Here is a 44,905-nt window from a genome sequence, read left to right as displayed (position 1 = left end):
GGGATACATTGTCGGCGGGATCTCCTGCGCCGTGATGGCACTCGCGGCCCTGCGCGCCTGCGGCCGCTGACCCCGCCGGCCCACCGGCCCCGGCTGTCCGGGGACCGGGCCGGCTGTCCGGGAATGGAGGAGGCAGGGGCAGACTGTGACCCGTGCGTGTGGGTTTCCTTGTCGAGCAGCTGCTCGCGCCGGTTCCTGGCGGGACCGGGCGCTACTCCGCCGAGCTCGCGGCGGCGCTCGCCCGCACCGCCGCCCCCGAGGACCGGGTGACCGGGTGGTGTGCCGGGCGCCGGGAGGTCGGTCCGGCCGTGTTGCCCGGCGTCTTCGGTCCGTTCCGACTTGGTCTGCCTCGCCGCGCACTCGCCGTGGCCTGGGCGTGTGGCGTGGGCCCGGCTCCGACAGGGGTGGACGTCATTCACGCTCCGACCCTGCTGGTGCCACCCGCGGGTGGTACCCGGGGGTTCGTGACCGGTTCGGTGGCGGACGCCCTGCGCGGCCTCGACGACCGGACCGGTTCTCGGACCGGGTCCCGGCGCGGGCGACGGTCCGGTGACTCCCGGCGTTCTCCGGATTATCGGCGCTCTCCGGGTTATGTGGACTCATCTCCACCTTCCGGACTTTCCGGCGCGCCGCCCCGTCCGTCGCTGGCTTCCTGGGCCTCCGGAACCGTCGCGCCGGCCCTGGGTAATACCCTGGATCGGCGCCGGCCGCGCCCGAAGCTCGTCGTGACGATCCACGACGCCGTTCCCTGGACGCATCCCGAGACCCTGACCCCGCACGGGGTCCGGTGGCACCGGCTGATGGGCGAACGGGCCGCACGCCACGCCGACGCGATCGTCGTGCCGACGCTCGCGGTAGCGGCCGAGATCGCCCGGCATCTGCCGATCCCCGAAGACCGCCTGCACGCGATCGGGGAGGGAGTCGCCGACGCCGTGGTCCGGGTTCCGCCCGATGCCGACGCCCGCGCCGCGCGGATGGGGCTACCCCCTCCAGGGCGTTATCTACTCACCCTCGCCACGCTCGAACCCCGTAAGGGCCTCGACACCGCGCTCGCGGCGCTGCGACGACCGGGCGATCCGGGCCTGCCGTTGGTCCACGTCGGCGCGACCGGCTGGGGTGGGCTGGACGTGCGCGCGGCGGCGGCCAGGCACGGTCTGGGCGCGGACCGGGTGCGCACCCTTGGGCGGCTCAGTGACGAGGATCTCGCCGTGGTCCTGTCCCGTGCGGGCGTACTGCTCGCGCCGAGCCGGTCGGAGGGCTTCGGGCTGCCGGTCGTCGAGGCGATGGCGCACGGTGTGCCGGTCATCGTCTCGGATGCCCCCGCGCTGGTCGAGGTCGGTGGGGGCGCCGCCGTGGTAGTCGGGGTGGACGACCCGGCCGCGCTGGGCGCCGCGGTGGCGAAGGTCATGGGCGATCCGGGCCTGCGGGGGCGGCTGTCGGAGTCTGGACGCCTTCGTGCCCGGTCATTTACCTGGAAAGGGGCAGCACTGGCGACGTGGGCGCTCTACCGTCGAGTCAGCGGTTCCCCCGCCGTGTCCGTCGCCGACGACGGGCGGGCGTAGTGTTGCCCCCGTTGAGAAGCAAGCGGTCACCGTGAAGCAAGCGACCACCCCGTCGCGGGTGGCGCGTCAGGGAGGGAGCGCCGTGGGACCCCGGGTGCTCGTCGACGCCACTTCGGTCCCGGCCGACCGTGGTGGCGTGGGGCGTTATGTCGACGGGTTGGTCGCGGCGCTGGGCGCGACCGGCGCGGACATGGCGCTCGTCTGCCAACGGTCGGATGAGGAACGCTACAGCCGGATGGCTCCACACGCCACCGTTCTGTCCGGGCCGGCGGCCATCGCCCACCGGCCCGCGCGGTTGGCCTGGGAACAGACCGGGCTGCCACTGGTCGCCGAACAGGTGAATGCCGATGTCATCCATTCACCGCACTACACGATGCCGTTGCGGGCGCACCAGCCCGTGTGCGTGACGATTCATGACGTCACCTTCTTCACCGAGCCCGACATGCACACCGCGGTGAAGGGCACGTTCTTCCGGTCCGCGATGCGCACCGCGGTGCGCCGGGCGGTCCGGATCATCGTCCCCTCGAAGGCCACCCGGGACGAGCTGGTGCGGGTGCTCGACGGGGAGCCGACGACCACCGACGTCGCCTACCACGGCGTCGACACGTCGACCTTCCATCCGCCGACCGAGGAGGACAAGCGGCGGGTGCGCCGCCGGCTCGGGCTTGGCGACTCGCGCTACGTCGCGTTCCTCGGGATGCTGGAGCCGCGCAAGAACGTGCCGAACCTCATCCGGGGCTGGGCCGAGGCGGTGCACTGGCGGGACGAGCCGCCCGCGCTCGTCCTGGCCGGCGGCTCCGGCTGGGACGACGACGTCGATGCCGCCGTCGCCTCGGTGCCGAGCCACCTGCGGGTGATCCGGCCGGGTTATCTGCGCTTCTCCGACCTGCCGGGCTATCTGGGAGGTTCGTCACTGGTGGCGTATCCCTCGCACGGTGAGGGCTTCGGGCTGCCGGTGCTGGAGGCGATGGCCTGCGGCGCCCCGGTTCTCACCACGCCGCGCCTGTCGCTGCCGGAAGTCGGCGGCGATGCCGTCGCCTACACCCAGCCGGACGCCGGCTCGATCGCCCGGGAGATGGGCGCCCTGCTCGATGACGCCGAGCGGCGCAGGCAGCTCGGTCAGGCCGGTCTCGCCCGGGCCCGGGAGTTTACCTGGGCGGCCAGCGCCGAGGCGCATCTCGCGAGCTACGCGCGGGCGGTCGCCGAGCGCTGAGGCGCCCGTCGGCCCGGCCCCGGGGCGAGGAACGCCGCAAAGGGCGCGCTACGGTCTCCTCGGTGCAAGGTGCCGTGCGTCGTCACGGGAACGTGTCGGGCGACCAGCGGTGGGCGAGAACGGGCGGGCGAGACATGGGTGTGGATCCGGAGATCCGGGTCGTCGTCGTGACCTTCCGGTCCGGGGAGGTGATCGGCGCCTTCCTCGACTCGCTGGCGAAGGCGACCACGCGGCCCTACGAGGTCGTCGTGGTGGACAACTCGCCGCACCTCGACGAGGGCACGAGGGCGGCCGCCGAGCGGGCCGAGGTGCGCCTGGTGCGCCCGGGTCGCAACCTCGGCTATGGCACCGCGGTCAACCGTGGTGCCGCCGGAGCCCGCGGGCCCTGGCTGGTGATCTCCAATGCCGACATCTCCTTCGCGCCCGGTGCGGTCGACGAACTGATTGCCGCGGCCGACCGCTGGCCGGGGGGCGGGGCCTTCGGCCCGGGGATCATCAATCCGGACGGGGCGCTCTACCCCTCGGCCCGGGACCTGCCCTCTCTCGGCCGCGGGGTGGGGCACGCCTTGTTCGGCTGGTGCTGGCCGACGAATCCGTGGACGGCCTCCTACCGGCGGGAGCGGGGCCTCCCCCGGGAGATGACCGCCGGCTGGTTGTCCGGTTCCTGCCAGCTGCTGCGCCGGGAGGCCTTCGAGGCGGTCGGCGGGTTCGACGAGTCCTACTTCATGTTCATGGAGGACGTCGACCTCGGCCGCCGCGTCGGCGAGGTGTCCTGGCAGTCGGTGTACGTGCCGTCCGCGGTGGTCGAGCACCTCGGCGGGCACTCGACGAAGCGGTCGTCACGGCGGATGGTGCTGGCTCATCACCGCAGCATGTTCCGCTACCTGTCCCGGCAGTACCCCGGCAACGCGCGCGCGCCGCTGCGGCTGCTGCTCGGGGTCGGTCTCGTGGTCCGGCTGCTGCTCGCGCTGATCTTCGCCCGGGACAGCGCGGGGGCGAAGGCGACCCGTTCCGCCGATCTGCTTCCCCGGGGCGGTGCCGCGCGGGGCGCCTGAGCGGACCGCGGCCGGCCGATGGCCGGCAGTCGAGTCGCTGGTAGCCGAGTCGCTGGTAGTTGAGGATGTCCTGGATGTCCGAGATATTTGGGATATCCGGACGGCTCGGTGAACCCCGGTCCGACGCAACGTGTCGAAACCATGGCATGCCGTTCGTCGTATGGTCCCGACCCCGATCCGTTTTCAGCGCCCACCGCGTGTTCTGCGACACTGACGCCCCATGGACGCAGTGATGCTTGTCGGCGGTCAGGGGACCCGCCTGCGACCGCTCACGATGTCGGCACCGAAGCCGATGTTGCCGGTCGCGGGGGTGCCGGTCACCGCGCACATGCTGGCTCGCGCGCGAGACGCGGGAATCGACCGGGTGGTGCTCGCCACCTCGTACCGGGCGGAGGTCTTCGAGGAGTACTTCGGGGACGGCTCGGCGCACGGACTCCAGCTGGAGTATGTCACCGAGACCGAGCCGATGGGCACGGGCGGCGCGATCCGCAACGTGGCCGAGCGGCTCCACGGGGGACCGGACGATCCGGTCATGATCTTCAACGGTGACATCCTCGCCGGTCTGGACATCCAGGCCCTCGTCGCGCGGCACACGGGGACCGGCGCGGCGGTCACCCTGCATCTGACCCGGGTGGTGGACCCGCGTGCCTTCGGGGTCGTGCCCGTCGACGACGATGGTCGCGTCACCGCCTTCCTGGAGAAGACCCCGGACCCGCCCACCAATCTGATCAACGCCGGGTGCTACGTGTTCCGGCGGTCCGTCATCGACACGATCCCGACGGGACGACCGGTCTCGGTCGAGCGGGAGACCTTCCCGGGACTGCTGGCCGCCGGCACGACGGTCATGGGTTACCCGGATGACACCTACTGGCTCGACCTCGGAACTCCCGCGGCGTTCGTGCAGGGCAGTCGCGATCTGGTGACCGGCCGGATGGCGTCGTCGGCGCTGCCGGGGCCGGTCGGGGACTGCCTGGTGCTGCCCGGTGCTGTCGTGGCCGCCGACGCCAAGATCGGTGGCGGGGCGACCGTCGGGACCGGTGCGTGGGTCGGCGCGGGTGCCGCGATCGACGGTGCCGTGCTGTTCGACGGTGCGGTCATCGAGGCCGGGGCGGTCGTGCGGGACAGCGTGATCGGTCGGGACGCGGTGATCGGCTCCGGTGTCGCGCTCGACGGGGTGGTCATCGGCGACGGGGCACGGATCGAGCGAGGCAACGAGCTGCGGTCCGGGGCGCGTGTGTTCCCCGGAGCCGTCCTCTCGGCGGGCGCTGTGCGATTCAGCTCGGACCGCATCTGAGCGCAGCCGACCGGTTGCGGGCGGCGGCGGACCACTGGTAGCGCCGCCGCCTCTCCTCACGACGTGGCGGCTGCGGCCCGTCCGGGCGGAGATCTCGCGGACATCCACGGACGGGGAACAAACACCGCCCGCTGAATGCGGTGATTCCGCGCCGTGGCCGAGGACAATCGCACTCATGAGGTTCAGCGTGGAACGCGACGCGTTCGCTGACGCGACCGGCTGGGCCGCTCGGCATCTACCCAACCGGCCGGGCCCGGCCCGGAACGTCCTGACCGGCATCCTGCTCACCGCGGGCCATGGCGCCCCGGCGTCGGCGCCCACCGCGGTTCCCCTGCCGTCGGGTTCCGCGGCGTCTCCTGGTTCCGCGGCGCGCCAGGGGCCGGCCACGGCCTCGGTCCTGACGATCTGCGCGTACGACACGGAGGTGGCGGTGCGGGCTCCGGTCGCGGCCTCGGTGGACGGACCGGGGCGGGTGCTGGTGCCCGGCCGGCTCCTCACGGACATCGTGCGCAGCCTGCCCGCGACGACGGTCGACGTCGTGGTCGACGGTGACCGGCTGGTCCTGCGCTGCGGCAGCGTCCGTTTCACCGTGCCGTTAATGGACCCGGGCGACTACCCGAAGCTCCCCAGCTTTCCCGGACCGATCGGTGAGGTGGACACGCTCGGGTTCGCGTCCGCGGTCGGTCAGGTCGCCCCGGCGGCCGGCCGGGACGAGACCATGCCCGTGCTCACCGCGGTCCGGATGGAGATCTCCGGGCGCGGGCTGACCCTCGCCGCCACCGACCGGTACCGGCTCGCGGTACGCGGCATACCCTGGCAGCCGACAGTCGACGATCCGTGGGCGCTCGCGCACGTGCCCGCCAAGGTTCTCGCCGAGGTGGCCCGCACGCCGACGTCGGCCTCCCGCATCATGATTGGCCTGGACCTCGACGATCCGTCCGGCGCCCGGCTCGGCCTCGCCGCCGGCGGCCGGCAGACCATCGTCCGACTCATCGAAGGGACGTTTCCCAACTACCGCAAGCTCCTGCCCGAGGCGGCCGCGCTCGTCGTCACCGCGCAGACCGCGGCGCTCGCCGCGGCGGTCCGCCGGGTGGCTGTCGTCGCCACCCGCACCGGGCCGCTGCGGTTCACGTTCACCCGCGACCAGGTCGTCGCCGAGGCCGGGGACGGCGGTGGCGCACAGGCCAGCGAGACGATTCCGGTCGAGTACGCAGGTCCCGAGCTCTCGGTGCTGTTCAACCCGTCCTACCTGCTGGACGGGCTCGGTGCCGTCGAGGACGATCAGGCGACGATCGGGTTCGTCGACGCCGATCCGGCCGAGGCCGCCGCGAAACCCGCGGTGCTCACCGGCAAGGACAGCGGCCGCGGCGCCGTTGACGAGGGCGCCTACCGCTACCTGCTGATGCCGATCCGCCACGGCGGGAGCTGACTTGTCCTGTGCCGTGTCGCCGCGCCGGGGAGGGTCAGGGTGCCGGGGTCGGGGTGGTGGGCGACAGCGGCATGGTGCCCGCGCCGGGGAGCGGGGAGGCGGCCGCGCCCGGATCCACCAGGGGGCCGTCCGCCGTCACGTTCAGGGTGCCGCCCGCCGCGCCGGACTCCGGAGCGGTCGGTGAGTCCCAGGTGGCCCCGGCGGCGTCCGGGTTCGCATGCTTGGTGACGAAATCCTTGATCACGTCCGCGGAGACCGTCGAGCAGCGCTGGGTGCGGTCCCAGGCGGTCAGGACGAAGTGCTTGTTGTCGACGAAGGTGCTCCGGGTCCAGGGCATACCGATGAACCGCGGCCCGGCATTCGCCGCGAGCTTGCGCAGCTTGTCGACCTGATCCCCCGGCAGGCTCTTGTCGTACCAGCCGATCACGAAGCCGTGTTCGAGGTTGTGTACGGCACGTTCCGCCGAGATGCCCGAGTTCGGGTTGTAGAAGGGAATGCCGTCGGGCAGGGGGTCGGGGTTGTGGTTACCCGAGGACGGCGGTGACGCCTCGTACGCGACCGCTGTGCTGACGTGCGTCGAGCCGCGGAACGGGTCGTTCGCCGTGCCGGTGCACCCGGCCGCGGTGGCGGCCGCCGAGGCCGGCGCGACGTAGCCGACCTTGCGGGCCTCGTTCTTCGATCTACTGTCCGCGACGCTGTAGATGATGATGCCGACGAGGAGCGCGACGGCGACGAGCCCCGACGTCCCGTAGATGAGCAGCGCGCGGCGGCGTTCCCTGCGCTTCTGTTCACGGCGCAACTGCTCGAGCCGGGTGTTGCGTTCGACGCTCTTCTTACCCACGACAGCTGATCCTACGAAGTGTTGAACCACGTCGTCCGGGCAAGATGGATCCGACCCGCCGAACACCACCGGACACGCCCTGTCTCGCCACGCTGCACCGTGACCGTGGCGTCACGGATCATCCCGGGACCAGGTCATCCGGGACCGGGCCACCCGGGACGGGCCGGCCACGAGGTCAGCGGTGGAGGACGAACGCCGCGGTATCGCGGTTCGGTCGGGCGGGTACGGGCGCGGCGGCGTGCCCGACCCCGACCGTGCCCATCGGCGCCCAACCGGCCGGCAGGTCGAGCACCCGGGTGACCACCTCCGGGCAGAACAGCGTCGACGATACCCAGCACGACCCCAGACCCTCCGTGGCCAGGGCGACGAGCAGGTTCTGCACCCCGGCCCCGACGGAGACGGTGAACATCCGCTCCTCGGCGGCGGCGCGGCGGGCGTCCGGATAGGGATGCGCGCCATCGAGGACCATGATCGGAACGATCAGCAGTGGGGCACGCCGTAGCACCTCGCCGCGCCGGAGCCGACGCTCGACGGCCGCCTCGCCGAACCCGTCGCGTCGTAGATCGTCCGCCCAGGTCTCGGCCATCGCGTCGAGCAGCGCCGCGCGTCGCTCGGTCACGATCACGAAACGCCATGGTGTGGTGTGGTGCGGGGCCGGGACGGTGAATGCCGCCGCGATCGCCCGGTCAACCGCGGCCGGGTCGACCGGGGTGTCGGAGAAGTCCCGCACGGTGCGCCGCTCGCGCAGCGCCGCCCGGCGCGCCTCGAGGGTGCCGAGGCGGAACATGTCCTCACCCGCGGGACGCAGCAGTGCCCGCCCGCCGGTGCCGTCGTCGGGCAGCCGGCCGTAGCCGCGGACGACCGCCACCGGCGTGGCGCCCAGCTTGCCCTTGACGAGGTCGGCGGCCGCGGCGAGCTCGTCGGCCTCGGCCACCTCGGTCATCCCCAGCTCGTTGCCGTAGCTGTCGAGGTCGCCGACGTGGCTGCGCAGCGCCGCCATGCCGGCCACCCCGATGGCGATGTCGGTCAGGCCGCGTCGCCACGGCCGTCCGGCGGTATCGGTGACGACGACGGCGACATCCACGCCGAGCACGGTGGCCAGGCCCGACCGCAGCCGCCTGGCGCTGGCGTCCGGATCCACCGGGAGCAGAGCGAGGGAGTCCTTGGCGATGTTCGACGCGTCGACCCCCGCGCTGGCGAGGACGAAACCGTGGTGCGTCTCGACGATCCGGGTCGGGCCGCGCCGGGCGACCTCGCGCACCGATTCACTGTCGATCATGGCCTGCCTGGCTTCCTCGCGGTCGCCGGACACCGTGACGAGCCGTCCCTCGGCCTTCGAAACAATCTTTGAGGTGACCACGACGACATCGCCGTCGGCGAGTGCCGGGCCGTGCGTCCGGGCGGCCGAGGCCACCAGGACGGCGAGATCGTCGCCGGGACGGACCTCGCCGATGCCGGTGAGCGGGAACACGCGCAGCGCCCGTTCCGCGCTGCGCTCAGACACCGGCGAGCTCCAGAGCCGCCCGGACGATCGCCACCGTGGCCTTCAGATCGGTCATCAGCAGGGGTGCCGCGGCCACGGTCGCGCCGGGAACGGTCGCGCCGGCGTCGGCGGTGTCGACGAGCCAGCCGTCGAGCAGTCCGTCCGCCGTCCCGGCTCCCGGGCGCGGGGCCGTCCCGTGCCCCGTCGCGGCGGTGCGCCCCCGGCCGCCGTAATGCACGCCCACCGCCTGGGCGGAGGTCTCGACGCCGATGGCGGCCAGGCAGGCGTCCGCCATCCCGCGCACGGCCGCGCCGCCGATGATCGGCGACACCCCGACCACCGGCGCCGCGGTCTCGTGCACGGCCGAGCGGATCCCGGGAACGGCGAGGATGGTGCCGATCGAGACGACCGGATTCGATGGGGGGAGCAGTACGACGTCCGCGTCGGCGATGGCGGCCAGGACGCCGGGCGCGGGCTTGGCCTTTTCCGCGTTCACCGGGATGATCGCCTGTGCCGGCACGGCGGCACGCAGCCGCAGCCACCACTCCTGGAAGTGCACCGCGCGCTGGCCGTCGGCGTCCGAGATCACCACGTGGGTCTCGACCCGCTCGTCCGACATCGGCAGCAGCCGTACCCCCGGCTTCCACCGCTCACACAGTGCCCGGACCACGTCCGAGAGGGAGTAGCCGGCGTCGAGCATCCGGGTACGCACCAGGTGGGTGGCGAGGTCGCGGTCGCCGAGCCCGAACCAGGCCGGCCCGACGCCGTAGGCGGCGAGTTCCTCGGCCACGACGAACGACTCGCCCTCGCGCCCCCAGCCCCGTTCGGCCGAGATCCCGCCGCCCAGGGTGTACATGACGGTGTCGAGATCGGGGCAGATGCGCAGTCCGTGCAACGTGATGTCGTCGCCGGTGTTGCCGATTACCGTCACGTCGGCCTCCGGCAGCGCCGCGAGCACGCCGCGCAGGAACCGGGCGCCACCGATCCCGCCAGCCAGGGCTGTAACTCTCACACCGACAACTCTCACACCGACCGATCCTGGCACCGCGCCCCGGCGGATGGGGCACCGGTGGGCGGTGGTGGATTTCCCGGCCGGGGTGATAGTGACCACTGCCCGGCCGCGGACGGATTTCTCCGGACCGGGGCGGGCGCGCCGGTCCGTGCTCCTGACCGAGCCTTGCTCGGGGTTCCTAACCGAGCCTTGGCCGGGCGAACAACGGCGTCATCCATCCGTGGAACTCCGGCTTCGCCGGTATCGGCGTGTCCGTGCAGAAGGCCGAGAGCAGGAAGTGCACGAGATGGCTGGTCGGTCGGGAGGGCGCGGGGTTGGCGAGCCCGCCCTCGATGGTGGCGACCACCGCGTCCGCCGCGAGCTCCCGATCGGGTTCGGGCACGAAGTCGTGCACCGCGGCGAGCGCGAGCCCGTGCAGCCAGTCGTGCAGCCGCTCGTGGTACTCCATGACCGGCGCGGCGTGCGGGGCGCGTTCGGCGACACAGGGATGCAGCGTGCGGCGCCGCTCGACCGAGTCCAGGGCGAGGAAGAGCTTCGCCGCCGGGTCTCCGGGCAACGCGGCGATCCGGTCGACCTCAACGTCGAGCAGCCGGTTCAGCACCGCCGCGAAGGCATGGTCCTTCGACCGGAAATACCAGTAGACGGAGCCCGGCTCGATGCCGGCGGAACGGGCGATCTCCGCGATGGACGTCCCGGCGAACCCGCGGGCCAGGAATTGCTCCTCGGCGACGGTGAGCAACGCATCGATCCGTTCCTCGCGGGGAACCTCCTGGCGGTTGCGTGGCACCTGATCAGCGTAACGACTCCCATGGTGGGGCAGGAGGAAATCGATGCCCAGTAGTGGTAGCTCCCGTGCGGTACGGCGGCGCCCGGTGGCGCCGCCCCGGGCGCCGGCATGATCGGAATCGTGTCCCGGTGTCGGTGGGTGCATTCCGGCCGGGCCCGGGTAGCGGAGTCCGGTGGACGTCTCGGGCGGATGTGTCCTGCTCACCGCCTTTTTCTTGATTCCGATTCGAGAGAGCTGTGAGAGTGAATCTCAGCTCTCTACGTCGTTGGAAGGACCATCATGTCCGATATCAGGACCACCAAGAGCCTCGAAGCCCTGTCCGCCTCCCTTAATCGCGCGCTTGCGGGGGCCCGCGCCCCCCAGGTCGTGGCCGCCCGCCGGGCCCAGATGCGACAGACCGCCGGTATGACGCCGGACGGGTCCGACCTCGCCGGCACCGGCCGGCGAGCCGACCGGACGCAGGCCTTGGTCGAGACGCTGGCCTCGCGCCGGCGGACGAATATGTTGATCGGCACGCTCGACCGGCTGCGCAGACCCGCCACCGGGTGGCGTGCGGCCGGCCGCGTGACACCCTGACTCCGGGCCGACCGGGTCTCCTGCCGAACCGCTCAGTACCGTTTCGGCACCGCATCCCTTCGATCCCGATGGTCACCGACCGGACCGGTTCATCTGCCGGGCGCCGGGGGGCGCCGCCGGAGAATCAGAGGAATTCATGATGAGTACGGCGGCGACATCCAGCGGTGCCGAATCCAGTTCCCCGCCGTCCCCGTCGGCGCTGCGCCGGGCGCTGCGCCGGGCCCGGGACGGCGCCACGCTCGATGTGGTGGAGGCCACCATTCTGCTAGCCGCGCGCGGCGACGACCTCGCGGACCTGTGCCGGTCGGCGGCCCGGGCCCGCGACGCGGGTCTGGCGTCGATCGGGCGGCCGGGTGTCGTCACCTACGCGCCGAAGGTGTTCATCCCGTTGACCCGGTTGTGCCGGGACCGCTGCCACTACTGCACCTTCGCCACCGTGCCGCACCGGTTGCCCGCCCCCTACCTCACGGTGGACGAGGTGCTCGGCATCGCCCGGGCGGGCGCCGCGGCGGGCTGCGCCGAGGCGCTGTTCACGCTTGGTGATCGCCCCGAGGGCCGGTGGCCGGCGGCCCGGGAGTGGCTCGACGCCCACGGCTACGACTCGACGCTGGGCTACCTGCGTGCCGTCGCGATCGCCGTGCTGGAGGAGACCGGTCTGCTTCCGCACCTCAACCCAGGTGTGCTGAGCTGGGTGGAACTCGCCCGGCTCAAGCCGGTGGCCCCGTCGATGGGGATGATGCTGGAGACGACCGCGACCCGCCTGTGGTCGGAGCCGGGCGGGGCGCACTACGGGTCACCCGACAAGGACCCGGCCGTCCGCCTGCGGGTCCTCACCGACGCCGGGCGGCTGTCGATCCCGTTCACGACCGGCCTGCTGCTCGGCATCGGGGAGACCCGGGCGGAGCGGGCCGAGACGATCTTCGAGCTTCGAGGTCTGGCCCGCCGCTACGGGTCGATCCAGGAGGTGATCGTCCAGAATTTCCGCGCCAAGGACGACACCGCGATGCGCTCCGCGCCCGACGTCGGTGCCGAGGAGTTGGCCGCGGCCGTCGCGGTCACCCGGCTGGTGCTGGGCCCCACGATGCGGGTGCAGGCTCCGCCGAACCTCGTTGACACCGCGGAGTGCGCCCTGCTGCTTTCGGCCGGCATCGACGACTGGGGCGGCGTCTCCCCGGTCACCCCCGACCACGTCAACCCCGAGCGGCCCTGGCCGGACCTGGACGTCCTGCGTGCCGTGACGGCGCAGGCCGGGTTCACGCTGCGGCCCCGGCTCACCGTCTACCCCTCCCATCTCGGTGAACCATGGATCGACCCGCGCCTGGCCGGGCACGTCGGGGCGTTGGCCGGCGCGGACGGCCTGCTCGCCGACGGTGTGTTCCCGGCCGGCCGCCCCTGGCAGGAGCCCGACGGCGGACTCGCTGACACCGGCCGCACCGATCTGCACGCCGCGGTCGACACGGTCGGGCGCCGCAGCGAGAAACGGGCGGACTTCGGCACGGTCTACGGTGACTGGGAGTCGCTTCGTGCCCAGGTCAGCGCGGCCGGGACGGGGGTCGACGGAGTCGTCGGCACGGGCAGCCGGGCCATCGCGAGCCGGGCCGGCGCGGTTGCTGGTGCCGGTGCCATGCGGCGGATCGGCCCCGACATGCTCGCCGCCCTGCGCCACGCCGGGTCCGATCCGGCCGGGATCACCGACAACGAGGCGCTGACCCTGTTCAGCGCGGACGGCGCCGCCCTGGAGGAGCTCTGCGCGCTCGCGGACGGATTGCGCCGCGACGTCGTGGGCGAGGACGTCACCTACGTCGTCAACCGCAACATCAACTTCACTAATGTCTGCTACACCGGATGCCGGTTCTGCGCGTTCGCGCAACGCCGTGGGGACGCCGACGCCTACACGTTGTCTCTGGACGAGGTGGGCAGCCGGGCGGCGCAGGCCTGGGCGGTCGGCGCGACCGAGGTCTGCGTCCAGGGCGGGATCCATCCCGATCTACCGGGCACCGCGTACTTCGATCTCGCCCGTGAGATCAAGCGGCAGGCGCCGGGGCTGCATCTGCACGCCTACTCGCCGATGGAGGTTCTCAACGGCGTCACCCGCACCGGCATGTCGATTGGCGACTGGCTCACCGCGGCCCGCGAGGCCGGCGTCGACACGATCCCCGGCACCGCGGCGGAGATCCTCGACGACGATGTCCGCTGGGTGCTGACGAAGGGCAAGCTGCCCGCGGCGAGCTGGGTCGAGGTGGTGACCACCGCGCACCGGGTCGGCCTGCGTTCCTCGGCCACGATGATGTACGGGCATGTGGACACCCCCGCACACTGGGTGGCCCATCTGCGCCTGCTACGGCGCATCCAGGACTCCACCGGCGGCTTCACCGAGTTCGTGGCCCTCCCCTTCGTCCATCACAGCTCGCCGATCTACCTGGCCGGTGTCGCCCGTCCCGGCCCCACCCGCCAGGAGAACCGGGCCGTGCACGCGATGGCGCGCATTCTGCTGCACGGTTCGATCGACAACATCCAGTGCTCCTGGGTCAAGCTCGGGGTGGAGGGCTGTCGGGCCGTGCTTGCTGGTGGGGCGAACGACATAGGTGGCACGCTGATGGAGGAGACGATCAGTCGGATGGCCGGCTCGCAGCACGGCTCGCGGCGTTCCGTGGCCGAACTCGAGGAGGTGGCCGCGGGGGCGGGTCGTCCCGCTCGGCAACGCACCACCACGTATGGCCGGATCCCTGACGAGCGCTTTCGCGCTGCCCGGGGCCGCACCGTCCGGGCCATGCTGCCGGTGGTGTCCTGACACCCGCCAAGTCCCGATCATCAAAAACTACTCTCCGTAGTCGAATGGGCCGGGGTTGCCGAGTCTGGTAGCTGATCGGTCTACGTTCGCGGCGGTTGCCCGAGCTCAGGCCCTGCCCTTTTAGGGGTGTATGCCCTTTAGGTCTGGGCGGGATAATGCCGTTGTCGCGACCAATCTGATCGCGCAGAGTGACGGAAAGGAGGGTTGCGCGGACCCTCGGCGACAGGTTGTAGTGACTGTGAGCTATGGTCTCATCGCTAGTTGTAGAAGATGTTGCGACGGTGGGGTTGACGCGATCGAGTCTGGAGCGTGTAATTACCGGCGTGTCATTCCCCCCGCTGGCGGGGTTCGTGCGGTAGTGCGTCGCCTGACCGGTGTGGAAACCAGTCACCTGCGCGCCGGCGCCCAGGGGTGGCCGACCGCACCGCGACGGGTCTGGAGGAGTCCACATGGAGCACGCCGACGCGGGCGTCCACACTGTCCTCGCGGACGTCGAGCGTCCCGCTGAGCATGACCCGTTCGCTGATCACCCCGAGCGGGTGCTCACCGAACGGCACACCCGGGCCACATCCGAAACGGTCCCGCGGGCGCGGGTGCCGGCCACGGCCGCTCCCGTCCCCCCCGCGTTGACCGGTCGGTCCGTCGCCGAGGACACCGACCTCGTCGAGGACATCGAGGACGACTCCGTCGAGGACATTGACGAGGTCGACGATGTCGACGAGGTCGGTGACGACGAGGCCGACGAGGCGGAGACCAAGGACATGGAGGATCTTGGTGGATCGGCCGGGAGGTCCGCCCTCGCCCAGGTGATTGATCTGGGGATGGGGGACCTTCTCGGCGAGGCGATGGAGTGGCAGGAACGCGCGCTGTGCGCGCAGACCGACCCCGAGGCGTTCTTCCCGGAGAAGGGCGGTTCGACCCGCGAGGCCAAGCGCATCTGCTCGGGCTGTGAGGTCCGGGCCGAGTGCCTGGAGTACGCGCTGGAGAACGACGAGCGGTTCGGGATCTGGGGCGGCATGTCCGAGCGGGAGAGACGCAAGCAGCGACGCCGAGCGGTCTGATCCCGCCCGGTGACCGGCGATCGGCGCATGACGGGCGATCCGGGCACGTCACAGGCGGCCACGGTCGCCGCGGTGACCGCTCTGCCCGATGATGCAGGGCCGCCGGTCGTCGCGGTCTGCGTGCTCGGTCGAGGGGGTGGTGGACCCGCCGCCGCCCAGGTCCGGGCCGCCCTGCGTGCCTAGACCAGACCACCGGACCGGGTCGTCGAGGTGCGGCTCGGTGGCGGGGGAGGCGTTCCCCGGCAACGCGCGTCTCCCCTGGACGGGGACGGTCGCCTCCCGTCCGCCGACCGTCCCGTCGATCCCGGCGTCGACGGCGCGGATGCTCAGGCCGGTGACCCGGTCGTCGAGCCCCTCGTCGTCGAGGTGCCGTCCGCCACACCGTTCGGCGCCGCCGTAGCCGTGGGGCTGGCTCGGCTGGGGAGCCTACCGGAGCACGGATTCGTCTGGCTCCTCGACGACACCGCGATCCCTGCCCCAGACGCGTTGCACACCCTGCTGGCCTACGCCCGGCTGGACCGGGGTGCCGCCGTCCTCGGTCTCAAACTGCTCGCCCGCGCTCCGGAATCCGCCCCACTCGCCGAATCCGCCCGGCCGGCCGAATTCGCCCCGGCGGCCGGAGCGGGCGGTCCCGCCGGATCGACGGGTGCGCGGTCCCGGCCGGTGACGAGACCCCGGGTGGTTGAAGCCGGGGTGAGCGTCGACCGGGCCGGGCGACGGCATACCGGAATGTGCCCGGGCAATGATGATTATGGTCGGTGTGACGGGGTACGTGACGTCCTCGCCGTCGCGTGTTCGGGCACCCTCGTGCGGGCGGTGGTCTGGCGACTGCTCGGTGGACTCGACCCCGAGCTCGATGGTGGTCATGACATCGATCTTGGCTGGCGGGTGGCCCGTGCCGGCCTACGGGTTGTCGTCGTCCCGTTGGCCACGGCGACCGTGGCCTCGGCCTTCCCCGGGGGGTCGGCCTTCCCCGGGGCATCGGCCGACCGCGCGGGGGCTCTACGGGTCCGGCTGGCGAACACGGCGACGGTGCTGTTGCCGGCGATGGTGGTCGCCCTGCTCGTCGGAACGGCCGTGCGCACCCTCGGCCTGCTCCTGCGCGGCCGACCCCGGGCGGCGCTCGCCGAGCTCACGCTCGCCGGTACCGTGCTGGGGCGGCCACGGCAGTTGCGCCGGATGCGTCGGCGCGCCGTCTGCACGTGGGCGGTGCCGCACCGGGCCGTCTGCCCGTTGTTCCCGGCCCGCCGCCTACCGTGGCGGCGCGGAGCCGGCGCCGAGGATCTCCTCGATCGGGCCGGAGCCGCCGAAGACGTCGCCGACACCACCTTGGTGGTCACCGGGCCCAGACCGGATGCGCACCCGCGCCGGCCGGCCTAGCCGCCGATGACCCTGGCGACCCTGCTGGGTGCCGTCGGGCTCCTGGCCATGCGGGGGATGCCGGCGGACATGCTCGGCGGGGGCCTGCCGCTCCCGACCGGCAGCCGGAACCTGTGGTCGGCCGTGTGGTCCGGATGGGCGGGGGCGCCCGATGGACCTCTGAGTGGTCCCGGGCCGGCACCCCCTTTCACCGCGCTGTTCGCCGCGGCGGCCACTCTGCTGGGGGGAGGCCGGCGCCGGCCGCTTGGATCCTGCTGGCGGCCGGCCCGGCGCTCGCGGGCCTGAGCGCCTACCGGGCGCTCGCCCGGCTGGAACCACATCCGCTCGCCCGGTTCGGGCTCGCCGCCGGCTACGGGTTGAACCCGGTGATGACCGGGTCGGTCCTCGCCGGCCGCACCGACACCGTGGGCGCGGTGATCGGCCTTCCCCTGGTGCTCGCCGCCGCCGACGCGGTCCTGCGGGACCGGCGGGACGGCTCCGGCTTTGGCTTTGGCTTTGGCGTCGGCGGGGCGCCGGGCCGGCCGGTGTGGACGCTCGCGGTCTGTCTGGTCGGGTTCATCGCCTGCGCCCCGTCGATGCTGGTCATCGCCTGGGCGGGCCTGGTCGTCGTCGCGTTCCTGACCGCGCGGTCCAGGCTGCCCGCGATCATCGCCGCTCTGCTCGCGACGATCATTCCGGTGCTTCCGGACCTGTGGCTGGATCCCGTCGCCGTCCTCGCCGAATCGGCGATCGCCCTGGCCAGGCTGCCCCAGTACTCCCTGGCCCTGCTGGCTGGTGCGGACAGCGGACCCAGTGCCGATGTGGCCGGCTTCGTCGGTGGATGCCTGACCTGCTGGTTGTTCGGCCGCCTCGCGGGCCGGGGGCGGGGCCGTCGGCGGCGCACGGCCGTGCTGGTGGTCCTTCCCGTGACGCTGCTCCTCCTCGTCGGGCCGCTGATCCTTGCCGCTCGGTTCCTGGCCGTGGATGTATCTCGGCCCGACGACACCACAGGGGCGAACCCGGCCGGCGTCGAGGGGGCCGGCCTCGCCCGCGCGGTCGCGGCCGTGACCCGCGCCGCCGGCCCGGGTGCCCGAGTCCTCGTCCTGCACCAACCGGCCTCGGCCAGAACGATCCGGTACACCCTGGCCTCCGCGTCCGGGCCGACGTTTCCCGAGACCGGCGCCCGCACCCCGCGGCGGTCCAGTCGGTTCCTCGCCGACATGGTCGCGGACCTCGCCGCCAACGGTGGCCGGGCAGCCGGCTGGCTCCCGCTTCTGGGCGTGACATCGGTCGCCGTATCCACGGCCGACTCGACCTCTCAGCTCGTCGCCCGACTGGACGCGACGCCGTCCTTGATCCGGGATCGTCCCCGCCCGGGGGCGATCTTCTGGCGTCCCGCCGTTCCGGCCCGTGGTGCGACGGCCTCGGGAGAGCCCGGTGGGACCGGTGCGCCGCGACCGGACGCATCCGGGTGGGCGGGCGGACCCCTGGCCTGGGTGATGGAGTCCGATCGGGCTGATCGTCGTGAGCCGGTGGCGCGGCACTCCGCTCCCGCGGCGATGAAGCGGACAGCCCGCCCGATCGGTACAGCGCCGGGTGCTCCTCTCCTCCTCTCGGTGCCGCTGCCGCCAGCGCCCTCTTCGGTACGCCGGTTGGCCTCCGGCGAGCGGTTGCCCGCCCTCGCCGCCCGGTCCGGCCCGGCACGCTCCCTGGTGCTCGCCGTACCGGCGGATGCCGGATGGCACGCGTGGCTGGAAGGCCGGCCGCTGACTCCGTTCCGGGCGTGGGGCTGGGCAGCCGGATTCCGGCTGCCGCCCGACGGCGGTCGGCTCCGCATCGACCACGACCGGGCTTCACCCCACCGGGCCGTGCTGGGCCAGGCGGCGGCGCTCGCCGCGCTTGTCCTGCTGGGAATCCCCGTGCTGCTGGGAATCCCAGTCCTGAGGTCGCGGCGGATGGCTCCCCCGGCTGCAACGCAGCCGCGGCGGGTCGGGAAGGCTGAGCGGCCGTCGTGTCAGCGGCCGTCGTGTCACGTCGTGGTCGTTTCGCGGATGGTGCTGCCGCTGGCGGTCCTCGGGCTGCTCGGGCTGACCGGGGCGTTCCTCGCCAGCACCAGCACCAGCACCGGTGCCGGTGCCGGTGCCGGTGGTGCCGGTGCCGGGAAGGGACGGGTCTGGCCCCTGTCAGGCGCCATGCTGGCCTGCCCGGACCTGACGCTGGTGGCACCCGGTCCGGGCGGGCCGGGCGGGCGGGCCCGTGCGCTCGGCTTGGACGTGGCTGCCGGCGGTGGGCCGACGGGCCAGGTGCGGGTGTCCACGATGGGGTCCGAGGTTCCAAGCGAGGGGCTTGGACTACGGATGGATGTCCGCGGCCGGCGTCACCTGGACCTTCCACGGCCCTCGGAGGGCAGCGCCGTCACCGGCGTGGCGGGCGGCCGTGGATCGATCCTGGTGACCGCCCAGGGCGCGTCCGCCGGGGGACTGTCGGCCACCGTGACGGCCCGGGAGAAAGACGGCGTCGGGTCAATGGGCGGCGTCGGGTCAATGGGCGGCGTCGGGCCGATTCAGGCGCGTTGCGAGCCGTCCCGGGCCCGGGCCTGGTTCACCGGACCATCGACCGTGGCCGGTCGGGATCCGGTGGTGATCTGGTCGAATCTGGCAGCTGAACCAGCCCGGATCAATGTGCGGGTGCTTTCCGACGGACCGGCGACGTCGCCGCAGGACATCACCGTGCCCCCGGACCACGCGGTGATCCGGCGACTCGCGTCCCTCGCACCGGAGGCCGCCGCGACCACGCTCGACGTCCAGATGCGCTCCGGCCGGGTTCTCACCTGGGTCGCGGACCGGCCCAGCGCGGCGCGTGCGGACTCGATGCCGGGGGCGGACCCGGGCGGGGCGCGCGGATCCGGTGAGCCTTGTCCCGAGCACCTCCGCCCCGGCCCGGCGTCTCCTGCTTGGCGGGGTCGTCGTCCCGGCGGGGTCCGCGTCCTCGACGGCGCACCTGGTGCTCGCCGCACCGTTGCGGGAGGCCACGGTGCGCATCACGGTCCTCACGGGTACGGGTCGGCACACGCCGATCGGCCTGGAGGCCGTCGTCGTGCCCGCCACCGGTGCGATCATCACGCCCGTGCTGCTGCCGGCGGGCGCCGCCTCGGCCGTCCTGGTCGAATCGGCCGATGACGCACCGGTGCTCGCCGGACTGGCCGCACCGTCGGGCCGGGCGGGAGAGCGGTCGACCGGCTCGGACGGCGGATCCACCTGGGTCGGCGCCACCAGCCTTGATCCTCCGCTCGACCCGCGCGGGCTCGACGCGTACGGCCAGGCGGTCGGCCTCTCCGGGCCGACGGGGCTGGCCGCCGGGGCGGGATCCGCGCCGGATGCGGTCGTCTCCCTCCCGCCGGTGCCGCCCGGCGCGACCGGCGTCGTCGTGCTCGCCGCTCCGGCGGGAGCGGTCACAGCGTGGATCGACGGCGAGCTGGTACGGGTGAGGCCGGGCACCGTCGCGACCGCCCGCATGCCGATCGGGCAGGCCGGTGGACGGCTCGTCGCGGTCGGCGGCCCGCTGGGGGCCACCGCCGTGATCGGCGATCTCCCCGGCACGCCGGGGGAGGGCCGGGCATCCGGGGATCCGCCCCGCGGGCCTACCCCCTCCGGCTCCACCGGCTCCGGCTCCACCGGCTCCGGCTCCACCGGCTCCACGTCGTCGACCGCCGTGTCGTCGATCTTTGGGATGTCCAAGCCCGTGATGCCGCGGAGCATCTCTACCGTCGTTCCGTTGTGGGGGCGTCGAGGCTCCTCGACGCCCCGGTCTCCATCGAGGATCCCACCGTCCTGTATCAGCGCGGCTAGTGCCGAGTCCGCCGACCTTCGATCTTTGCCTCGTGGCGGGCCGGGCACCGGTCGGCGTCCTCCCAGGACGTGCGGGAGGTTCGTGACGCTTCCGGTCTTCCGGTCTTCCGGGCCGTCAGCACCCCGCCCTGTCGGTGGCGTCGCCCGTCAGCGGCCGGGAGCGGCGAGAAAGACCCGACCGGTGCCGGTGAGGGTCAACGCGGCGGATCCGGCCAGCAGGGCGGACCGGCCCCCACGCAACTCCACCGGGGCGACGGTCGTCCCGTTGTCGGCGGTGCCGGTCACCCGGACCGCACCCTCGATGGCCAGCAGCACCACGGGCCGTCCCACGTTCAGGGCGCCGCCGGTGCAGATCGCCTCGGTGAGGGCGAAGTCCCCGACGGGGACGTCCCAGCCGCGGAGCAGACCACCGGGGGAGACCGCGAGAGTACAGGGCATGAGGATCGGCGCCGCGCTCGGAGTGGGATCAAGGATGCGCAGGAGCTCGTCGACATCGATGTGCTTGGGGGTGAGCCCGCCGCGCAGCACGTTGTCCGAGGTCGCCATGATCTCGATACCCAGGCCGGAGACGTAGGCGTGGAGCAGCCGCGCGGGCTGGAAGAGCCCCTCCCCGGGGCGCAGGGTGACGTCGTTCAGCAACAGGGCGGCCGCGATCCCGACGTCGCCCGGGTGCGCGGCCGCGAGCAGACCGATCAGGTCGGCTGCCCGCGCGACGTCATCGGCTTCGACGCCGTCTGCCGCGACGCCGTCCGCCGCGGCCCTGTCCGTCGCCGTGTCGTCCGTTTCGGCGCTGGGCGTCCCCGGCGCTGCCGCGTCGTGCGGGCCGGCGGCGAGCCGGCGGGCCGTCGCCACGAGGTCGCGGACGAGGTCACGGGCGGGTTCGCGCGGCATGGTCAGCAGGGAGCGGAGCACCTGCGCGGCGCCGCCCGAGGGATCGTCGGCCAGTGGTCGGAAGGCGGCGGTGAGGGCCGGTGAGCCCAGCCGGGCGACGATGGCGAGGGTCCGGCCGAGATCACGTACGCCGGCGAGAGCCCGAAACGGGGACAGTGCGACGATCAGTTCGGGCTTGTGATTCCGGTCACGGTAATGCCGACGCGGATCGCCCAGGCCGAGACCGGCCGCGTCGTCCGCGTCGAAGCCGGCCCGGGCCTGCGCCAGGTCCGGGTGCACCTGCAGCGACAGCGCCTTCTCGGCGGCCAGTACCTTGAGCAGGAACGGCAGCTGACCGACGAGGTCGGTGGCCGGACGGCGGATGCCGTCGTCCTCGGCGAGGGCCGTCGCCACCGGATGGGTGCCGAGCCACAGCTCCGCAACCGGCTCGCCGGTCGCGACCGCCCCGAGCAGGTTCGGAATCGCGGTCGGGGACCCCCAGGCGTACGACTGCGCCTGACCGTGCAGTGGCAGGATCCGGGCGCCGGAGGCCGTCGCCCGAGCGGCCTCGTTCCTGGTGGTCACGGTGTTCCTGGTGGTCACGGTCTCCCTCGCGTGGTGGGTGTCCTGCGGCCGGCCAGCCACCGCGGCTCGGCTGTTCCTCGCTGTTACTCGCTATTCGCTGTTACTCGCTATTCCTCGTCGCCCCAGCCGTGGCCCTCCGGGTCGATCACGGCGGGGTCGACCCCCATCATCTCAGCCATCTCGTGGATGATCGCATCGAGGACGAGCTCGGCCAGGTCCTCGCTGTCGACGGCCCGCGCCTCGATCGGGCGGCGGTAGACGACGATGCGCCGCGGGGTGCCCGACCGACCCCTGCCGCTGGCCGGCTGGTAACGAGCGAGCGGGATCTCGTCATCGGTCACCGCCACCGGCGGTACGTCCTCGACGGCGAACTCGACGTCCGCGAGTTCGGTGGACCACCGGTGGTCGAGATGCTCGACGGCGTCCAGGACGAGATCGTCGAAGCGGTCGCCGCGGGTGGCGTAGGCGGGCACGTCCGGCGGAAGAAGAGTGCCCCGGATTCCACGGCCGCGCCGGTCGCGCCGCCGCCGTGGCGGGATCGGCCGGGCGACTGCCGGGAACCGCTCGGGCTCGCTCACCCTGTCAGCGTAGCGTTCAAGGATGGACGGTCGTCCGTCGATCGCGGTGAACTCCGCGCGGCTTCCGGCATCGCTCGGAGTGGTGCGCCGATCCGTGGGCGCGGTAACGACGGTTTCCGGTCACATCCCTGCGTTTCATCCCCTATCGCTACCAGCTCGAGGACGGTCCATGATCTCAAAATCGCTCTGGATACGTGCTGAAAGAGGGATATTGTATGCGGGCCGCGATGGCATGGTCGACGCCGCGTGACGATTAGTCGTCGCGCCACGCGACACGACCCGAGGTGGTGGCCGTCGTCCGTTCCGGGGGCTACCGTCCGGAACGTGAAGCCTCGGCGCTGCTCCCGCTCGGCCTGTTCCGCAGCCGCGGTCGCCACGCTCACGTATGCCTACGCGGAGTCCACGGCGGTGTTGGGCCCGCTCTCCCCGTACGTCGAACCACACTCCTACGATCTGTGCGGCACCCACGCGGATCGGCTCACCGTGCCGCTTGGCTGGGCTGTGGTCCGGCTCGAGGCCGAGGCGCCCCGTGAGGGGGGTCGTGAGGTGGCCGGGGACGACCTGGAAGCTCTTGCGGACGCCGTGCGTGAGGCGTCCCGGCGGGGAGGGCCGGAGCCCCCGCAGGGTCCGCAGGCCCCACCCCCGGGTGGCCGGCGGGGTCACCTGCGGGCCGTTCCCAGTCCGTCCTGATCCGGAGCGCTCCCACCTCTCGGCCGTCCCGGTCATGTGGTCGTCCCGATCTTCCGTTTGTCCTAGTACCGGTGGTCCGGTGAGTGGTTCGGCGCGACTTCGCCCGGACGCGGTCCTGGCGGTGCCGGACCCGGCGGATAAGGTCAACCGAGCCGGTCGCAGCAGTGGCCGCGCGGCCGGGGGCACCATTCACCCGGTGCCGGGGGACACCAGGGAGAAGGGGTTGGAAGGGATGCGTGACCTCTCGCGGATCTTCAAGGCGTACGACGTGCGTGGCGTGGTGCCGGCGGAGTTCGATGCCGACGTCGCCCGAGCCACCGGAGCCGCCTTCGTGCGGCTGCTCGGCGCCCCGCGGATCGTGACCGCGCACGACATGCGGGAGTCGTCGGTCCCGCTCGCCGAGGCCTTCGCCGAGGGGGCGGTCAGCCAGGGCGCGGACGTGATCGCCGCCGGGCTGGGATCCACCGATCTGCTCTACTTCGCCGCCGGTTCGCTGAACATTCCGGGTGCGATGTTCACCGCGTCGCACAACCCGGCGAAGTACAACGGCATGAAGCTCTGCCGGGCCGGCGCGGCACCCATCGGCCAGGAGACCGGGCTCGCCGACATCCGCGCGATGATCGAGGCGGGCATTCCCGCCGGTCCCGGTCGTCGCGGCACCGTGACCCGGCGGGACCTGCTGGACTCCTACGTGCGTCATCTGCGCACCCTGGTCGACCTGGCGGGGATCCGGCCGCTGACGGTCGCCGTGGACGCGGGTAACGGCATGGGCGGGCTGACCGTCCCGGCCACCTTCACCGGGCTGCCGCTGACAGTGATCCCGCTCTACTTCGAGCTGGACGGCTCCTTCCCGAACCACGAGGCGAACCCGATCGAGCCGGCGAACCTGCGGGACCTGCAGGCCGCCGTCCGCAGCTCCGGAGCCGACATCGGCTTGGCCTTCGACGGCGACGCCGACCGCTGCTTCGTCGTCGACGAGCGGGGGGAGATCGTCTCTCCGTCGACCATCACCGCCCTGGTGGCCGATCGCGAGCTGGCCCGGGAGCCGGGGGGCACGGTCATCCACAACGTCATCGTCAGCCGGGCGGTCCCCGAGTTGGTCACCGAGCGCGGGGGCGTCCCGGTCCGCACCCGCGTGGGCCACTCGTTCATCAAGGCCGAGATGGCCCGTACCGGCGCGGTCTTCGGTGGCGAGCATTCCGGTCACTTCTACTTCCGCGACTTCTGGCGGGCGGACTCCGGCATGCTCGCCGCGCTTCATGTGCTCGCCGCGTTGGGCGGCCAGGACCGGCCGCTGTCCGGGCTGCTCGGGGGGTACGCCCGTTACAGCGCGTCCGGTGAGATCAATTCCGAGATCGCGGACGCCGCGGCGGCGATGAACGTGATCGAGAAGGCGTACGCGCCGGACGCCGCCGACGTGGACCACCTGGACGGGTTGACGATCTCCTTCTCGGACGGATCCTGGTTTAACCTCCGCCCGTCCAACACCGAGCCGCTGTTGCGGCTCAACGTGGAGGGGCCCGACGACGCCACGATGCATCGGCTGCGCGACGAGATCCTCGCTCGCATCCGGAGCGGAAGGGAAGCCTGATGAGTCTCGACCCGCTGCTGTTGGAGATCCTCGTCTGCCCGTGCAGCAAGCACGGTGAGCTGCGGCCCGACGAGCTGGGCGATGCCCCCGTGCTGGTGTGCCTCGCCTGCGGCCTGGCGTTCCCGGTGCGCGACGACATCCCGGTGATGCTGCTCGACGAGGCGGTCCCGTTCTCCGGCGCGCCGGCGTCGAACTGACGCCGCGGCCTCGACGTGTACCTCGACGAGGCGATCCTCGACGACACCGCCCGCATTGACGCCGGTCACGCCGGCGGTCTCCTGCCGCACATCGCCTCCGCCGCCCGCCAGGTCCGTCGCGGTGCCACCCTCGCCCAGGAGGCCGGGGTCGCTCGCCTTGCCGCTGACGGGCGGCCCCGGGCGGTCATCGTGGTGGGGGTGGGCGGCGCGGCGCTGGCCGCCGGGGTGCTCGCCGCCGTCGCCGGGCCGGCCAGCCCGGTGCCCGTCATCGGTCACCACACCTACGGCCTGCCGGGCTGGGTGGGGGTGGCCGACGTCGTCCTTGCGGTGTCGGCGTCCGGTACCTCCGCGGAGACCTGTTCGGCGGTGGAGGAGGCGAACCGGCGCGGCGCGCGGGTGGCCGTGGTCGCCCCTGCCGATACCCCCCTGGCCCACCTGGCCGGGGTGGCCGGTGCGCCCCTCGTCGTGACCTCGGCGGAGCAGCCCGCTCGTGCCGCCCTGTGGTCGTTGTCGCTGCCACTGATCATCGTCGCCCGGGCCCTGGGTATCGCGCGGGTGGCGGACGAGGCGATCGAGGCGGCCGCCGTCCGCCTCGAGGACGTCGCGACCCGCTGCCGTACGTCCAGCGAGTCGTTCGTCAATCCGGCGAAGACGCTAGCGCTCGAGCTGGCCGGTACGTTGCCGATCATCTGGGGAACCTCACCGGTGACGAACGTGGTGGCCGAACGTGCCGTCACCCAGCTCGCGACGAACGCGAAGTATCCGGCCATCGCCGGGGCGCTGCCGCATCCCGCCCGCCACCAGGTCGCGCTGTTCGACGGTGCTTTCGGCGCGGGTCTCGCGGCTGGCGGCCCGGTGCGCGACGACTTCGACGACTTCTTCCGCGACCGCGCCGAGGAGGACGAGTCGATCCGGCTCCGCCTGGTCCTGCTGCGCGATCCCGACGTCGAACGCCTGGATGTCGCCCGGCAGGCCGAGGCGGCGGTGGCGGTGGCGGCCGAGCGAGGCGTCGGCGTCACCGAACTGCGCGCCGACGGCGGCGGGCCGCTGGAACGGCTCGCCTCACTCATCGGCCTGTTCGACTACACGGCCGTTTATCTCGCCCTAGCGCTCGGGGTCGATCCCGTGCAGGTGCCCGCGGCCCACGACCTTAGGCGTTGACCAGGACCTCAGGCGCTGACCAGGCCGCCGGAAGGCTGGCTAGCGGCCGGCAGGCTGATCCCCTCTGCCGGATCCCGGTTCGACGCCGTTCTGAGGCTGCTGCGGCTGTCCCTGGTTCTGCCCGCTCTGGCCCGTGCCGGGCTGGGCACTGCCTCCCTGTGGCTGTCCGCCGATGCCGGGAAAGATCTGCTGACCCAGGTTCTGCAACAAGTCGCCGAGGCCCTGACCGGGCGTCGGTGCTGGCGGGGTGTTCTGCAGACCTCCCTTGGTGCCGCGCGCGACGGTCGGATCGGCGCCGGGCAACGGGACCACCGGCCGGTTGGCCAGGGCGGCCCGCATCGACTTGCTCCAGATGATCGCGGGCAGGTCGCCGCCGAAGACATGGGGCCAGGTCCGGCCGTCGGCGACGACGCCCCGCAGCGGGTGGCTCTCCGCCCCCATGGGGTCGCCGACGGATACCGCCGCGGCGAGCTGCGGGGTGAAGCCGACATACCAGGCGGCCGAGAACTCGTCGGTGGTGCCGGTCTTGCCTGCCGAGGGGCGGTCGATGGCGGCCTTGGTCCCGGTCCCGCGGACCGGGACGCCGGCGAGCACACTGGTCACGGTGTCAGCAACACCCTTGGCGAGTACCTGTTCGCACTGCCGCGGCTGGGCGATGTCGATCGGGTCGTGGCTGGAGTCGATGGCCTCGGTGGCGAAGCGGGGCGTGCAGCGCACCCCGCCGCCGGCGATCGTCGCGTAGGCGTCGGCCATCTGCAACGGGGAGACGTACATGTACTGGCCGCCGCCGATGGCGGTGGCCCCGTCGGTGGAGCCGATCTTGTCTGCCTTCGGCGGTGTGACGCCCAGGCGTTTGGCCATCTCCAGGACCGCCGGGATGCCGGTCTTCTCCGCGAGCTGCACGTAGAAGGTGTTCACCGAGTCCCAGGTGCCCTTGGGGATGTCGTAGATGCCGGCCTCGGCGGGATCGGAGTTCGAGAAACCCCTGGGGCAGTCGCCCTCACCGCGGTCCAACGGGAACTTCTTGGTCTCGTAGCAGGCCGGGGAGTAGAAGGCCGTTGAGGTGCCGTAGCCCTGTTCGAGCGCGGCGGCGAGCACGAAGGTCTTGAACGTCGACCCGGGCTGGAAGGTGGCGCTGGTCGGCAGCGGTACCACCGTCTGGTTGACGGCTGTGTTCGAGCCGTACACCCGGTTCACTGCCATGGCGAGGATGTTGCCGGTGCCGGGCTGGATGACGACCTCGGTCGCCGACACCCGGCTGCTCGGTGACACGGTCGAGTTGACGGCGTCCTGCGCCGCCTGCTGCACCATCGGGTCGAGAGTGGTCCTGATGACCAGGCCGCCCTCGTAGATGCGTCGGTTGCGTTCCTCCAGGGTGGAACCGAGCGCCGGGCTCGCCCGCAGCTGGGACCGTACGTAGTCGCAGAAGAACGGCGCCGACGACGTCTCGCAGGAGTCCGCGGCCGGCGGCGGGGCCTTCACGACGTTCAGCGGCATCTGCTTCGTCGCCTCTGCCTGGGTGGTGGAGATATACCCCTCGGCGGCTATCTTGTCCAGCACGGTGTTGCGCCGGGCCAGCGCGGCCTCCGGGTAAGCGGCGGGGTTGTACCGGGACGGACTCTGCACGAGCCCGGCGAGCAGCGCCGCCTGTTCGAGAGTGACCTGGGAGATGGGCACCCCGAAGTAGTGCTCGGCGGCGGTGCCGATCCCGTACGCCCCGTCACCGAAATACGCGATGTTGAGGTAGCGCTCCAGGATCTCGTCCTTGGAGAACCGCTTCTCGATGCCCAGGGCGTACCGGAGCTCCTGGATCTTGCGTTCCAGGGAGTTCCCGGCCGCGACCTCTCGCTCCCGCGTGGTGCGGGCGTTCTGCAGCAGCACGTTCTTGACGTACTGCTGGGTCAGCGTCGAACCGCCCTGAGAGACTCCGCCGGCCTCGCTGTTGCGCAGCGCGGCGCGGAAGACGCCCTGTGGGTCGACGCCGCCGTGCTGGTAGAAGCGGGCGTCCTCGATCGAGATGATTGCCTCGCGCATGATCTTCGGGATCTCGTTGCCGGGCACGACGATGCGGTTCTCGGCCCCGCGCAACATGGCGATCACTGATCCGTCGGCGGCCAGAATCGTCGAACTCTGCGGCAACGGAGGCGTGACGAGCTCGGCGGGCAGCCCGAGGAAGTGGTCCGCGCTTCCCTTGGCGAACAGGCCGACCGCACCGACGAACGGCAGGGACAACAACGCGACGACCAGCCCGAGAACGATCGCCGTCAGCCCCATCTTCTTCAGGACCCGATGCCGGTTCACGGGTGGACGGGGGATGAGCGGCCTGCCCGCTCCCCCGGCCCCGGCCCCGCCGGCCGCCGCCGGACCGTCGCCCGTGCCGCCGGGGGAGCGACGCGCGGAAGCGCCGTCGTCCGCGTAGGTGACGCCGCTCGCCATGTTGCCCGGCCTGGCGGATCGGGACGGCCTGGCGGATCGGGACGGCGCGGTGGATCGGGGCGGGGTGGGGGCACGTTCCGGCGCGACGGCGTGCGACGGGGCACCCGACCGGGCCGGCTTGCTCGGGTCGGCCGGCTTGCTCGCGCGGGGGGCGAGGTGGCTCGAGATGGAGTGCTCGACTCCCGTCCGACAGACGTCGACGTCACCCCCTCCGTGGACCGGCGCAAGGGCCGGAGTCTTCCTGGGACCTGTCCAGCATGCGTGAGCCGGCACTTGGTCGCTCACCGGCAGCACCGCCTCGAACCCGGTGCGATGTGGCAGCGGGTGCGTGCCGATTCGTGGCGGTTGGCGCGGACGGTCTGATTCGCAGGTAACGCTAGACGAGCGTTTCACCGGCGGACCAGCCGCCACGTCCGGTGTGTGCGGTACGTCCTACATTGTTTAGCAGACGTTAAGGAAGTGTGGATCTGATGGTGCGTGCCCCGGCCGGTCCGGGCGGGTGCGGCCGGACGATGGGCTGGCTGGCTGCCGGGGACCGGTGAGGGCGGCCGGGTCACCGGCCCGGCGGGGGCTGCGGGGCCGTGGGATAGGGGGGTTGCGGGGATTGGTCCTGAGCTGTCGGGTATTGGGCCGTCGGGTACTGGGCACCCGGGTACGGGGCGAAGGCGGGGGAGGGTGTCGATCTCGGCCGGTTCGCCGTCAGCCGGTGGTAGGCACGCCGGGTTCGCTCGGCCAGCACGGCGGACAGGTAGGCCCAGCCCGGCGTGCCGGGCGGCGGCGGTGGTGTCACGACGGCTCGCACCTCCCGGACCAGCCCGCTGCCGAGGCATTCGAGGGCCTGCGGGGACAGCTCGTGTGCCCGGCCGAGGAACTGGCGGGCACGCAGGGCCAGAGCATCATCCAACCCGGTGAGGTCAAGGGTGGCGGCCCAGCCGACGAGCTGGGGCGGGACGGACGCCGGCACTCCGCCAGTGCGCGGCACGCTGGCCTGCAGGACGACCGTGCCGGCGAAGACGTCCCCCAGCCGCTTCGCGTGTTTCGACACCAGCATGCTGATCACTGCGGGCAGGCCCAGCAGCAGTCCGGGACGTTCGACGACCGCTCCGACCAGACCCCGGGCGAACGCGTGCCGGAAGTGGATGGGACCTCCGTCGTCGCGGACGACGCGCAGCCCCAGGGCCATCTTGCCGAGGGTCCGCCCGCGCGTCAGCGTCTCGCAGGTGACCGGGTACCCGAGCACGATGCCGACATAGACCAGCAGGAACACCGTGGCGATCAGGGCGTCGTTGTCGGGCCGCACGATCAGTAGGGCCGCGGCGCCGACCGCGTAGAGGATGTAGAGCTGGATGAGCAGGTCGAGCAGGCCGGCGATCAGACGGGAGCCCAGCCGAGCCACCCGCAGTTCGATGGTGATCGCTTCACCTGTGACGATCGCCTCACCCGTGAGGACACCCGTGCCGGCGAGACCGGCGGGTCCCTTTCCCGTGACGACCTGGTTCATCTGGGCCCCCCGGGACCTCGATGGGTATCCGGACATCACTTTATGGCCTACGCCGCCCGGTTCGATCCTCCTCGCCGGGTGGTGCCGCTGACGGCGGTGAGGACGGTTCGGACGCGTGCGGCTCGACGGTCTGCGAGGATCTCGACGGTCTGGGAGGATGAGGTCGTCATGGATCTTGATGCGTACGTCGCCGTGCACCGGCCGGAATGGGTCCGGCTTGGTCGGCTCGTCGACAAGGCCGGCCGGCCGCGGCGAATGGCACCGGACGAGCTCGACGAACTGGTCGAGTTGTACCAGCGCGCGGCTACCCACCTCTCGGTTATCCGCAGCCGGTCGTACGACACGACCCTGGTCGACGATCTGACGAACCTGGTGACGCGAGGCCGGGCGGCGGTGGGCGGCGCACCTGACCCCGGCTGGCACGTCGTCGGTCGTTTCTTCGCGGTGACGTTTCCGGTGGCCGTGTACGAACGCCGATGGTGGGCTGTCGCGACGGCGCTCGGCTCCCTGCTCGTCGCGCTGGCCGTCGGTCTGTGGGTCGTGCACGACGCCGAGGTACAGGCGAACCTGCGTGCGCCGGACGCGGTCGCGGATCTGTGCCGCCACGGCTTCGCGTCCTATTACACCGAGAATCCGGCCTCGTCCTTCGCTAATCAGGTATGGACGAACAACGCCTGGGTGTCCGCGCAGGCGGTGGTCCCCGGGGTGCTGCTGGGTCTCCCGACCCTGCTGGTCATGTTGCTGAACGCGCTGAATCTCGGCGTCGTCGGCGGATACATGACCAGCTGCGGGGAGAGCGGGCAGTTCTTCAGCCTGATCCTCCCGCACGGCCTGCTGGAGCTCACGGTCGTGTTCGTTGCGGGCGGGGTCGGGCTGCGTCTCGGTTGGACGATCATTGCACCGGGTCCGCGCAGGCGGGTGGAGGCCCTGGCCGCAGAGGGGCGCGCAGCGGTGGCCGTCACGATGGGGATGGCGCTCGTGCTGGCCGTCTCCGGGCTGATCGAGGCGTTCGTGACCCCGTCGGGGCTGCCCACGGCGATCCGGATCGGGATCGGCGCGGTGGCGTTCGGCGGCTTCATCGCTTACGTCCGGCTGTACGGCAGCCGGGCGGCCGCGGCCGGAGAGACCGGTGACATCGACACCGGGCGCGGCGGCGCCGACCTGCTCCCGGTGGCCTGACCGCGCCGACCGGGGCCCATGGCGGGCATCACATTTCTGGGGCGGCGGGAAGGCTGCCCGGCGATGTACCTGTTCGGTAGGTACAGGCGCGGCGCCCTGGGGTGAGCCGTGACGCCGACGAGAGGGAGCCTCATGACCACCGCGTTCGACCCGATCGATCTGGGCGGACTTCGCCTGGCAAACCGCATCGCACTGGCCCCCATGACCCGTAACCGGGCCCCCGGCGCAGTCCCGGCTCCGGCCACGGCCACCTACTACGCCCAGCGTGCCGGCGCCGGGCTCCTCATCACCGAGGGCACCCAGCCCTCCGTCGGTGGACAGGGTTACCCGAACACCCCGGGCCTGCACAGTGAGGAGCAGGTGCGGGCCTGGCGGCAGGTGACCGGCGCCGTGCACGAGGCCGGTGGAGTGATCTTTGTCCAGGTGATGCACGCTGGTCGCATCAGTCATCCCGACCTGCTGCCGGGCGGTCTCGTCCCGGTGGCCCCCTCGGCGGTCCGCCCGGCCGGCCAGGCGTTCACCGGCGAGGGTATGCAGGACTTCGTCATCCCGGCCGAGCTGACCGAGCAGGGCATCATCGAGATCATCGCCGATTTCGTCGCCGCGGCCCGTAACGCCGTCGAAGCCGGCTTCGACGGCGTCGAGATCCACGGCGCCAACGGCTACCTCGTGCACCAGTTCCTTGCCAGCGGCACCAACCGGCGCACCGACGGCTGGGGCGGCTCGGCGGCGGGTCGGATCCGGTTCGCTGTGGAGGTCACCCGGGCGGTCGCCACCGCGATCGGCGCTCATCGGGTCGGCCTGCGGATCTCGCCGGGCACCACCTTCAACGACATCACCGAGGACGACGTGCGCGACACCTACGTCGCGCTGGTGGACGCGGTCGCTCCGCTGGGGCTTGCATACCTGCACATTGCGGAGAACACCGGGCGCGAGCTGACCCGAGAGCTGCGGGAGCGCTTCGGCGGTCCGCTCATCCTCAACCCGCTCACCCCCGACCACCCGACCGGGCCGGAGGAGCTGTCGCTCGTGGAGAACGGCACCACCGACATCCTCAGTTTTGGGACGCTGTTCCTGGCCAACCCCGACCTGCCCGTCCGGCTCGCGGCCGGCGGCCCGTTCAACTCGCCGGACCGCGCCACCTTCTACGGTGGCGACGAGCGCGGGTACACCGACTACCCGGCACTCGCCGATGCCGACGCCGATGCCGACTCTGTGGCCGTGACCGTGGTTCAGCAGGAGTCGCCCGAAGCCGGGCCGGTCGTCACCGCCTAGCGCGACAACCTGTACGCGCGCATGGCCGGGCGGTGGGAGGGGCATGGTGTGCCTTGGCCGGCTAAGAACCGCGGAAACCGGCCTCCTGGACAAGGGCGCGACGCGGTCGGTGCGATGTCCCGTGACGCCGCCTTGTCAGCGGCGATCCCTGGACCAGGCTGGTCAGAGTACCGTCTACCGCCACGGAACCACCCGGGAACACCGGGGCCGGCCCGGCCGGCACCTCGCGAAATCACCTTCGATGATTTCGCTGGGTAGTCGTCTAGATCTGGGTGGTCGTCTAGAGCCGGCCGAGGGATTTCAGGGTGAGGTAGGTGTCGCTGACGGCCGCCGCGTAGCCGCTCGGCGGTGCGTCCACCACCTCGACCCCGCGGCGGCGCAGCGTCTCGGTGAGCTCCCGTCGCCGCAGCAGAGTCTGTTCGGCCGCCGCGGCCGCGTACACCTCACGGACGTCACCGCGGCCGGTCGTCATCTCGTCCACGCGCGGGTCGCGCAGCGCCGCGACCACGACAGGATGCCGTGCGGCCAGCGTTGGCAGGGCCGGGAGCAGCCCTTCCTCGATCACCGCCGGCACCAGGTCGGTGAACAGGACGACCAGGGACCGCCGCGAAGTCCCGCGCAGTACCGTCGACACGATTCCGCCATGATCGGCCTCGACCAGGGCCGGTTCCAGGGTGGCCATCGCGTCGCTCATCCGGGCGAGCAACCCATGATCGTGCCTGCCTGGCAGGGTGATCCGGGGAACGCTGTCGTGCGCCACGAGACCCACCCGGTCACCCGCGCGCAGCGCCACCGCGGTGAGTAGCAGCGCGGCGTCGAGCGCATGGTCCAGCCGGGGAGTATCGCCGATCCGCCCGGCCGAGGTCCGACCCGTGTCGAGTACGCAGACGACCCTGCGGTCGCGCTCCGGTCGGAACGTGCGGACGACGACGGTCCCGCGCCGGGCGGTACCCCGCCAGTCGATCAGCCGGACGTCGTCGCCGATCACATAGTCCCGCAGGCTGTCGAACTCGGAGCCGGCGCCCGCGCCGCGGATGGCGACTTCGCCCTCGACCTCCCGCAGCCGCGCGAGAGCGGCCGGCAGATGGCGGCGTGACGTGAACGGCGGCAGCACCCGGACCCGCCATGCGCAGTGATGCCGTCCCTGCCGGCCGGCGAGGCCGAGTGGCCCCAGCGAACGGACCGTGATGCGGAACGGCTCCCGGTCGCCGCGCCGGGCCGGATGCAGCGTCGTCTCCAGGAAGCGCCGCTCCCCGGCCGGAACGGTGACCCGGTGCTCCCGTGGCCGGGACCCCGAGGACGGCGGCCAGGCGTCGCGGATGTGGGCACGCACCGTGCGGGTGCCGCCGTTCGTGACGCCGAGCACCAGCGGAACGGGCTGACCCAGCCGCCCGGCGGTCGGTCCGGACCGGCTGAACTCCAGCGTGCGGACCCCACCCGCCAGGGCGAGGTCGAGGGCGACCAAGCCCACCACCACCAGATCGACCAGCACGAGGGTCAGGCCCGGGGCGGGGGACAGGACGACGGCCAGCGCCCCGAACAGGGCCAGCGCGACGGTACGGCCGGTGATCGCCACCGTTTCCGTCTACCGGGGCACCGGAACGGTGGCGAGTACCTGTTCGAGCACGACGTCGGCCGTCACGCCGTCCAGTTCGGCCTCCGGGCGGAGGCTGATCCGGTGCCGCAGGGTCGCCCGGGCCAGCGCCTTGACATCGTCGGGGGTCGCATAGCCGCGTCCCGACAGCCACGCCCAGGCCCGGGTCGTCGCCAGCAGCGCGGTGGCGCCGCGGGGGGACACCCCGAGCTGTACCGACGGTGCCGCGCGGGTCGCCCGGGCCAGGTCGACGATGTAGGCCAGCACCTCCGGGTGGACTCCGACGGTGAGCACCGCGGCGCGGGCGGCCGCGAGGTCCGCTGGTCCCGCGACCGGGCGGACCCCCGCGGCGGGCAGGTCGGAGGGGTCGAACCCGCCCGCATGGTGGGCGAGGACACGGACCTCGTCGTCGCGGGGTGGCAGTGGCAGCGTCACCTTCACCAGGAAGCGGTCGAGCTGCGCCTCGGGAAGCGGATAGGTGCCCTCGTGTTCGATCGGGTTCTGGGTGGCGAGGACGGCGAAGGGGGCCGGCAGTGGCCGCGGGACGCCCGCCACGCTGACCTGACGCTCCTCCATCACCTCCAGCAGAGCGGCCTGCGTCTTCGGTGGAGTCCGGTTGATCTCGTCGGCCAGCAGGAGGTTGGTGAAGACCGGGCCCTCCCGGAAGGTGAACTCGGAACTGCGGTTGTCGTACACCAGCGAGCCGGTGACGTCGCCGGGCATGAGGTCCGGGGTGAACTGCAGGCGCTTGGTGTCCAGTGCCAACGCGGTCGCGAGCGTGCGGACCAGCAGCGTCTTCGCGACGCCGGGCACCCCCTCGAGCAGCGCGTGTCCCCGGCACAGCAGGGCGATGACGAGCCCGCTGACCGCCGCGTCCTGACCAATCACCGCCTTGGCCACCTCACCGCGCAGCGCGATCAGGGCCCGGCGGGCCGTCTGCGCGTCCGGTGGTGCCGGCTGCTCTCCCAGGCTCGGCGCCGCGGCGGACGACGATGCGGTCGAGGGCGGGGGGCTGCCGTCGGCGCGTCGATGCGTGGGGATGTCACCGTAGGCCTACCTGTCGATCGAGCTCGTCGAGCGCGTGGGCCAGCGCCAGCAGCGCCGCGTCCTGCGTATCGCGTCGAGGGGCGCCGAGGCCGGCCCGGGGAACGCCCGCTGCGGCGGTCCGCTCGGATCCGCCGTCGCGATACCGTCCGGACTCGCCGGATGCCGGCCGCTGTCCGTTCTCGGCCGGGTAGCGGCCTGACTGGTACCAGTCCCTGGCCCGCCCGAGGTGACCGGGCGGTCCGGCGGTCTGCGGCGGCATGCCCGAACCGTACAGGAGCGATCCGATCTCCGAGGGTGACCGTCCTGTCTGCTCGCTGGCAGCGGTCACCAGAGTGACGGGATCGGGGCTCAGGGAACCGGCGGGGGTCCAGGCCAGGGGCAGGCCCATCCGTTCGGCCAGCCGGACGCGGGTCCCGGCCCGCAGCGCGTCGGCGGTCCTGTCCCGGGCGTGTGCCGCCGCGTACAGTCGCCCGCGTCCCTCGACCGTCTCGGCCGCCCGGACGACCACCGGGAGGGGCTCCGGCACCGGCGGCCCGAGCCGCCGGCCACGCCACAGCGCCAGCAGAGCCAGGACGACGACGATGTGCAGAAAGGTCCACCAGAAGGCGGACGGCAGCAGATCCACCATGCTTTTCGTGCCGACCCCGCCGGCCCCGCCCCCGTCGGGTGTGATCCAGGACAGCACGGGTTGCCGGGCGAGCAGGCCGAGGGCCAGCGCCGCGTTCCCCGTGCGGTCGAGGTGCTCGTTGGTGAGGAACCCCGCCGAGCCGAGCAGCACCAGCCGCCCGCCACTGACGCGTGGTGAGCCCGATCGGGTGAGGGTCAGCACGGCGAGGCGCGCCTCGTCGGGCGGGTCGCCGTAGCACAACGAGACCGCCATATCGCCGAGACCGGCTCCGTCGCCCTGGCGGGTGAAGGTCTCGTCGGCGCCGATCGAGGTTGTTCCGGCCGTGGTCGCCTCGGGCAGGAGGCACCGCGGATCGCTCTGCTCGCCGCCGAGCCCGGCGCCGAGTTTGCCGCCGGGCTCGGAGTCTGCCGTGACCACCCCGACATCCAGGGCGCCGAGCACCGTGGCGCCCGGCGCCACGAGGACGACGTCGGCGCCCTGCCAGACCCGTCCGAGCAGGGCGATCAGCTCGTCATGGGTGAGCCGTCCCGGATGGACGACGACCAGCGTCGCTCTGTCACCCGCCCCGGCTGGACCGACCCCGCTGCCCGGACCACCGGGGTTCGGCCCCTGCTGCCGGCCGCCGGAAGGGTTGTCCGTGGCGGACACGATGATCCCGCGTGCCCGCAGGATCTCGGCCAGGGCCCGGGTTCCTCCGGGCTCGGCGGAGGCCACGTTCAGGTAGGCCGGGCCGCCGGGCCGCCCGGCCAGCGCCGAGACGACCACGTAACAGAGGACCAGGACGCCGAGGACGGCCACCACGAGGATCCCGCGGCGCACCGCCGGGGGCCTGGGGTCGCTGCGCAACGCGCTCGGCGACCCCCGCCCGGACCGGCCGCCGGCCGTCCCGCCGCCACCGAGATGGTCGCCGGTGATCGCCGGGGCGCCGGGGATGGTCATGCCGGGACCGCGAGGGTGTCTGCGCTGCCGGTGCCGCCGGTGCCCCCGGTACCGCGACGCAGCTGGGCCAGGGCGCGGTCGGCCTCGACCAGGACCTGGTAGCCGGCCGCGGACGCCGGGCGCCCGCCGTACCAGATCTCGCTGAAGACCTCGACGGCCGCGGCGAGCGCCGCGGCCGGCTCGAGCGCCGTGCCGGGTCCATCGCCCGCCGCGCCCGCCGCCGCGCCCGGCCGGTCCGTTCCGCCCTGGGGATGCCCACCGTCGGGTCCGCCCCGGGGAGGCCCCCCATCGGGGGACGGCGCGATCCTCGCCACGTCCTCGACGAGTTCACCGGCCGTACGGCCGGGGCGCGGATCGAGCACGCCCTTCTCCTCCAGCATCCGCACGATGGCCCGTAGCCGGGACCGGACCGCCTCGGCGTAGGCTCCGCGGGCGGCGTGGCCGTCCGCCTCGGCGCGCAACCGCGCCGCGGTCGACGAACTGGACAGGTCGTCATCCTCCCGCCTGGTACGCGCGCTGCGGCGCACCGGGCCGAGCCACCACCGTAGCGCCACCGCCACGACGACCAGTACGAGGACGAGCGCGAGGACCCCGAGACCACCCGACCCTCCGCCGAGGCCGTCTCCGCCAGGGAGCAGCCAGTGGACCAGATCCCCGATCTTGTCGTCGATCCACCGGACCGCCCGGCTCCACCAGCTGGGTTCGGGACTCCTGTAGATGTGCTTGGAAAGTTCCCGCCGAGCCTCCTCCCGAGCTCCGTCCCGAGTGACGGGACCACCGAGCGTCATCCGGAGGGCCGCAGGCCGGCGGTGCGGGCGCGGGCCGCCTCGGCGAGGGTCACGTCCAGACCCTCGCGTCTGATCCTGAGGTCGACGTAGAGCAGGACGACGGCTCCGGAGATGATCGGTGTGGAGATCGTGGTAGCGAGCAGACTGCCGATCGCCTGGACGATGTAGCCGGTGACGGTGAGGTTACCCCTGATCGGGTCGCCGAACACCGACTCGGAGGAGGCCATCACGATGCTGGCGGCGATGGCGAAGATCGCACCGAGGAACCCCGCCACCAGCATGGCGAGCAGCAGGATACCGAACGTTCGCCACCATGATCCACGCACGATCGCGATTGACCGTCGCAGCGCGTCGCGCACGGTGCCGCCCTCGAGGACGTACGCGGGCGTGGCCAGCGCCAGGTAGACCCCGACGACGATCGCCCCGACCAGCAGCGCGATCAGCCCCAGCACCACCGACAGCGCCACGATGACCGTGAGGCCGAGCAGGCCGGGCAGCCGTGGCGCGACCCGTCGGACCGCGTCGATCGTGGTGATTCGGCTTCCCAGGGTCGCCTCGCTCACCACGACGCTGAGCACCCCGGAAAGGAAGAGCCCGAGGATGAGATCGAGACCGAGCATCGCGACGGTGATGGCGGCCCTGGCGCCCGGCGACGCGTCCTCGCCGCTGATCGCGACGGTGGTGGACACTGTCTTCACCACCGCCGCGGCCGCCACCGTCACCCCGACGGTTGCGCCGGGATTCGTGCGGATCGTGGCGAACGTGCCGTCCAGGATCTCGCCCAGAGCGAGGGGGCGCAGCGGGATGATGCCCGGTTTCGGGACGGCCGGGCCCCACCGCCACTGTCCCCACGGGCCCTGCGGGGCGCCGGGTGGCGGTGTGCCGGGCGAAGCCCAACTGGGTCCGTCGGCCATCGGTGTGTCTCCACTCATCGCAGTCGGTGTCGAGGTTCGGTGTGTCGAGGTAAGGATGCCGTGCTTGTGGTGGGCATGCTGCGGCCACTATGAGGATTCTGTGCTCTCGGCCGGGATGGATGCTGGGGATGCCGGCGGAATTACGCGGTCTGGCCGGGATGTGCTGGCCAGGATGTGCCGGCTGGGCCGCACCACCTCGGCTGCGGGGCCGGTCGCCGACCGAGTCGCCCAGGGTTGTCCACAGCCGCTTCACGACTGCCGGGGGCGGTATCCACAGATCACCACTTGGGGCTGGTCGGCCCGCGGCTGATCCTTCCTGTCATGCCTCGAGCCACGTTGTCCCTGCTCACCAGGAATCTCGCGATCCTCGCTGATCTGATCATGCCGCTTGCCTGCGCCGGATGCGGCGACTGGGGGGCATCGGCGTGCCCGGCGTGTGTCGCCGAGCTTCGTGGTCCCGTGTTCCTCGCCGCCGCGGGCTCCCTGGCCACCCCGTGGCGGCGAGGGCTGCCGCCGTGCCTGGCCGCCGCCCGCTACGCCGACCGGGTCCGGGCGCTCCTTCTCGCCTACAAGGAGCGTGGCCGGCGCGACCTGGCCGGTCCGCTGGGCGGTGCGCTCGCCCGTGCGGTGGCGCGGGCGGTGTCGTCGGGCGCGGTGGGTGCCACTGACGTGCATCCCGGTCTCCGTCCTCGCGGGCGCGGTGTGGTGCTGGTCCCGGTGCCTTCGAACCGCGCCGCGCGGCGTCGGCGTGGTTTCGACCACCTCGAGCTGCTGTGTTCCGTGGCGGCCGCGGTCCTGCGCCGACGCGGGCACCGGGTCGGAATCGCTCCCGTGCTGCGGCCGGTGCGGCACACGGCGGACCAGGCCGGGCTGGGGGCGGCGGCACGGTTCGTCAACCTCACGGGCGCCTTCGGCTTGGTCGGTCCCGCCCGCACGGCCCGGCTGGTGCGGGTCGCCGACGATCTCTCGGACGGGCCTCCCGCGGACCCGTGCATCGTCGTGGTCGACGACGTACTGACGACGGGAGCCACGGCGGGTGAGGCGGTACGGGCCCTACGAGCCGGCGCCCTGCGGGCGAGCGCCGTCGCCGTGGTGGCCGCTTCGGGCCCGACGCGCGGACGGGACCGCTTGCTCGCCTTGACGGGGCCGCCGGGGTGAAACTACCAGTACGCACCGCCTGACCAGGCAGTAGGCGCAACGGCCGAGTGGCCCGACGGAGCGGGAGTGACCGCTTGTCGGTCGCAGTGCACTCGTCGTGCGGATACCGGGCCGGCGGGCGGAGTAGCGCCGCCGCTGAAGGGAAGGGAGCCGAATGCGGGCAGCTAGCCGTAGAACGTTGGGAAGGTGCGACAACCGTAGATAGGGCGCCCGGGGGGATCGTCTCGGCCCCGCGGAGATGGTTTCTTCCGGAAGCTCCGAGACACCAGCGCACGGTCGGTAGCCTTGGCGAGGGCCGTGGGCGCCGGACAGGCGAACAGGAGGTGGATCGCGTGGACATCGTGGTCAAGGGCAGGCACACCGCGGTTCCGGAACGGTTCCGCAATCATGTCCAGGCCAAGCTCGCCAAGTTGGAACGGCTGAACTCCAACATCATCCGGGTGGATGTCGAGCTGTCGAAGGAACGGAATCCCCGGCTGTCCGACGTCTGCGACCGAGTCGAGCTGACTGTGTACTCACGGGGTCCGGTGATCCGGGCCGAGGCCGCCGCGGCCGACTGCTACGCCGCCCTCGACCTGGCCGCCGGCAAACTGGCCGAGCGGCTGCGCCGGGCCGCCGACCGGCGGGTCCGCCACCACGCCAACCACGCTGGCGCCAAGCCGGCCGGGATCACCTCGGTCCCGCTCGGCAGTCTCATGCCGTTGGAGGGCACGAAGCCGGCGGCTGCTCTACCGGCCGGTGCCGAGGATGCTGGTGCCGCCGGAAGGAGTGGCAGCGGCGGGTCCAGGCCGGTCGTCGCCGCTCCGGCCGACGAATCCACCGCCAGGATCGGTGCGGGCGAGCAGAGTGAGCAGGCTCCGCTGATCGTCCGGGAGAAGACCCATGAGGCGGAGCCGATGTCGCTGGAGGAGGCCCTGTCCAACATGGAACTGGTGGGGCATGATTTCTATCTCTTCCTCGACGTCGACCTCGGCCTCCCCAGCGTTGTCTACCGGCGGGTCGGTTACGACTACGGTGTCATCCGGTTGTCCGGTTCGGCGGCGGCCGGCAGGTCGGGGCGGGCGGGCGCCGATCAGCGGGACGAGCGGCCGTCGCCAACCCGGGGCGCCTTCGTGAGCTCGGCCGCCGCCGTTTAGACGATCTGAAGGCCGCGTCCGCCGGCCGACGTGGGACTATTTGCCTCGGGTGTCGGAGTACACGGCGCACTGCCCCGCGTGGAGGCACGCAGGGCGGTGCGCTGCGGGCAGTGGTCCAGGGAGGTCAGATGACGGTGGAGGAGCAGCGCTCTGAGGAGATGCTGCCGACGCCATCGGAGGCGAACCCCATCCGGGTGCTGATCGTTGACGACCATGCGCTGTTCCGGCGTGGGCTGGAGATGGTGCTGGGGCAGGAGGTCGACATCGAGGTCGTCGGGGAGGCCGCGGATGGTGCCGAGGCGGTGACCATGGCTAAGGAGATGGCGCCGGACATGGTGCTCATGGATGTGCGGATGCCGCGCCGTGGCGGGATCGACGCCACGAGCGCCATCAAGGAGGCTGTCCCGAGTGCCAAGATCGTCATGCTGACCATCAGCGACGAGGAGGCCGACCTCTACGACGCGATTAAGGCGGGGGCCATGGGCTACCTGCTGAAGGAGATCTCTATCGACGAGGTCGCCGCGGACATCCGCGCTGTGTACGGGGGACAGAGCCTCATCAGCCCGTCCATGGCGTCGAAGCTGCTCAGCGAGTTCGCAGCCATGATCAAGAACAAGGATGACCGCCCGCAGCTCCCCACCCCCCGGCTGACCGATCGGGAGATGGAGGTGCTGCGGCTCGTCGCCAAGGGTATGAACAACCGTGACATCGCCAAGCAGCTCTACATCAGTGAGAACACCGTCAAGAACCACATCCGGAACATCCTGGAGAAGCTCCAGCTGCACTCCAGGATGGAGGCGGTCGTGTACGCGGTCCGGGAGAAGCTGCTCGAGATCACCTGAGGCCCGGTCGGGGGCGTCACCGTGGCGCGGGATCGTCCGGTAGGAGCGATCCCACCCAGCAGTCCCGCCGGTTACCGTCGCCCAGCAGCAGGGCCCGGCGCAGGGTGCCCTCCACGGCGAAACCGGCCTTCTCGGCCACGCGGCGAGACGCGAGGTTGCCCACCGCGGCCCGCCACTCGATCCGGGCCAGCGCCAGAGCTCTGAAACCCCAGCGGGTCAGCGCGGCAACGGCCTGGGAGGTTACTCCCCGCCCGCGCGTCGGCGCCGCGCACCAGTAACCAATCTTCGCATCGCCGTCGCCGGAGAGATCCGCCAGTCCGACCGAGGCAAGGAGCTGCTCGGTCGTGGCATCCACCACCGCGAACAGTGCCCCGGTCCCGCTGGCCCAGCTCTGCGGCGACTGGCGTGAGACGAAGTCCACCGCGTGTTGGTACAGATACGGCGTCGGGACTCTTGTCCACCGGCTTATCTCCGGGTCCTGGCAGGCCTGGTGTACGGCGTCGGCGTCCCGGGGGTGCCAGGGGCGCAGATGCAGGCGGCCCGCCGTGATCTCCGCTGGTTCGAGAGGTGCCATGCTCCAACCTTGCACCGGCCGCCACCGTTGCCGCCGGTCCCGGGCACCCATCCGCGCTCCCGGTCGTTGGACAGTGCGGCGTGGCATGGGCGGACGATGCACGCCGTGCTGTCATCCCGTTCTGGTCGTTCCCGTCCGCGCGACCCCTGGCCCCTCGCCGGCACCCCTTCCCGTCGCCTGCTCCTCATCGGTCCCAGCCGGAGGAACCGCGCGCGGATGGATGTTGTAGGCGGCTATCGAAGGGCTAGCATCGTGGGGTCGGTGACCTCGCCGACGCGCCTGCCGGAGGAGTTTCGCCCGTGGTACTAGACAAGATCTTGCGTGCCGGCGAGGGCCGGATCCTGCGCAAGCTCAAGGCGATCGCCGAGCAGGTGAACCTGATCGAGGATGACTTCACCGGCCTGTCCGACGGTGAACTGCGAGGCATGACCGACGAGTTCCGCCAGCGGCTCGCGGACGGGGGGGAGACCCTCGACGACCTGCTGCCCGAGGCCTTTGCCGCCGTGCGCGAGGCAGCGCGGCGCACGCTGGGCCAGCGGCATTTCGATGTGCAGGTCATGGGGGGCGCGGCCCTTCATCTTGGCAACATCGCCGAGATGAAGACCGGTGAGGGCAAGACGCTGGTCTCGACCCTGCCGACCTACCTCAACGCGCTGGCCGGTAAGGGTGTGCACGTCATCACCGTCAACGACTACCTCGCCCAGCGCGACGCCGAGAACATGGGCCGGGTCCATCGTTTCCTCGGCCTCACCGTCGGGGTGATCCATCCGCAGATGCCGCCGCCGGTCCGGCGGGCCCAGTACGCCTGCGATATCACCTACGGCACCAACAACGAGTTCGGGTTCGACTACCTCCGTGACAACATGGCCTGGAGCTCGGAGGAACTCGTCCAGCGTGGCCACAACTTCGCGGTCGTCGACGAGGTGGACTCCATCCTCATCGACGAGGCCCGCACGCCGTTGATCATCAGCGGTCCAGCGGATCATCCGACCAGGTGGTACACGGAGTTTGCCCGGATCGCCCCGCTGCTCGAACGCGATGTCGACTACGAGGTCGAAGAGGGCAAGCGGACGGTGGCCATCACCGAGTCCGGGGTCGAGAAGGTCGAGGACCAGCTCGGCATCGAGAACCTCTACGAATCGGTGAACACTCCGCTCGTGGGCTACCTGAACAATTCACTGAAGGCCAAGGAGCTCTACAAGCGGGACAAGGACTACATCGTTACCGACGGTGAGGTTCTCATCGTCGACGAGTTCACCGGCCGCGTGCTCCACGGCCGTCGCTACAGCGAGGGAATGCACCAGGCGATCGAGGCCAAAGAAAAGGTCGAGATCAAGCAGGAGAACCAGACCCTCGCGACGATCACGCTGCAGAACTACTTCCGGCTCTACGACAAGCTCTCCGGCATGACCGGTACCGCCATGACCGAGGCGGCCGAGTTCCACCAGATCTACTCGCTCGGGGTCGTCCCCATCCCGACGAACAAGCCGATGGTCCGGCTCGACCAGCCGGACGTCGTCTACAAGACCGAGATCGCGAAGTTCGACGCCGTGGTGGAGGACATCGCCGAGCGGCACGAGAAGGGCCAGCCGGTCCTGGTCGGCACCACCAGCGTCGAGAAGTCCGAGTACCTCTCGAAGCAACTCCGCAAGCGTGGTGTGCCGCACGAGGTGCTCAACGCCAAGCACCACGAGCGGGAGGCGGCCATCATCGCCGAGGCGGGCCGCAAGGGCGCCGTCACGGTGGCGACGAACATGGCCGGTCGTGGTACGGACATCATGCTCGGCGGCAACCCGGAGTTCATTGCCCAGGCCGAGCTGCGCCAGCGCGGCCTCTCGCCGATCGAGACCCCCGAGGACTATGAGGCGGCCTGGCAGGAGGCCCTGGAGAAGGCCAGGCAGTCGGTGAAGGCCGAGCACGAGGAGGTCGTCGACGCCGGCGGCCTGTACGTGCTCGGCACCGAGCGGCACGAGTCCCGGCGCATCGACAACCAGCTGCGTGGCCGGGCCGGCCGGCAGGGCGACCGCGGTGAGTCGCGCTTCTACCTCTCCCTCGGCGACGATCTCATGCGGTTGTTCAACGCGGCCGCGGTCGAGGGCATCATGGATCGGCTGAACATCCCCGAGGACGTCCCGATCGAATCGAAGATCGTGACTCGGGCGATCCGGTCGGCCCAGACCCAGGTCGAGGGGCAGAACTTCGAGATCCGCAAGAACGTCCTCAAGTACGACGAGGTCATGAACAAGCAGCGCACCGTGATTTATGAGGAGCGCCGCAAGGTTCTCGGCGGTGCTGATCTCCACGAGCAGGTGCGTCACTTCGTCGACGACACCGTCGAGGGGTACGTGCGCGGCGCCACCGCCGACGGGTATCCGGAGGAGTGGGATCTCGACACGCTCTGGACGGCGCTCGGGCAGCTCTACCCGGTCGGTGTGGTGGCACCCGATGTCGACGATCGTGACGGGCTCACTGCCGATCACCTGCTCGAGGACATCCAGGTCGACGCGCAGGAGGCGTACGACCGGCGGGAACTCGACTTCGGCGACGGCCCCGACAGCGAACCGATCATGCGGGAGCTGGAGCGACGGGTCGTCCTCGCGGTCTTGGACCGAAAGTGGCGCGAGCACCTCTACGAAATGGACTACCTGCAAGAGGGCATCGGGCTGCGGGCGATGGGACAGCGGGACCCGCTGGTCGAGTACCAACGTGAGGGTTTCGACATGTTCCAGACGATGATGGAGGGTATCAAGGAGGAATCTGTCCGGCTGCTGTTCAACGTCGAGGTTCAGGTCGCGGGGCAGGAGGAGGCCGCCGCGCCGGTGGGCGTCGAGCCGGCCGCGTCCGCCGCTCCCGCACCGCCGGCCGGAGCCGCGACCCTGCCCGCTCCGGTGGTGCCGACGATCCCGGGCGG

35 protein-coding genes are annotated in these 44,905 nt (G+C 71.9%); 21 read left to right on the top strand and 14 right to left on the bottom strand.

The genetic code is table 11. From position 1 onward, the window contains the following. Positions 1–152: 152 nt before the first annotated feature. The 5 genes from AC08OT_RS02155 (at position 153) to dnaN (ending at position 6,553) form a co-directional block, all read left to right on the top strand. Positions 153–1,562, top strand: coding sequence for a glycosyltransferase family 4 protein (locus AC08OT_RS02155; RefSeq protein WP_476593614.1), 1,410 nt, complete (start codon positions 153–155; stop codon positions 1,560–1,562). Between the two features lie 82 nt (positions 1,563–1,644). Next, positions 1,645–2,775, top strand: coding sequence for a glycosyltransferase family 4 protein (locus AC08OT_RS02150; RefSeq protein ID WP_476593615.1), 1,131 nt, complete (start codon positions 1,645–1,647; stop codon positions 2,773–2,775). A 134-nt stretch (positions 2,776–2,909) separates the two neighbouring features. Then, positions 2,910–3,830, top strand: coding sequence for a glycosyltransferase family 2 protein (locus tag AC08OT_RS02145; protein WP_476593616.1), 921 nt, complete (start codon positions 2,910–2,912; stop codon positions 3,828–3,830). 220 nt (positions 3,831–4,050) lie between these two features. Continuing rightward, positions 4,051–5,124: a mannose-1-phosphate guanylyltransferase gene (gene manB / locus AC08OT_RS02140; protein WP_476593617.1), complete on the top strand. Its 1,074-nt coding sequence runs from the start codon at positions 4,051–4,053 to the stop codon at positions 5,122–5,124. Between the two features lie 175 nt (positions 5,125–5,299). Beyond that, on the top strand, positions 5,300–6,553 hold the full coding sequence (gene dnaN / locus AC08OT_RS02135; RefSeq protein WP_476593618.1) for a DNA polymerase III subunit beta: 1,254 nt from the start codon (positions 5,300–5,302) through the stop codon (positions 6,551–6,553). A gap of 34 nt (positions 6,554–6,587) precedes the next feature. On the opposite strand, the gene AC08OT_RS02130 is transcribed toward dnaN, so the two are convergent. The 4 genes from AC08OT_RS02130 to AC08OT_RS02115 form a co-directional block, all read right to left on the bottom strand. Next, positions 6,588–7,394 carry a DUF3105 domain-containing protein gene (locus tag AC08OT_RS02130; protein WP_476602490.1) on the bottom strand — a complete coding sequence of 269 codons (807 nt, stop codon included), beginning with the start codon at positions 7,392–7,394 and terminating at the stop codon, positions 6,588–6,590. A 175-nt stretch (positions 7,395–7,569) separates the two neighbouring features. Beyond that, positions 7,570–8,898 (bottom strand): coenzyme F420-0:L-glutamate ligase, encoded by a 1,329-nt coding sequence (locus AC08OT_RS02125; protein WP_476593455.1) that lies wholly within the window; start codon positions 8,896–8,898, stop codon positions 7,570–7,572. Continuing rightward, positions 8,891–9,889 carry a 2-phospho-L-lactate transferase gene (cofD, locus tag AC08OT_RS02120; protein ID WP_462203985.1) on the bottom strand — a complete coding sequence of 333 codons (999 nt, stop codon included), beginning with the start codon at positions 9,887–9,889 and terminating at the stop codon, positions 8,891–8,893. Before cofD ends, AC08OT_RS02125 begins: the two co-directional genes overlap by 8 nt. Positions 9,890–10,067: 178 nt before the next feature. Beyond that, positions 10,068–10,676, bottom strand: coding sequence for a TetR/AcrR family transcriptional regulator (locus tag AC08OT_RS02115; RefSeq protein ID WP_035940905.1), 609 nt, complete (start codon positions 10,674–10,676; stop codon positions 10,068–10,070). Between the two features lie 279 nt (positions 10,677–10,955). On the opposite strand from AC08OT_RS02115, the gene AC08OT_RS02110 reads away from it, so the two are divergent. From AC08OT_RS02110 to AC08OT_RS02085, 6 genes are all read left to right on the top strand, one after another. Then, positions 10,956–11,252, top strand: coding sequence for a hypothetical protein (locus AC08OT_RS02110; RefSeq protein ID WP_462188316.1), 297 nt, complete (start codon positions 10,956–10,958; stop codon positions 11,250–11,252). A 136-nt stretch (positions 11,253–11,388) separates the two neighbouring features. Continuing rightward, on the top strand, positions 11,389–14,043 hold the full coding sequence (locus AC08OT_RS02105; RefSeq protein ID WP_476593456.1) for a bifunctional FO biosynthesis protein CofGH: 2,655 nt from the start codon (positions 11,389–11,391) through the stop codon (positions 14,041–14,043). A gap of 449 nt (positions 14,044–14,492) precedes the next feature. After that, positions 14,493–15,104, top strand: coding sequence for a WhiB family transcriptional regulator (locus AC08OT_RS02100; RefSeq protein WP_476593457.1), 612 nt, complete (start codon positions 14,493–14,495; stop codon positions 15,102–15,104). A 27-nt stretch (positions 15,105–15,131) separates the two neighbouring features. Further along, positions 15,132–15,287 carry a hypothetical protein gene (locus tag AC08OT_RS02095; protein ID WP_476593458.1) on the top strand — a complete coding sequence of 52 codons (156 nt, stop codon included), beginning with the start codon at positions 15,132–15,134 and terminating at the stop codon, positions 15,285–15,287. A 27-nt stretch (positions 15,288–15,314) separates the two neighbouring features. Beyond that, positions 15,315–16,484, top strand: coding sequence for a glycosyltransferase family 2 protein (locus tag AC08OT_RS02090; protein WP_476593459.1), 1,170 nt, complete (start codon positions 15,315–15,317; stop codon positions 16,482–16,484). Positions 16,485–16,597: 113 nt separating this feature from the next. Next, the gene (locus AC08OT_RS02085; protein WP_476602489.1) at positions 16,598–19,642 is read left to right on the top strand and encodes a DUF5719 family protein; all 3,045 of its coding nucleotides are present in this window, start codon (positions 16,598–16,600) and stop codon (positions 19,640–19,642) included. Between the two features lie 816 nt (positions 19,643–20,458). On the opposite strand, the gene manA is transcribed toward AC08OT_RS02085, so the two are convergent. Together manA and AC08OT_RS02075 are read right to left on the bottom strand one after the other, a co-directional pair. Continuing rightward, positions 20,459–21,766, bottom strand: a complete 1,308-nt coding sequence (gene manA, locus AC08OT_RS02080) for a mannose-6-phosphate isomerase, class I (protein WP_476593824.1) — start codon at positions 21,764–21,766, stop codon at positions 20,459–20,461. Positions 21,767–21,873: 107 nt separating this feature from the next. Then, a complete protein-coding gene (locus AC08OT_RS02075; RefSeq protein WP_476593821.1) occupies positions 21,874–22,344 on the bottom strand; it encodes a metallopeptidase family protein in 471 nt (156 codons plus the stop codon). 324 nt (positions 22,345–22,668) lie between these two features. Here AC08OT_RS02075 and AC08OT_RS02070 point away from each other — a divergent pair, with 324 nt between their 5' ends. The 4 genes from AC08OT_RS02070 (at position 22,669) to AC08OT_RS02055 (ending at position 25,983) form a co-directional block, all read left to right on the top strand. After that, positions 22,669–23,034: a DUF3499 domain-containing protein gene (locus tag AC08OT_RS02070; protein WP_035908204.1), complete on the top strand. Its 366-nt coding sequence runs from the start codon at positions 22,669–22,671 to the stop codon at positions 23,032–23,034. A gap of 232 nt (positions 23,035–23,266) precedes the next feature. Further along, positions 23,267–24,625, top strand: coding sequence for a phosphomannomutase/phosphoglucomutase (locus tag AC08OT_RS02065; protein WP_476593823.1), 1,359 nt, complete (start codon positions 23,267–23,269; stop codon positions 24,623–24,625). Further along, entirely contained in the window at positions 24,625–24,822 is a 198-nt protein-coding gene (locus tag AC08OT_RS02060; RefSeq protein WP_476593820.1) for a Trm112 family protein, read from the top strand. The genes AC08OT_RS02065 and AC08OT_RS02060 overlap by 1 nt, the downstream gene beginning before the upstream one ends. A 15-nt stretch (positions 24,823–24,837) precedes the next feature. Further along, a complete protein-coding gene (locus tag AC08OT_RS02055) occupies positions 24,838–25,983 on the top strand; it encodes an SIS domain-containing protein (protein WP_476593819.1) in 1,146 nt (381 codons plus the stop codon). Positions 25,984–26,022: 39 nt separating this feature from the next. Here AC08OT_RS02055 and AC08OT_RS02050 read toward each other — a convergent pair whose 3' ends face one another. Further along, positions 26,023–28,419, bottom strand: a complete 2,397-nt coding sequence (locus tag AC08OT_RS02050; RefSeq protein ID WP_476597794.1) for a transglycosylase domain-containing protein — start codon at positions 28,417–28,419, stop codon at positions 26,023–26,025. A 553-nt stretch (positions 28,420–28,972) separates the two neighbouring features. Continuing rightward, entirely contained in the window at positions 28,973–29,920 is a 948-nt protein-coding gene (locus AC08OT_RS02045; RefSeq protein ID WP_476602488.1) for an RDD family protein, read from the bottom strand. Between the two features lie 168 nt (positions 29,921–30,088). On the opposite strand from AC08OT_RS02045, the gene AC08OT_RS02040 reads away from it, so the two are divergent. After that, positions 30,089–31,099 carry a stage II sporulation protein M gene (locus AC08OT_RS02040; RefSeq protein ID WP_476592829.1) on the top strand — a complete coding sequence of 337 codons (1,011 nt, stop codon included), beginning with the start codon at positions 30,089–30,091 and terminating at the stop codon, positions 31,097–31,099. 132 nt (positions 31,100–31,231) lie between these two features. Continuing rightward, positions 31,232–32,374 carry an alkene reductase gene (locus tag AC08OT_RS02035; RefSeq protein WP_476592830.1) on the top strand — a complete coding sequence of 381 codons (1,143 nt, stop codon included), beginning with the start codon at positions 31,232–31,234 and terminating at the stop codon, positions 32,372–32,374. A gap of 280 nt (positions 32,375–32,654) precedes the next feature. Here AC08OT_RS02035 and AC08OT_RS02030 read toward each other — a convergent pair whose 3' ends face one another. From AC08OT_RS02030 to AC08OT_RS02010, 5 genes are all read right to left on the bottom strand, one after another. Further along, positions 32,655–33,950 carry a DUF58 domain-containing protein gene (locus tag AC08OT_RS02030; protein ID WP_476592831.1) on the bottom strand — a complete coding sequence of 432 codons (1,296 nt, stop codon included), beginning with the start codon at positions 33,948–33,950 and terminating at the stop codon, positions 32,655–32,657. Positions 33,951–33,959: 9 nt separating this feature from the next. Next, the gene (locus AC08OT_RS02025; RefSeq protein WP_476592841.1) at positions 33,960–34,937 is read right to left on the bottom strand and encodes an AAA family ATPase; all 978 of its coding nucleotides are present in this window, start codon (positions 34,935–34,937) and stop codon (positions 33,960–33,962) included. A 73-nt stretch (positions 34,938–35,010) separates the two neighbouring features. Beyond that, a complete protein-coding gene (locus tag AC08OT_RS02020; protein ID WP_476602487.1) occupies positions 35,011–36,582 on the bottom strand; it encodes a DUF4350 domain-containing protein in 1,572 nt (523 codons plus the stop codon). Further along, positions 36,579–37,370, bottom strand: a complete 792-nt coding sequence (locus AC08OT_RS02015; protein WP_476592833.1) for a DUF4129 domain-containing protein — start codon at positions 37,368–37,370, stop codon at positions 36,579–36,581. The genes AC08OT_RS02020 and AC08OT_RS02015 overlap by 4 nt, the downstream gene beginning before the upstream one ends. Then, positions 37,367–38,284: a DUF7847 domain-containing protein gene (locus tag AC08OT_RS02010; protein WP_476592834.1), complete on the bottom strand. Its 918-nt coding sequence runs from the start codon at positions 38,282–38,284 to the stop codon at positions 37,367–37,369. Before AC08OT_RS02010 ends, AC08OT_RS02015 begins: the two co-directional genes overlap by 4 nt. A 321-nt stretch (positions 38,285–38,605) precedes the next feature. Between AC08OT_RS02010 and AC08OT_RS02005 the strand changes: the two genes are divergently transcribed. The 3 genes from AC08OT_RS02005 (at position 38,606) to AC08OT_RS01995 (ending at position 41,420) form a co-directional block, all read left to right on the top strand. Continuing rightward, positions 38,606–39,442: a ComF family protein gene (locus tag AC08OT_RS02005; protein ID WP_476595730.1), complete on the top strand. Its 837-nt coding sequence runs from the start codon at positions 38,606–38,608 to the stop codon at positions 39,440–39,442. 332 nt (positions 39,443–39,774) lie between these two features. After that, positions 39,775–40,578 carry a ribosome hibernation-promoting factor, HPF/YfiA family gene (hpf, locus tag AC08OT_RS02000; RefSeq protein ID WP_476592836.1) on the top strand — a complete coding sequence of 268 codons (804 nt, stop codon included), beginning with the start codon at positions 39,775–39,777 and terminating at the stop codon, positions 40,576–40,578. Between the two features lie 128 nt (positions 40,579–40,706). Beyond that, on the top strand, positions 40,707–41,420 hold the full coding sequence (locus AC08OT_RS01995) for a response regulator (protein WP_476592837.1): 714 nt from the start codon (positions 40,707–40,709) through the stop codon (positions 41,418–41,420). 16 nt (positions 41,421–41,436) lie between these two features. Here AC08OT_RS01995 and AC08OT_RS01990 read toward each other — a convergent pair whose 3' ends face one another. Then, positions 41,437–41,994 (bottom strand): GNAT family N-acetyltransferase, encoded by a 558-nt coding sequence (locus AC08OT_RS01990; RefSeq protein ID WP_476592838.1) that lies wholly within the window; start codon positions 41,992–41,994, stop codon positions 41,437–41,439. Positions 41,995–42,293: 299 nt separating this feature from the next. On the opposite strand from AC08OT_RS01990, the gene secA reads away from it, so the two are divergent. Beyond that, positions 42,294–44,905, top strand: a 2,612-nt coding sequence (gene secA / locus AC08OT_RS01985; protein ID WP_476602486.1) for a preprotein translocase subunit SecA, incomplete at its 3' end; no start/stop codon positions are given.

This window comes from Frankia sp. CgJB1, from assembly GCF_977947065.1.
The sequence above is the reverse complement of the archived record's forward strand: the minus strand, read 5'-3'. Positions and strand labels throughout refer to the sequence as shown.

What these genes read in the sequence shown, in the direction of transcription:
- AC08OT_RS02145 (WP_476593616.1), top strand. Translation starts at nt 2,910, where the DNA reads ATGGGTGTGGATCCGGAGATCCGGGTCGTCGTCGTGACCTTCCGGTCC.
- manB (WP_476593617.1), top strand. Translation starts at nt 4,051, where the DNA reads ATGGACGCAGTGATGCTTGTCGGCGGTCAGGGGACCCGCCTGCGACCG.
- dnaN (WP_476593618.1), top strand. Translation starts at nt 5,300, where the DNA reads ATGAGGTTCAGCGTGGAACGCGACGCGTTCGCTGACGCGACCGGCTGG.
- AC08OT_RS02110 (WP_462188316.1), top strand. Translation starts at nt 10,956, where the DNA reads ATGTCCGATATCAGGACCACCAAGAGCCTCGAAGCCCTGTCCGCCTCC.
- AC08OT_RS02105 (WP_476593456.1), top strand. Translation starts at nt 11,389, where the DNA reads ATGATGAGTACGGCGGCGACATCCAGCGGTGCCGAATCCAGTTCCCCG.
- AC08OT_RS02100 (WP_476593457.1), top strand. Translation starts at nt 14,493, where the DNA reads ATGGAGCACGCCGACGCGGGCGTCCACACTGTCCTCGCGGACGTCGAG.
- AC08OT_RS02095 (WP_476593458.1), top strand. Translation starts at nt 15,132, where the DNA reads ATGACGGGCGATCCGGGCACGTCACAGGCGGCCACGGTCGCCGCGGTG.
- AC08OT_RS02065 (WP_476593823.1), top strand. Translation starts at nt 23,267, where the DNA reads ATGCGTGACCTCTCGCGGATCTTCAAGGCGTACGACGTGCGTGGCGTG.
- AC08OT_RS02060 (WP_476593820.1), top strand. Translation starts at nt 24,625, where the DNA reads ATGAGTCTCGACCCGCTGCTGTTGGAGATCCTCGTCTGCCCGTGCAGC.
- AC08OT_RS02050 (WP_476597794.1), bottom strand. Translation starts at nt 28,419, where the DNA reads ATGGCGAGCGGCGTCACCTACGCGGACGACGGCGCTTCCGCGCGTCGC.
- AC08OT_RS02045 (WP_476602488.1), bottom strand. Translation starts at nt 29,920, where the DNA reads ATGAACCAGGTCGTCACGGGAAAGGGACCCGCCGGTCTCGCCGGCACG.
- AC08OT_RS02040 (WP_476592829.1), top strand. Translation starts at nt 30,089, where the DNA reads ATGGATCTTGATGCGTACGTCGCCGTGCACCGGCCGGAATGGGTCCGG.
- AC08OT_RS02035 (WP_476592830.1), top strand. Translation starts at nt 31,232, where the DNA reads ATGACCACCGCGTTCGACCCGATCGATCTGGGCGGACTTCGCCTGGCA.
- AC08OT_RS02020 (WP_476602487.1), bottom strand. Translation starts at nt 36,582, where the DNA reads ATGACCATCCCCGGCGCCCCGGCGATCACCGGCGACCATCTCGGTGGC.
- AC08OT_RS02015 (WP_476592833.1), bottom strand. Translation starts at nt 37,370, where the DNA reads ATGACGCTCGGTGGTCCCGTCACTCGGGACGGAGCTCGGGAGGAGGCT.
- AC08OT_RS02010 (WP_476592834.1), bottom strand. Translation starts at nt 38,284, where the DNA reads ATGGCCGACGGACCCAGTTGGGCTTCGCCCGGCACACCGCCACCCGGC.
- AC08OT_RS02005 (WP_476595730.1), top strand. Translation starts at nt 38,606, where the DNA reads ATGCCTCGAGCCACGTTGTCCCTGCTCACCAGGAATCTCGCGATCCTC.
- AC08OT_RS01995 (WP_476592837.1), top strand. Translation starts at nt 40,707, where the DNA reads ATGACGGTGGAGGAGCAGCGCTCTGAGGAGATGCTGCCGACGCCATCG.
- AC08OT_RS01990 (WP_476592838.1), bottom strand. Translation starts at nt 41,994, where the DNA reads ATGGCACCTCTCGAACCAGCGGAGATCACGGCGGGCCGCCTGCATCTG.